52 protein-coding genes (1 of these 52 cut by a window edge) are annotated in these 55,150 nt (G+C 68.9%); 24 read left to right on the top strand and 28 right to left on the bottom strand.

Annotated features, from left to right (window positions below):
* From ACFQ27_RS08780 to ACFQ27_RS08765, 4 genes are all read left to right on the top strand, one after another.
* Positions 1-993: the 3' portion of a methyltransferase domain-containing protein gene (locus ACFQ27_RS08780; protein WP_377353305.1), read on the top strand. It extends 246 nt beyond the left edge of the window; only the last 993 of its 1,239 coding nucleotides appear in the window; its start codon lies off the left edge, out of view; its stop codon occupies positions 991-993.
* The gene (locus ACFQ27_RS08775; RefSeq protein ID WP_377353304.1) at positions 993-1,529 is read left to right on the top strand and encodes a dTDP-4-dehydrorhamnose 3,5-epimerase family protein; all 537 of its coding nucleotides are present in this window, start codon (positions 993-995) and stop codon (positions 1,527-1,529) included. The genes ACFQ27_RS08780 and ACFQ27_RS08775 overlap by 1 nt, the downstream gene beginning before the upstream one ends.
* An 85-nt stretch (positions 1,530-1,614) precedes the next feature.
* Entirely contained in the window at positions 1,615-2,106 is a 492-nt protein-coding gene (locus ACFQ27_RS08770; protein ID WP_377353303.1) for an acyltransferase, read from the top strand.
* Positions 2,103-2,933 (top strand): NAD-dependent epimerase/dehydratase family protein, encoded by an 831-nt coding sequence (locus ACFQ27_RS08765; RefSeq protein ID WP_374342980.1) that lies wholly within the window; start codon positions 2,103-2,105, stop codon positions 2,931-2,933. The genes ACFQ27_RS08770 and ACFQ27_RS08765 overlap by 4 nt, the downstream gene beginning before the upstream one ends.
* Here ACFQ27_RS08765 and ACFQ27_RS08760 read toward each other — a convergent pair.
* From ACFQ27_RS08760 to ACFQ27_RS08750, 3 genes are all read right to left on the bottom strand, one after another.
* Positions 2,930-5,215 carry an O-linked N-acetylglucosamine transferase, SPINDLY family protein gene (locus ACFQ27_RS08760; protein ID WP_374342978.1) on the bottom strand — a complete coding sequence of 762 codons (2,286 nt, stop codon included), beginning with the start codon at positions 5,213-5,215 and terminating at the stop codon, positions 2,930-2,932. The genes ACFQ27_RS08765 and ACFQ27_RS08760 overlap by 4 nt on opposite strands.
* Positions 5,216-5,302: 87 nt before the next feature.
* The gene (locus ACFQ27_RS08755) at positions 5,303-5,584 is read right to left on the bottom strand and encodes a SemiSWEET family sugar transporter (protein ID WP_374342976.1); all 282 of its coding nucleotides are present in this window, start codon (positions 5,582-5,584) and stop codon (positions 5,303-5,305) included.
* Positions 5,585-5,660: 76 nt separating this feature from the next.
* Entirely contained in the window at positions 5,661-7,202 is a 1,542-nt protein-coding gene (locus tag ACFQ27_RS08750; RefSeq protein WP_377353302.1) for an OprO/OprP family phosphate-selective porin, read from the bottom strand.
* 212 nt (positions 7,203-7,414) lie between these two features.
* Between ACFQ27_RS08750 and ACFQ27_RS08745 the strand changes: the two genes are divergently transcribed.
* The 8 genes from ACFQ27_RS08745 (at position 7,415) to ACFQ27_RS08710 (ending at position 16,411) form a co-directional block, all read left to right on the top strand.
* Positions 7,415-8,785: an ATP-binding protein gene (locus tag ACFQ27_RS08745; protein ID WP_377353301.1), complete on the top strand. Its 1,371-nt coding sequence runs from the start codon at positions 7,415-7,417 to the stop codon at positions 8,783-8,785.
* 100 nt (positions 8,786-8,885) lie between these two features.
* Complete coding sequence (pstC, locus tag ACFQ27_RS08740; protein WP_377353299.1) at positions 8,886-10,328, top strand: phosphate ABC transporter permease subunit PstC; 1,443 nt, start codon at positions 8,886-8,888, stop codon at positions 10,326-10,328.
* On the top strand, positions 10,321-11,613 hold the full coding sequence (pstA, locus tag ACFQ27_RS08735; protein ID WP_377353298.1) for a phosphate ABC transporter permease PstA: 1,293 nt from the start codon (positions 10,321-10,323) through the stop codon (positions 11,611-11,613). The genes pstC and pstA overlap by 8 nt, the downstream gene beginning before the upstream one ends.
* A gap of 4 nt (positions 11,614-11,617) precedes the next feature.
* A complete protein-coding gene (gene pstB, locus ACFQ27_RS08730; protein WP_374342965.1) occupies positions 11,618-12,481 on the top strand; it encodes a phosphate ABC transporter ATP-binding protein PstB in 864 nt (287 codons plus the stop codon).
* A gap of 10 nt (positions 12,482-12,491) precedes the next feature.
* The gene (gene phoU / locus ACFQ27_RS08725; RefSeq protein WP_374342963.1) at positions 12,492-13,187 is read left to right on the top strand and encodes a phosphate signaling complex protein PhoU; all 696 of its coding nucleotides are present in this window, start codon (positions 12,492-12,494) and stop codon (positions 13,185-13,187) included.
* 11 nt (positions 13,188-13,198) lie between these two features.
* On the top strand, positions 13,199-13,891 hold the full coding sequence (phoB, locus tag ACFQ27_RS08720; protein ID WP_374342961.1) for a phosphate regulon transcriptional regulator PhoB: 693 nt from the start codon (positions 13,199-13,201) through the stop codon (positions 13,889-13,891).
* 47 nt (positions 13,892-13,938) lie between these two features.
* Positions 13,939-15,225, top strand: coding sequence for a phosphoribosylamine--glycine ligase (purD, locus tag ACFQ27_RS08715; RefSeq protein WP_377353297.1), 1,287 nt, complete (start codon positions 13,939-13,941; stop codon positions 15,223-15,225).
* 118 nt (positions 15,226-15,343) lie between these two features.
* On the top strand, positions 15,344-16,411 hold the full coding sequence (locus ACFQ27_RS08710; protein WP_374342957.1) for a phosphotransferase family protein: 1,068 nt from the start codon (positions 15,344-15,346) through the stop codon (positions 16,409-16,411).
* On the opposite strand, the gene lpxK is transcribed toward ACFQ27_RS08710, so the two are convergent.
* The 5 genes from lpxK to ACFQ27_RS08685 are packed head-to-tail and all read right to left on the bottom strand — an operon-like array spanning position 16,408 to position 22,176.
* A complete protein-coding gene (gene lpxK / locus ACFQ27_RS08705; RefSeq protein WP_377353296.1) occupies positions 16,408-17,418 on the bottom strand; it encodes a tetraacyldisaccharide 4'-kinase in 1,011 nt (336 codons plus the stop codon). The two genes, ACFQ27_RS08710 and lpxK, sit on opposite strands and share 4 nt — an antisense overlap.
* Positions 17,415-18,668, bottom strand: coding sequence for a 3-deoxy-D-manno-octulosonic acid transferase (locus tag ACFQ27_RS08700; RefSeq protein WP_377353295.1), 1,254 nt, complete (start codon positions 18,666-18,668; stop codon positions 17,415-17,417). The genes lpxK and ACFQ27_RS08700 overlap by 4 nt, the downstream gene beginning before the upstream one ends.
* Positions 18,665-19,660, bottom strand: a complete 996-nt coding sequence (locus tag ACFQ27_RS08695) for a cation diffusion facilitator family transporter (RefSeq protein ID WP_377353294.1) — start codon at positions 19,658-19,660, stop codon at positions 18,665-18,667. The genes ACFQ27_RS08700 and ACFQ27_RS08695 overlap by 4 nt, the downstream gene beginning before the upstream one ends.
* A 30-nt stretch (positions 19,661-19,690) precedes the next feature.
* The gene (locus ACFQ27_RS08690; RefSeq protein ID WP_377353293.1) at positions 19,691-20,401 is read right to left on the bottom strand and encodes a lysophospholipid acyltransferase family protein; all 711 of its coding nucleotides are present in this window, start codon (positions 20,399-20,401) and stop codon (positions 19,691-19,693) included.
* Positions 20,398-22,176, bottom strand: coding sequence for an ABC transporter ATP-binding protein (locus ACFQ27_RS08685; RefSeq protein WP_377353326.1), 1,779 nt, complete (start codon positions 22,174-22,176; stop codon positions 20,398-20,400). Before ACFQ27_RS08685 ends, ACFQ27_RS08690 begins: the two co-directional genes overlap by 4 nt.
* A 128-nt stretch (positions 22,177-22,304) precedes the next feature.
* Here ACFQ27_RS08685 and ACFQ27_RS08680 point away from each other — a divergent pair, with 128 nt between their 5' ends.
* Positions 22,305-22,970 carry a fused DSP-PTPase phosphatase/NAD kinase-like protein gene (locus ACFQ27_RS08680; protein WP_377353292.1) on the top strand — a complete coding sequence of 222 codons (666 nt, stop codon included), beginning with the start codon at positions 22,305-22,307 and terminating at the stop codon, positions 22,968-22,970.
* A 371-nt stretch (positions 22,971-23,341) separates the two neighbouring features.
* Complete coding sequence (locus ACFQ27_RS08675; RefSeq protein WP_377353291.1) at positions 23,342-24,001, top strand: DUF1287 domain-containing protein; 660 nt, start codon at positions 23,342-23,344, stop codon at positions 23,999-24,001.
* Here the strand turns inward: ACFQ27_RS08675 and ACFQ27_RS08670 are convergent.
* The 5 genes from ACFQ27_RS08670 to ACFQ27_RS08650 form a co-directional block, all read right to left on the bottom strand.
* The gene (locus ACFQ27_RS08670; protein WP_374342941.1) at positions 23,970-24,206 is read right to left on the bottom strand and encodes a DUF4170 domain-containing protein; all 237 of its coding nucleotides are present in this window, start codon (positions 24,204-24,206) and stop codon (positions 23,970-23,972) included. The two genes, ACFQ27_RS08675 and ACFQ27_RS08670, sit on opposite strands and share 32 nt — an antisense overlap.
* 17 nt (positions 24,207-24,223) lie before the next feature.
* Positions 24,224-25,015 carry a 3'(2'),5'-bisphosphate nucleotidase CysQ gene (locus ACFQ27_RS08665; RefSeq protein WP_377353290.1) on the bottom strand — a complete coding sequence of 264 codons (792 nt, stop codon included), beginning with the start codon at positions 25,013-25,015 and terminating at the stop codon, positions 24,224-24,226.
* The gene (locus ACFQ27_RS08660) at positions 25,012-26,343 is read right to left on the bottom strand and encodes a TldD/PmbA family protein (RefSeq protein WP_377353289.1); all 1,332 of its coding nucleotides are present in this window, start codon (positions 26,341-26,343) and stop codon (positions 25,012-25,014) included. Before ACFQ27_RS08660 ends, ACFQ27_RS08665 begins: the two co-directional genes overlap by 4 nt.
* A gap of 37 nt (positions 26,344-26,380) precedes the next feature.
* Complete coding sequence (locus ACFQ27_RS08655) at positions 26,381-26,782, bottom strand: MAPEG family protein (protein WP_374342936.1); 402 nt, start codon at positions 26,780-26,782, stop codon at positions 26,381-26,383.
* 238 nt (positions 26,783-27,020) lie between these two features.
* The gene (locus ACFQ27_RS08650; RefSeq protein ID WP_377353288.1) at positions 27,021-28,547 is read right to left on the bottom strand and encodes a UbiD family decarboxylase; all 1,527 of its coding nucleotides are present in this window, start codon (positions 28,545-28,547) and stop codon (positions 27,021-27,023) included.
* Positions 28,548-28,626: 79 nt separating this feature from the next.
* Between ACFQ27_RS08650 and ACFQ27_RS08645 the strand changes: the two genes are divergently transcribed.
* Complete coding sequence (locus ACFQ27_RS08645; RefSeq protein WP_374342932.1) at positions 28,627-28,851, top strand: hypothetical protein; 225 nt, start codon at positions 28,627-28,629, stop codon at positions 28,849-28,851.
* 136 nt (positions 28,852-28,987) lie between these two features.
* Here ACFQ27_RS08645 and ACFQ27_RS08640 read toward each other — a convergent pair whose 3' ends face one another.
* From ACFQ27_RS08640 to ubiA, 8 genes are all read right to left on the bottom strand, one after another.
* Complete coding sequence (locus ACFQ27_RS08640; protein WP_377353286.1) at positions 28,988-29,335, bottom strand: MmcQ/YjbR family DNA-binding protein; 348 nt, start codon at positions 29,333-29,335, stop codon at positions 28,988-28,990.
* Positions 29,332-29,901, bottom strand: coding sequence for a YdeI/OmpD-associated family protein (locus tag ACFQ27_RS08635; protein ID WP_377353285.1), 570 nt, complete (start codon positions 29,899-29,901; stop codon positions 29,332-29,334). The genes ACFQ27_RS08640 and ACFQ27_RS08635 overlap by 4 nt, the downstream gene beginning before the upstream one ends.
* A gap of 31 nt (positions 29,902-29,932) precedes the next feature.
* Positions 29,933-30,439 (bottom strand): YkgJ family cysteine cluster protein, encoded by a 507-nt coding sequence (locus ACFQ27_RS08630; RefSeq protein ID WP_374342925.1) that lies wholly within the window; start codon positions 30,437-30,439, stop codon positions 29,933-29,935.
* A gap of 88 nt (positions 30,440-30,527) precedes the next feature.
* A complete protein-coding gene (locus ACFQ27_RS08625) occupies positions 30,528-31,805 on the bottom strand; it encodes a S1C family serine protease (protein WP_377353284.1) in 1,278 nt (425 codons plus the stop codon).
* A 54-nt stretch (positions 31,806-31,859) separates the two neighbouring features.
* Positions 31,860-32,219, bottom strand: coding sequence for a VOC family protein (locus tag ACFQ27_RS08620; protein ID WP_377353283.1), 360 nt, complete (start codon positions 32,217-32,219; stop codon positions 31,860-31,862).
* A gap of 41 nt (positions 32,220-32,260) precedes the next feature.
* Complete coding sequence (locus ACFQ27_RS08615; protein ID WP_377353282.1) at positions 32,261-32,923, bottom strand: class I SAM-dependent methyltransferase; 663 nt, start codon at positions 32,921-32,923, stop codon at positions 32,261-32,263.
* Positions 32,924-32,953: 30 nt separating this feature from the next.
* Positions 32,954-33,886, bottom strand: a complete 933-nt coding sequence (locus tag ACFQ27_RS08610) for a fatty acid desaturase family protein (protein ID WP_377353281.1) — start codon at positions 33,884-33,886, stop codon at positions 32,954-32,956.
* 164 nt (positions 33,887-34,050) lie between these two features.
* Positions 34,051-34,992 carry a 4-hydroxybenzoate octaprenyltransferase gene (gene ubiA / locus ACFQ27_RS08605; protein WP_377353280.1) on the bottom strand — a complete coding sequence of 314 codons (942 nt, stop codon included), beginning with the start codon at positions 34,990-34,992 and terminating at the stop codon, positions 34,051-34,053.
* Between the two features lie 609 nt (positions 34,993-35,601).
* Here ubiA and ACFQ27_RS08600 point away from each other — a divergent pair.
* The 4 genes from ACFQ27_RS08600 to ACFQ27_RS08585 all read left to right on the top strand — a co-directional run bounded on the left by ACFQ27_RS08600 (position 35,602) and on the right by ACFQ27_RS08585 (position 40,356).
* On the top strand, positions 35,602-35,841 hold the full coding sequence (locus ACFQ27_RS08600; protein ID WP_377353279.1) for a hypothetical protein: 240 nt from the start codon (positions 35,602-35,604) through the stop codon (positions 35,839-35,841).
* Positions 35,834-37,618 (top strand): ABC transporter ATP-binding protein, encoded by a 1,785-nt coding sequence (locus ACFQ27_RS08595; protein ID WP_374342909.1) that lies wholly within the window; start codon positions 35,834-35,836, stop codon positions 37,616-37,618. Before ACFQ27_RS08600 ends, ACFQ27_RS08595 begins: the two co-directional genes overlap by 8 nt.
* A gap of 53 nt (positions 37,619-37,671) precedes the next feature.
* Positions 37,672-39,459, top strand: coding sequence for an ABC transporter ATP-binding protein (locus tag ACFQ27_RS08590; RefSeq protein WP_377353278.1), 1,788 nt, complete (start codon positions 37,672-37,674; stop codon positions 39,457-39,459).
* Between the two features lie 90 nt (positions 39,460-39,549).
* Entirely contained in the window at positions 39,550-40,356 is an 807-nt protein-coding gene (locus ACFQ27_RS08585) for a methyltransferase domain-containing protein (protein ID WP_374342905.1), read from the top strand.
* Positions 40,357-40,375: 19 nt separating this feature from the next.
* Here ACFQ27_RS08585 and ACFQ27_RS08580 read toward each other — a convergent pair whose 3' ends face one another.
* Genes ACFQ27_RS08580 through ACFQ27_RS08565 form a run of 4 tightly spaced genes read right to left on the bottom strand, consistent with a single transcriptional unit; the run spans position 40,376 to position 44,142 of the window.
* Entirely contained in the window at positions 40,376-41,587 is a 1,212-nt protein-coding gene (locus ACFQ27_RS08580; protein ID WP_377353277.1) for a winged helix-turn-helix domain-containing protein, read from the bottom strand.
* Positions 41,584-42,345 carry a polyphosphate kinase 2 gene (gene ppk2 / locus ACFQ27_RS08575; protein ID WP_377353276.1) on the bottom strand — a complete coding sequence of 254 codons (762 nt, stop codon included), beginning with the start codon at positions 42,343-42,345 and terminating at the stop codon, positions 41,584-41,586. Before ppk2 ends, ACFQ27_RS08580 begins: the two co-directional genes overlap by 4 nt.
* A 44-nt stretch (positions 42,346-42,389) precedes the next feature.
* Positions 42,390-43,553, bottom strand: coding sequence for an aromatic ring-hydroxylating oxygenase subunit alpha (locus ACFQ27_RS08570; RefSeq protein WP_377353275.1), 1,164 nt, complete (start codon positions 43,551-43,553; stop codon positions 42,390-42,392).
* On the bottom strand, positions 43,543-44,142 hold the full coding sequence (locus tag ACFQ27_RS08565) for a TetR/AcrR family transcriptional regulator (RefSeq protein ID WP_374342896.1): 600 nt from the start codon (positions 44,140-44,142) through the stop codon (positions 43,543-43,545). The genes ACFQ27_RS08570 and ACFQ27_RS08565 overlap by 11 nt, the downstream gene beginning before the upstream one ends.
* Positions 44,143-44,217: 75 nt before the next feature.
* Here ACFQ27_RS08565 and ACFQ27_RS08560 point away from each other — a divergent pair, with 75 nt between their 5' ends.
* Together ACFQ27_RS08560 and ACFQ27_RS08555 are read left to right on the top strand one after the other, a co-directional pair.
* Complete coding sequence (locus tag ACFQ27_RS08560; protein ID WP_377353274.1) at positions 44,218-44,934, top strand: 16S rRNA (uracil(1498)-N(3))-methyltransferase; 717 nt, start codon at positions 44,218-44,220, stop codon at positions 44,932-44,934.
* Positions 44,935-45,045: 111 nt separating this feature from the next.
* Entirely contained in the window at positions 45,046-46,404 is a 1,359-nt protein-coding gene (locus ACFQ27_RS08555; protein WP_377353273.1) for a glutamate--cysteine ligase, read from the top strand.
* An 89-nt stretch (positions 46,405-46,493) separates the two neighbouring features.
* Here ACFQ27_RS08555 and ACFQ27_RS08550 read toward each other — a convergent pair whose 3' ends face one another.
* Positions 46,494-46,655, bottom strand: a complete 162-nt coding sequence (locus tag ACFQ27_RS08550) for a hypothetical protein (RefSeq protein ID WP_377353272.1) — start codon at positions 46,653-46,655, stop codon at positions 46,494-46,496.
* Between the two features lie 113 nt (positions 46,656-46,768).
* Between ACFQ27_RS08550 and ACFQ27_RS08545 the strand changes: the two genes are divergently transcribed.
* Together ACFQ27_RS08545 and ACFQ27_RS08540 are read left to right on the top strand one after the other, a co-directional pair.
* Complete coding sequence (locus ACFQ27_RS08545) at positions 46,769-48,244, top strand: CehA/McbA family metallohydrolase (RefSeq protein WP_377353271.1); 1,476 nt, start codon at positions 46,769-46,771, stop codon at positions 48,242-48,244.
* Between the two features lie 136 nt (positions 48,245-48,380).
* Complete coding sequence (locus ACFQ27_RS08540; protein ID WP_377353270.1) at positions 48,381-50,258, top strand: peptide MFS transporter; 1,878 nt, start codon at positions 48,381-48,383, stop codon at positions 50,256-50,258.
* Positions 50,259-50,319: 61 nt separating this feature from the next.
* Here ACFQ27_RS08540 and ACFQ27_RS08535 read toward each other — a convergent pair whose 3' ends face one another.
* Positions 50,320-52,332, bottom strand: a complete 2,013-nt coding sequence (locus ACFQ27_RS08535) for a TonB-dependent receptor plug domain-containing protein (protein WP_377353269.1) — start codon at positions 52,330-52,332, stop codon at positions 50,320-50,322.
* A 159-nt stretch (positions 52,333-52,491) separates the two neighbouring features.
* Positions 52,492-53,922: a metalloprotease TldD gene (gene tldD / locus ACFQ27_RS08530; RefSeq protein ID WP_377353268.1), complete on the bottom strand. Its 1,431-nt coding sequence runs from the start codon at positions 53,920-53,922 to the stop codon at positions 52,492-52,494.
* A 327-nt stretch (positions 53,923-54,249) separates the two neighbouring features.
* On the opposite strand from tldD, the gene coxB reads away from it, so the two are divergent.
* The coding region (gene coxB / locus ACFQ27_RS08525; protein WP_377353267.1) for a cytochrome c oxidase subunit II at positions 54,250-55,150 on the top strand (901 nt) is incomplete at its 3' end.

Raw genomic sequence — 55,150 nt, 5'->3', positions numbered from 1 at the left:
GTCGCCCACGCCAAGCGCTATGCCGAGGCCATGACCGCCCGCTTCGGTCTTGGGCCCCAGTCCCTGGTGGTCGAGGTCGCCAGCAATGACGGCTATCTGCTCCAGCACTTCAAGGCGCTCGGTGTGCCGGTGCTCGGGGTCGAGCCCACCGCCAACACCGCCGAGGCGGCGATCGAGCGGGGCGTGCCCACGCGGGTCATGTTCTTCAACGCCGCCTCGGCCCACGCCCTGGCTGGGGAGGGCGTGGCCGCCGATCTGATGGCCGGCAACAACGTCCTGGCCCACGTGCCGGACATCGGGGACTTTGTCGCCGGCTTCCCCATCGTGCTGAAGCCGGAAGGGGTGCTGACCTTCGAGTTCCCGCACCTGCTGAACCTGATCGACCTCGTCCAGTTCGACACCATCTATCACGAGCACTACTCGTACCTGTCGCTGCTGGCGGTGGAGAAGGTGCTGCGCGCCAATGGCCTGCGCCCCTTCGATGTCGAGCTCTTGCCGACCCATGGCGGCTCCCTGCGACTGTTCAGCTGCCGCATGGATGCGGCTCACGCAGAGACCCAGGCGCTGCGGGAACTGCGCGCTCGGGAGGCCGACGCTGGCCTCGCGGACCTCGCCACCTATCGCGGCTTTACTGAGCGCGTGGAGGCCGTCCGCGCCAGCTTCCTGGCCTTCCTGGCCAAGGCGCGAGCCGAGGGCAAGGTGGTCGCCGCCTATGGCGCAGCGGCTAAGGGCAACACCTTCCTGAACTATTGTGGCGTGACCACGCAGGATATCGTCGCGTCCTTCGACGCCAATCCGCACAAGCAGAACCGATACCTGCCGGGCACCCACGTGCCGATCCACGCGCCTGAGCGCATCAAGGAGATCCGGCCCGACTACGTCGTGATCATGCCCTGGAACCTCAAAGACGAGATCATGGAGCAGCTGGCCTATATCCGGGACTGGGGCGGCCGCTTTGTCATCGCCTCGCCCGAGACCCGCGTGCTCGACTGATGCGGTTCACGCCCACGGAGCTTGCCGGGGTGGCCATCGTCGACATTGAGCCGGCGGTGGACGATCGCGGGGCGTTCGCCCGTCTGCATTGTCCGGAAGAGTTCCAGGCGGCCGGATGGCCCTTTGCGCCGGTCCAGACCAGTCTGTCCCGCAATCCCAGGCCCTTCACCCTGCGGGGCATGCACTATGAGCCCCCGCCGCACGAAGAGGCCAAGCTGGTGCGAGTGACGCGCGGGCGGATCTTCGACGTCGCCTTGGATCTGCGCGCCGGCAGCCCGAGCTTTGGACGATGGGCGGGTGTCGAGCTCAGCGCTGACAACGCCCGCGCCTTCCTCATCGCCCCGGGCGTGGCGCATGGCTTCCTGACCCTGGAACCGGACACGGACGTGATCTACCAGATCGACAAGATCTTCACGCCAGGCCATGGCCAGGGCGTGCGCTGGAACGATCCGGCCTTCGGCATTCGCTGGCCCGCGTCCCCGGTGATGATCTCGGAGCGCGACGCCACCTATCCGGACTTCAAGGCCCAGGGGTGAGAGGCGGACAGGGCGTGCAGATCTAGACGCCCATCGGTCTCTGATGTTTCGAACCGGCTCGAAAGTGCTTTAGGGTGCCTGTCTGATGCTGAAGATCGACCCGACCGCGACCGTCTCGCCCCTGGCTGATATCGAACGGTCCGTGCGCGGAACCCTGATCGAGATTGGCGCCCGCACCCTGGTGGACTCCTTCGTGAAGATCAAACCGGCCGGCGGTTCGGGTGAGGTCATCATCGGCGCAGATTGCGCCCTGAACTCCGGGACCGTCATCTATACCGGCAACGGAGTGCGCATCGGCGATGCGGTGCTGATCGCCGCCAACTGCACCCTGGCGCCGACCAATCACGCGTTCGGCGACACCACCCGTCGCATCCGCGACCAAGGGTTCCAGCCCAGCCGGGGCGGGATCGTGATCGAGGATGACGTCTGGCTGGGCGCCGGGGTGGTGGTGCTGGACGGCGCCCATATCGGCAAGGGCTGCGTCATCGCCGCCGGCTCCGTCGTCCGTGGGACGCTGGAGCCCTATTCGATCTATGCCGGGGTCCCGGCCAAGCGCATCGGATCTCGCGGCGCGTGAGCCGGTTCACGGTCATTGGCGCAGGCGGCTTTATCGGGGCGCGGCTGGCGGCCCGGCTGCGGGCCGAGGGCCACGAGGTTCTCGCTCCCGACCGTCATGCGACGGACTATCTGCCCGAGGACCTGGGCCGGGTCTTCTACTGCGCCGGCCTGACCGGCGACTTCATGGTCCGGCCCTTCGACACGGTGGAGGCCCACGTCTCGCTGCTGACGCGTCTGCTGCGCGAGGGGCGGTTCGAGCGGCTGGTCTATCTGTCCTCGACCCGTGTCTATGATTCGCAAGTCGATGGCATGGGGCGTGAGGATGCGGTCCTGGCCCTGGATCCCCACCAGCCGCGCAATGTCTACGACCTCTCGAAGGCCCTGGGCGAGAACCTGTGCCTGGCCTGGTCTGGCGGGCGGGCCGCCGTCGCGCGGCTGTCAAATGTCCTGGCCCTGGATGAGGAGGCCAGCGGCTTCCTGCCCGACCTGATGCGCCGCGCCCGCCGGGAGCGCGAGATCGTCCTGGCCTCGTCCCCCGCCGGCGCGCGCGACTATGTGCTGGTCGACGACGCCCTTGAGGGGCTGATCCGGCTGGAGGCCAGGGGCGGCGCCCGGATTGTCAATGTCGCGGCCGGCCGCAACATCTCCAACCAGGATCTGGTCGACCTGTTCGCGCGCCACGGCTGGCGTCTGGTGCTCACCGGGCAGGACGCGCCGCCGGCCCCGCCCGTCTGCGACGTGACCCGTCTGCGCGGCCTGGGCGTCGAGCCGCAGGACATGCGCACCGTGCTGGAGACCCTGTTGAGCTCGGCGGGCTTCTACCAGGGACCGCCGCAGGGCGCTTAGGCCGGCTTGCCGGTCACAGCGCCCTCGATCATCGCGTAGAAGTCGCGGGCGAACTGTTCGGTCTGGCCAAGCGGGCTAGCCTTCAGCGTGGCCCTCAGGCCGGTCCGCAGCGCGGCCCGGCGTTCTGGGTCACCCGCCAGCTTGAGGGCCGCGGCCTTGTAGCCCTCAACGTCAAACGCGCAGAGGTCGCCCAGGCCAGCATTGGTCAGGATCGAATAGCTCAGGCGCTCGAACACCGCCGGACCCACCAGGCTGACCACCGGAACCCCCATGAACAGGGCCTCGCAGGTGGTGGTGCCGCCGGTCTGGGGGAAGGTGTCCAGGGAGATGTCGATCTCGTTGTAGAACGGCATGTGTTTGCCGCGGACCTCGACGAACCGCATCCGGTTGGCCGGCACGCCTTCCTCGGCGAACTGCGCGATCATGTTGGTCCGGAAGCTGGGCGACCCGCATTCCGGGCGCACGAACATGAACTTCGCCCCCGGCACAGCGGCGGTGATCTGGGCCCAGGTCCGGATCATCTCCTTGGAGTACTTGTAGGGGTTGTTGGCGGTCCCGAAGGTCAGGAAGCCGTTGCGGGATTCCGGCGTGCCTTCGGTGATCGGCCGTTCGGGGAAGGCCAGTTCGCCCATGGCGATCCAGGACTTCGGCATCAGCAGCGGCGATTCCAGGATCAGGCTCGGATCTTCCGGCGCGACATAGGGATCCAGGATGAAGTCGTCGATGGTCGTCAGGCCCGCCGAGTGGGGATAGCCCAGCCAGCTCGCCTGCCGTGGGGCGGGGCGGAAAGCCATGACGATCAACTTGTTCATATGGGTGGTGCCGCCCAACTCGATCAGCATGTCCAGCTGGTCGTCGGCGATCATCTGGGCCGCCTGCCGGTCGGTGATCTGCGGGCGCCAGCGGAAGGCCGTGACGTTGTCGGAGATCTTCTTCTGGAGCGGGTCCTCCGCCCCTTCGAACCAGGAGTAGCAGTAGATTTCGAACCGCTCTCGGTCGTAGTGCTCGAACAGGGGCAGGGCGAAATAGGCCACCGGGTGCTGGCGCAGGTCCGAGGACATGAAGCCGACCCGGATCTTGCCGTCAGGCGCGCGGGGCTTGGGCCTGTCGATCGGTTGCTTGGCGACCGCCTTGAGCACGTTGTCGCCCCACCGCTTGTGCAGGGCGACCAGCACGTGGCGATCCTCGGGGGTGCGGACGCGGCCCAACTGGGCCAGCAATCCGGTATGGCGGCCGGCGTCCACCAGCACGCCGCCCTGCTTGGACACGTCGCCCATGGCGTCGACCGTGTCGAAGTCGCCCAGCCGGTTCAGGATGTCGCCGGTGACTTTCAGGGTCCCGGCGTCCAGCTCCAGATCACCCGCGATCTTGCGGATAATCTGGTAGGCCTCTTCCATGGTCTCACCCTCGTTGCCGAGGCGGGCGCGGGACAGGCTCTCGGCCAGGCTCAGCTTGAAGGTGGTGTTGTCGGGCTCCAGGACCAGGGCCTGGCGCAGATAGTCCAGCGCCTTGGCGCGATCGGTGTCGCCCAGCAGCTGGCCCATATACTGCAGCGCCCAGGCCTGATTGGGATCCTTCTCCAACACCTCGGCCAGGAAGGCACGGGCCTCGTCCAGGCGGCGCCCGCGCCGCAGCATCACAAACAGGGCTTCCTGGGGCTTCTGGGCCTGCGGGCAGGCGACCACCGCCTCGCGCAGCAGCTCGACGGCCTCGACCTCGCCCCGTTCGTCGGCGACCAGGGCGCTCAGGTCCAGCCAGGCGTCGGGATAGTTGGGCTGCAGCTTGACCGCCAGGCGGAGGCGTTGCTCGGCCTTGGCCGGAATGTCTGAAAACCAGTAGGCCCGTCCCAGCGCCCGCTGCAGCTCGGCGTTCGACGGGGTCTTGCGGACCAGTTTGGAGAACACGTCCACGGCCTCGGGGCCGCGCTTCAGGTCGTTGAGGACATTGCCCTTGTTGGTCAGGGCCGTATCGCCCTTGGGGTCGAGCTTGATCGCCTGGTTGAGAACCTTCAGGGCTTCCTCGTGGCGGTTGAGGCGCCGCAGGCTGATGCCCAGCAGGTTCCAGAATTCGCTGTCGCGCGGGAACCGTTCGGTGGCCACCCGCCCCCAGACCTCGCCCAGGGCATAACGCCCGCGACGGGCCAGGATGCGCAGAAAGGCCCGATAGATGTCTGCGGGCGCATTGGGATCGCGCTCCAGCTCCGCCACCATGGCGGCGACGCCTTCGTCCGTACGTCCTGCCCGGAACGCCGCGTCCGCGGCCGTAAACCGATTTTCCGCCATCTGATCCCTGCAAGACTCATCCGCCGGTCGTGGCTCGGCGGGACGGCGGCAACCTATTGAATTCGCGCCGGGCGGCCAAGCCGCGCCTTAAGCGGTGCGCGGGCCCGATCCAGGCCGGTCGAATTTCAGCTTCAGCACCAGGATCACGGCGGACAGGGCCAGGCACACGGCGTTGGAGGCCGCCACCGGCCAGCTGTCGATGAGCACGCCATAGGCGACCCAGCCGGCGAACCCGGTCACGGTCACGCCATAGGTGCGCAAGGACACGGCGCTGGCGTCCCGCTCAGCCACGATCTTGGCGATCTGTGGCGTGAAGCTGGCCATCGAGCAGAGGGCGGCGAGGCTTCCGACGAGGTCGGCGGGGGACATGCTGGCGCTCCGGTCCGCCCTTGAGCGGGCGAGCCGTGAACGAGCAGGGGCCGGCGCCGGTTGCCTCCGAGCCCCGTCAGAAGGCGAACTGGGACCGTAGATTGAGCGCCTGCACGTCCTGGCCGATCTGCGCGCCGGCGGTGTTCAGCCGGTCCACACTGATCTGATAGTAGTCGAGCATGAAGGCCATGGCCGAGTTGGGGAACCAGTTCACCCCCAAGGCCCAGACATCCTGTTCGCCGCCGCGCACCCGGTCGGCCACGGTGGCGCTGCGTTCGGCGTAGTTCAGGTCCAGGGTCGAGTAGCGCGCGGTCAGCTCCCAGGCGCCCCAGGTTCCCTTCTTCAGGTCGAAGGGCTTGGCGACGGTCGGACCATCGAAGGCTGCGGTCGCGATATTGCGGCGGCGGCGCTCGCCGGTCAGCAGCAAGCCGCCTTCGACGTACCAGCCGCTGAAGCTCGGATCGCTGGCCCCGGCGGCCGGATTGCGCCGTTCCAGATTGATGTCGAAGTACTCGCCCTGCACCAGCAGTGAGCTCTTCTGGACCGCCAGCTCCAGGCCGTAGGCGACAAGGCCCTTGGTGTCGATCGCGCCGGTGTCGATGAGGCGGGTTCCATCCACCCGCAGTTCCGGGCGTTCGCGCAGCTGGACCGCGTAGCGGACGGCCGCCGCAGGACCGAGGTCGGCTGGCTGGGCGATGACCGAGGCGGTGGCGCCCACATGGGTCATCCAGTCCTTGCCCTGGAAGGGCACGGCGGCGACGCGCAGGTCCACGCCCTGCTGCTCATCGAAGGTGGGGGCGTTGAAGGCGGCCGCGCCGGAGTTCAGGCTGGAGACCAGGGCGCCCGTATAGGCGCCGGAGAAGAACCAGCGCTCGCCATTGCCGATGGCGGCGACGCCGATGCGCGTATCGCCGCCCGCCAGGCCGCGGGTCAGGTCGGACACCGCCGGCCGTTCCGCGAACAGGCTGCTGTTGGTCGAGGCGGAGTCTTCCAGTCCGGTGGACGGGGCGAAGGCGCCGATGCGGAAGCGCCAGGGCTTCAGACCGGAGTACTGGATCCACAGGTCCTGGATGCGGCCGGCGTCCTCGGCGCCGCTGCCACCCACGTCCAGCAGGATGTTGTAGTCGAAGACCCCGAAGGCCTTGCCGTCGACGCCCAGGCGGGCGCGGCGGAAATTCGCGCCGCCGTTCAGGTCGCGGACGGTCACCGCGGTCGGCAGATGGTCGTCCTGGAAGTACTTGGCGGTGTCCAGCTGCATGACGCCATGGAAGGCGGCGGTGAAGCGGCCGTCAGTGCTGGCGATCACCGGCTTGGCGTTGGCGATGGTGACGGTCGCGGTGGGCGCGTCGGCCTTCAGGGCGGCGACGCTCTTGTCGGTGGAGACCTTCAGGTCCTGGACCTCGGTGCGCAGGGCGGCGACGTCCTGCTGGGTCGCCACCGGGACCGGCGCCGGCGCGGCCTGCGCGGCCCGCAGGGCTTCCACCGCCGCCTTCAGGTCGGCGACCTGGGCCTCCAGGGCCTTGATCCGGGCCTCGTCGCCCGACTTGGCGAAGGCCGCGCCCGGCGCGGCCAACATCAGGACGGCGGCGCCCGCCAGAAGCTTTGATTTCAACGCCATCACGTCCAACCCCCCAAATCCAGACCCGGCGAATCGCGGCCGGCGACGGCGTTATGAATCCGTCACAATGAATATGAAGTGATTTCCTGAGAGCGGAGCCTGCGACGGGTTGTCCGAGGCGTGTCATTGAAGCGACATAGGTTTTTGTCTTTCTGGGCAATCCAGCAGGAGATTCGCTTTTGCCCCAGCCGCAGCGCGGTTCGTTCAGCCCAATGACCGTCGCGCTCGCGGTGGCCGGGGCCGCCGCCACCGTGATCGTGGCCCTGGGCGCGGGAGGCGAACTCAGCCTGCCGGCCGCGATTGGCGCGGCGATCCTGGTGGTGGGGCTTGGCTGGCTGATCGGGGGCCGGGCCGCCGTGCCCGCCGCCCGGGACGACCAGCCGGCGCTTGAGCCGGGCCGCAGCGAGCCGCCGCCCTACGCCAGCCTGGTGGACGCCCTGCCGGACCCCGTGCTGGTCATCGCCGCCCACGAGCCGGATGACCTGGCCGGCCGGCGCTTCGTGCTGGTCAATGAAGCCGCCCGGGACTTTCTGCGCATCCAGAATTCGACGGGGCTGCTGGTCACGGTGATCCGCGATCCCGAGGTGCTGGAGGCCGTGGATGTCGCCCTGTTCGGCGACCGCTGCGCCGAGGCGATCTACGAGATGGGCGGCGCCCAGGATCGCGTCTGGCGCGCCTCGGCCAAGCCGCTGGAGACGGCGCCCAACGGCGACCGCCGGGCCATGCTGGTGCTGCGCGACGAGACCGACATCCGGCGGGCGGAACGGACTCGCGCCGACTTCCTGGCCAACGCCAGTCACGAACTGCGCACGCCGCTCGCCTCCCTGAGCGGCTTCATCGAGACCCTCCGGGGCCATGCGCGCACCGACGAGAAGGTGCGCGACAGGTTCCTGGGCATCATGCAGGCCCAGGCCGAGCGGATGGCGCGGCTGATCGACGACCTGCTGTCCCTGTCGCGGATCGAACTCAACGAGCACATCGCTCCGCAGGGCGAGGTCGACCTGGCCCTGGCGGCGCGGGACGTGGCCGACGCCCTGGGGCCGCTCGCCGCCGACAAGGGCGTGCGGATCGAAACCGACCTGCCGGAACCCGGCCGGGCGATCGGGGTCGGCGACCGGGACCAGATCGTCCAGGTGATCCAGAACCTGGTCGACAACGCCCTGAAGTATTCCCCGCCGGGCGGCGCCGTCCGTGTGGCCCTGGAAAGCGGTCTGACCGCCGAGGCGGCCCAGGCCCCGCGCGCCGCGGACGCCGCCCGCATGTCGCTGCTGACCCCCGATCATGCGCAGGACCTCTATGGCGTCCTGCGGATCAGCGATTCCGGACCGGGCCTCGCGCGGGAGCACCTGCCGCGGCTCACCGAACGCTTCTACCGTGTCGAGGGCCAGAAGAGCGGCGAGCGGTCGGGCACCGGGCTCGGCCTGGCGATCGTCAAGCACATCATGAACCGGCACCGCGGCGGCTTCGCGGTGGAAAGCGCTCAGGGGGCGGGCGCCACCTTCTCGGTCTATTTCCCCCTCGCCAACGGGGGCGCGGCCGAGGCCAGGCCTCGCGCTCCGGGGGGCGTTACAAAAGTGTCGTAGAACTGTCGTATGGGGACAGCATTGCGCGGGCAGGTTCCGTCCGCGCAGCGATCGGCCAGCCGCCGCCGCTTGATCTCCAACTGCAGGACCGCGAGTTCACATGCTGACCTGGGTCGCCTTACTGGCGCTCGTCCTCTTCTCTGCGGCCACCTATGTCGCCGCGCGGCGCAAGGTGACGACCGCCGCCGCCGGCCAGCCCCGGCGCATGCATTCCCTGCCGGGCTACTATGGCGCCTATGTCGCGCTGTGGGCCGGCGTGCCTGCCGCCCTGCTGATCCTGGCCGCCGCCTTCTTCGGCGGGCGCCTGGAAGCCGGCCTGCTGCGGCTCCAGGTTCCGGCCCCGGTCGCCGCCCTGACCGCCCAGGAGCAGCAGGTGTTCTTCGATGACGCCCGCGCCCTGGCCCATGGCGGCCAAGCCAGCGAGATGACCTATGACGGCGACCTCGGGATCGCCCTCAAGGACAAGACCGCCCAGGCGGCCCAGCTTGAGACCCTTATCACCTACGGCGCCCTGGCGGCCGCCGCCGTGCTCTCCCTGTCGGGCGTCGCCCTGGCGATCCGCCGGATCCGGCCTGACTTCCGGGCCCGCAATCGGGTCGAGGGCTGGGTCGCAGGCCTGTTCATCGTCTGCTCGGTCACCGCCATCCTGACCACGGTCGGCATCGTCGCCTCCCTGGTCTGGGAGAGCCTGCGCTTCTTCCAGTCGGTGCCGGTCCAGGAGTTCCTGTTCGGCCTGGACTGGGACCCGCAGATCGCCATGCGCTCTGACCAGTACGCCTCCAAGGGCGCGTTCGGCGCCGTCCCCCTGTTCGCCGGCACCTTCCTGATCATGGTCATCGCCATGATCGTGGCCGCGCCGATCGGGCTGTTCTCGGCCATCTACCTGTCGGAATACGCCAGCGGCGTGACCCGCTCGGTGGTCAAGCCGCTGCTGGAGATCCTGGCCGGGGTCCCCACCGTGGTCTACGGCTTCTTCGCCGCCCTGACCGTCGGCCCGCTGTTCCGCGCCGGGTTCAACGCCCTGGGGGCCGAGCTTGTGGGCGGCCCCTTCGACACCCTGGGCGTCTATCTCTCCCAGGTGCAGAACCAGATGGCCCTGGTGGCGGGGGCGGTGATGGGCATCATGCTGATCCCCTTCGTCTCGTCCCTGTCCGACGACATCATCAACGCCGTGCCGCAGTCGATGCGCGACGGCAGCCTGGCCATGGGCGCCACCCGCTCCGAGACCGTGAAGAAGGTGGTGCTGCCCGCGGCCCTGCCCGGGATCATGGCCGCCATGCTGCTGGCCGTGTCCCGCGCCGTCGGCGAGACCATGATCGTGACCATGGCCGCCGGCCTGCAGGCCAAGACCACCATCAATCCCCTGGATACGGTGACCACGGTGACGGTCCAGATCGTCACCCTGCTGACCGGCGACCAGGAGTTCGACAGCCCCAAGACCCTGGCCGCCTTCGGCCTGGGCCTGGCCCTATTCGTCGTGACCTTCGCGCTGAACATCATCGCCCTGCGCGTGGTCCAGAAGTATCGGGAACAATATGACTGACGCCGCCCTTCCGACGGCCCAGCCGTCCCTGCGCGCCGCGGTCGAGGCGCGGCTGAAGAAGCGCCACGCCGAGGAGATGCGCTTCCGCCTCTATGGCCGCCTGGCCATCGTGGTGGCGCTGAGCTTCCTCGCGGTCCTGGTCGGCCGCATCGTGGTCCAGGGTTACTCGACCTTCGTCGACTACAAGATGACCGTGCCGGTCTATATCGACCCCGCCCGGGTGGATCGGGCCGACGTGGCCGGCGCCAACTTCGACCTGATGATCGCCGACCAGACCCTCGCCCGCCTGGGCGAGAAGGACGACGAGTACGGCACGACGTCCGGCAAGCTGATGGAGCTGATCTCCAACGATCTCGGCTTCCAGGTGCTGAAGCAGGTCCGCGACAATCCCGACCTGATCGGCAAGACGATCACCGTCTCCGGTCCGGTGAAGGCCGACGGCCAGCTCTATTTCAAGGGCGAGCTGAAGCGCTCGACGCCGCAGGACGAGCGCAAGCTCGACAACCAGCAACTGGCCTGGCTGGACAAGCTGAAGGCCCAGGGCGCGGTGAAGTCGGAATTCAACACCGGCTTCTTCACCCGCTCGGACTCCACCGAGCCGGAACAGGCCGGGGTGCTGGGGGCTGTGGTGGGCTCCGCCATGATGCTGCTGATCACCGCCGCCCTGGCCATCCCGATCGGCGTGCTGGCCGCGACCTATCTCGAGGAATTCGCGCCCAAGGGCCGGTTCAGCGACCTGATCGAGGTCAACATCAACAACCTCGCCGCCGTGCCCTCCATCGTCTACGGCCTGCTCGGCCTGGCGGTGTTCATCAACTGGCTGGGCGTGCCGCGCTCCTCGCCGCTGGTGGGCGGTCTGGTCCTGGCCCTGATGGCCCTGCCCACCGTGATCATCGCCACGCGCTCGGCGCTGAAGGCGGTGCCGCCGTCGATCCGCGAAGCCGCCCTGGGCGTTGGCGCGTCCAAGACCCAGACGGTGTTCCACCACGTCCTGCCGCTCGCCATGCCCGGCGTGATGACCGGCTCCATCCTGTCCCTGGCCCACGCGCTGGGCGAGACCGCGCCCCTCCTGATGATCGGCATGGTCTCCTTCGTGCCCGGCGTGCCGGAAGGCTTCACCGGCGCGGCGACCGTCCTGCCGGTCCAGGTCTTCATCTGGGAAAACGCCTCGGAGCGCGCCTTCCATGAGCGCACCGCCGCGGCGATCCTCGTCCTCCTCACCTTCATGATCATCATGAACCTGGCCGCGATCCTGCTTCGCCGCCGCTTCGAACGCCGGTGGTAATCCGATGAACCTGCGCCACACCCCCCAGCCCGCCCGCGCCCGTGACGACGAGGGCCATGCGCCTGCGCCGCACATCGCCGTCGATCGCGCCCGCAGCACCGGCCCTGACGCCGCGCTGAAGATCCGCGCCCGCGACGTCAACGTCTTCTACGGCGAGAAACAGGCCCTGTTCGACGTCGCCCTGGACGTCCCCGAAAAGGCGGTCACCGCCCTGATCGGTCCCTCCGGCTGCGGCAAGTCGACCTTCCTGCGCTGCATCAACCGCATGAACGACACGATCCCCGGCGCCACGGTGCGCGGCCGGATCGAGATCGACGGCGAGGATGTGAACGACAAGGGCATCGATCCCGTCGTCCTGCGCGCCCGCGTCGGCATGGTGTTCCAGAAGCCCAACCCCTTCCCGAAGACCATCTTCGAGAACGTGGCCTATGGCCCGCGCATCCACGGGATCGCCAGCTCCAAGTCTGAGCTGGAGGGAATCGTTGAAACCTCGCTGAAGCGCGCCGGCCTGTGGAACGAGGTGGCCGACCGTCTGCACCAGCCCGGCACCGGCCTGTCCGGCGGCCAGCAGCAGCGCCTGGTCATCGCCCGGGCCATCGCGGTCAGCCCCGAGGTGATCCTGATGGACGAGCCCTGCTCGGCGCTGGACCCCATCGCCACGGCCAAGATCGAAGAGCTGATGGACGACCTGCGCAGCCAGTACTGCATCGTCATCGTCACCCACTCGATGGCCCAGGCCGCCCGCGTCTCGCAGAAGACCGCCTTCTTCCACCTGGGCAAGCTGGTGGAGGCCGGGCCGACCGGCGACATCTTCACCAACCCGCGGGACAGCCGCACCCAGGACTACATCACCGGCCGCTTCGGCTGAGGACCCCGTCATGAACGAGCACATCGTCAAGTCCTACGAGGACGAACTCAACACCCTGACCGCCGAGACGGCGCGGATGGGCGGCCTGACCGAGGCCGCGGTGGCCGACAGCCTGGATGCGGTGCTGAAACGCGACCGCGCCCTGGCCGAACAGATCATCGGCCGCGATGAACGGCTGGACGTCCTGGAGGCCGATATCGAGCGCAAGTCGATCCGCCTGATCGCCCTGCGCCAGCCCATGGCCAACGACCTGCGCCGGACGGTGGCGGCGATGAAGATCGCCATGAACCTGGAGCGCTGCGGCGACCTGGCCAAGAACATCGCCAAGCGCACCCTGATCCTGGCCGATGTCGAGCCGGTCAGCCCGCTGACCCGCTCCATCGAGCGCATGGGCCGGCTGGTGGCCGGGCGTCTGAAGGACGTGCTGGACGCCTACACCGCTTCCGACGTGGACCGGGCCATCCAGGTCTGGACCCGCGATGACGAGGTCGACGAGCACTACAACAGCCTGTTCCGCGAGCTGCTCACCTACATGATGGGCGATCCGCGCACGATCACCGCCTGCGCCCACCTGCTGTTCGTGGCCAAGAACCTGGAACGCATCGGCGACCACGCGACCAACATCGCCGAGATCGTGCACTACGAAATCACCGGTCAGGAAATGGTCTCGGCCGAGCGGCCCAAGACCGACGACCTGCGGCCCTAGGAGATACCGGCTTGATCCCCTTCATCCTCGTGGTCGAGGACGAGGACGCCCTCTCGACCCTGCTTCAGTACAACCTCGACAAGGAGGGCTATGAGGTCGTCGTAGCCGCCGACGGCGAGGAGGCCCTGACCCTGGCCAGCGAGCGCCTGCCCGACCTCATCGTGCTCGACTGGATGCTGCCCAAGGTGTCCGGCATCGAGGTCTGCCGCAGGCTGCGCCAGCGCACCGAGAGCCGCAACGTCCCGATCATCATGCTCACCGCCCGCGGTGAGGAGAGCGACCGTATTCGCGGCCTGGACACCGGCGCCGACGACTATGTGGTCAAGCCCTTCGCCATGAGCGAGCTGTCGGCCCGCATCCGCGCCGTCCTGCGCCGGATCCGCCCCGGTCTGGCCGAGGACCGCATCGCCATCGGCGACCTGGTCATGGACCGGGTGGCTCACCGGGTAAAGCGCCAGGGCCAGGAGATCCACCTGGGCCCGACGGAGTTCCGGCTGCTGGACTATCTGATGCAGCATCCGGGCCGGGTGTTCTCCCGCGAGCAGCTGCTCGACGCGGTCTGGGGCTCGGACGTCTATGTCGAGGCCCGCACCGTGGACGTCCACATCGGGCGCCTGCGCAAGGCTCTCAACCGGGACGACGCCCTGGAAGACCCGATCCGCACCGTCCGCTCGGCGGGCTATTCCCTGGACATGAACGCCTGACGCGGGCGGCTTGACTTGGGACCTCGCCACAGGCGAAAGCCCCGGTCATGACCCAGCAGGCCCTGAACGTCCTTCTCGTCGGATCTGGCGGGCGCGAGCATGCGCTGGCCTGGAAGATCGCCGCTTCGCCCCTGGTGAAGCGCCTGGTCATGGCCCCGGGCAATCCGGGCATGGCGGCCCTGGGCGACCTGCGGGCGGTGAAGCCGACCGATGTGCCCGCCCTGGTCGCCCTGGCCCAGGAGATCGCCGCCGACCTGGTGGTGATCGGCCCCGAGGTCAGCGTCGAGGCGGGCCTCGCCGACGCCCTGGCACAGGCCAAGATTCCCTGTTTCGGCCCGGTGGCCTTCGCCGGCCAGCTGGAAAGCTCCAAGGCCTTCACCAAGGCCTTCACCGACCGCCACGGCCTGCCCACCAGCGCCTACAGGGTGTTTGACGAGGCCGAGGCCGCCAAGGCTGGGCTCGCCGCCTTTCGACCCCCCTATGTGGTCAAGGCCGACGGTCTGGCGGCCGGCAAGGGCGTGGTGATCGCCCCGACCCTGGCCGAGGCCGAGGCCGCCATCGACGACGCCCTGGGCGGCCGGTTCGGCGCCGCCGGCGCGCGGGTGGTGATCGAGGAGTTCCTCGAAGGCGAGATCGGCTCCTATTTCGCCCTGTGCGACGGAGCGACCGTCATGATGTTCGGCGGCGCCCAGGACCACAAGCGCGCCTATGACGGCGAGCAGGGCCCCAACACCGGCGGCATGGGCACCTATTCGCCGGCCCCGGTCTTCACCCCTGACCTGATCGAGCAGGTTCGCACCCGCCTGGCCGAGCCCGCCTTCGCCGGCATCGCCGCCGAGGGGGCGCCCTACAAGGGGGTGCTGTTCGTCGAGCTGATGGCCACCCGCGACGGCCCCAAGCTGGTGGAGTTCAACGTCCGCTTCGGCGACCCGGAATGCCAGGTGCTGATGCTGCGCCTGAAGAGCGACCTCGTGCCCTATCTGGTCGCCTGCGCCGCGGGGACCCTGGAGCAGCTGCCGCCGCCCGAATTCCACGACGATCCTGCGATCTGCGTGGTGCTGGCGGCCGAGGGCTATCCCGACGCCCCCAAGACCGGCTCCGAGATCAAGGGCGCCGAGCAGGACTTCGGCCCTGACGTGGTGGTCTTCCATGCCGGCACCAGCCGCGACGCCGAGGGGGTCCTGCGCGCCTCTGGCGGCCGGGTGCTCAATGTCTGCGCCCGCGGCGGCGACCTGAAGACCGCCCGCGACCGCGCCTATGCGGCCATCGCCAAGATCGACTGGCCCGGCGGCTTCCATCGCACCGACATCGGCTGGCGTGTGCTCGGCCGGTGACCCGGCGCGGCTGACCGATTTCGAAGAATCGGTCTGTTTCCGCCGCGTGCGCTTGCCGGGGCCGGGGCCGGATCGGTAAGGTGCATTCAAACAAGCGTAAGAGACGACGGGAAACGCCATGGCCGACGCCGCCGAGCAACAGCGGGAACAGCTGAACACCGGGACCAAGGAGGTGGCCGAGAGCCATCGCTTCGACGAGGCCGCCCTGGCCGCCTGGATGCAGGCCAATGTCGAGGGCTTCGAGGGGCCGCTGGAGGTCCGCCAGTTCAAGGGCGGCCAGTCCAACCCGACCTACCAGCTGGTGACCCCGGCCAAGAAGTACGTCATGCGCCGCAAGCCGCCGGGCAAGCTGCTGCCCTCGGCCCACGCTGTGGACCGTGAGTTCAAGGTGATCTCGGCCCTGCACCCGACCGGCTTCCCGGTCGCCAAGCCCTATGGCCTTTGCGTCGACGAAGGCGTCATCGGCACCATGTTCTACGTCATGGACATGGTCGAGGGCCGGATCCTGTGGGACCAGTCCCTGCCGCAGTACGAGCCGGCCGAGCGCCACGCCATCTACATGGCCAAGCTCAAGACCCTGGCCGACCTGCACAACACCGACTACCAGGCCGTCGGCCTGGGCGATTACGGCAAGCCCGGCAACTATATGGGCCGTCAGGTCGACCGGTGGACCAAGCAGTACCGCGCCTCCGAGACCGTGAAGCTCGAGGACATGGAGCGTCTGATCGAGTGGCTGCCCCAGTCGGTCCCGAACCAGGACCGCACCTCGGTGGTGCACGGCGACTATCGCCTGGACAACATGGTCCTGCATCCCACCGAGGCCCGCGTCACCGCCGTGCTCGACTGGGAACTGTCGACCCTGGGCGATCCGCTGGCCGACTTCACCTACCTGCTGATGAACTGGGTCAACGGCTCCATCGCCACGATCCCGGACCTCAAGGCGCACGGCATTCCGACCGCCGAGGAATATGTCGCCGAGTACTGCCGTCTGACCGGCCGTGACGGCCTGCCGGAGGTGAACTGGTTCTTCGCCTATAACAGCTTCCGCCTGGCGGGGATCCTGCAGGGGATCGTCGGTCGGGTCCGCGACGGCACCGCCAACAGCCCGCAGGCCGCGGCCATGGCCGAGCGCGTTCCGGGCCTGGCCAAGGCCGGTTGGGAATTCGCGAAGAAGGCCGGGGCCTAAGCCTTCAGGAGTGGGGCGAGGAGGGCGTCCAGCGCCGCCTCGTCCTCGAAGACGCAGCGCACCGGCCAGGCCGTGACCCGGTCGCGCCAGGCCGGCGGCAGCCGCGCCCAGTCCTTCTCCGTGGTCACCAGGCCCGCATCGTGCGCCTCCGCCTGCGCCGCCAGGATCTTCAGCGTCCGCTCGTCATAGGCCGCGTGGTCGGGGAAGCCCGCGAAGTCCTTGAGATCGCAGCCGGCGGCTTTCAGCGCCCGCTCCACCTTCCACGGCTTGCCGATGCCGGCGAAGCCCATCTGCGGGCCAGACGGCGGGGCCGCCGCCGGCTTCACCCGCGCGACCAGCACCGGCTTGCCCGTGAACACCGCCAGCAGGTCCGGATCGGGCGTCTCCAGGTCGTCAGGCATCATCAGCACCACGGCGTCGGCGCGGGCCAGGCCCACCTTCAGCGGTTCGCGCAGAGGGCCGGCCGGAAACACTGAGCCATCGCCCAGCGGCCATTCGCCATTGCGGGTCTCGCCGTCCACCACCACCAGGGACAGGGCCTTCTTCAGCGACGGGTTCTGGTGGCCGTCGTCCATCACCAGCACCTGGGCGCCGTGTCCCGCCGCGGCCTTGGCGCCGGCGGCGCGGTCGCGGGCGATCCAGATCGGCGCGTCGGCGGCCATCATCAGCGGCTCGTCCCCCACCTCGGCGGCGGAGTAGCTCTCCGGGTGCACCAACAGGGGGCCGGGCAGGGTCCCGCCATAGCCCCGGGACAACCCCTGGGCCTCGATCCCCCAGGCGCGGAGACGACGCAGCAGTTCGCGCACCACCGGCGTCTTGCCGACGCCGCCCGCGGTCAGGTTGCCGACGCAGATCACCGGCACGCCGGGATCGACCGGAACCGCCTTGGCGATGCGTCGGGCCGTGGCCCAGGCCCAGATCCAGGACAGGGGTTTCAGCAGGGCGCGAGTCACCGGCGCGGGGACGTTCTCGCGCACATACCACCAGCGGGGCGTCGGCAGCTTCATGCCGGGACCAGGGGCAGGATGAGGTCGAGCGCCCTGTTGAGGGCCTGGCCCTGGCGGCCGGCATGGGCCAGGGCGGCCTGGCCGATGCGGCGGGCGATATGCGGATAGTCGATCAGGCCGGCGATGTGCCGGGCCAGGGCCGCCTCGTCGACGGCGGGGATCGCAGCCACCTCATCGAACATCGCCTCATAGGTGGCCTGGGCGTTGAACACATGCGGGCCGGTGACGATGGGCACGCCCAGCCGCGCGGGCTCCAACGGATTATGGCCGCCGATCCCCTCGAAGAAGCTGCCGCCCATCACCACGGCGCGGGCCAGCCGGAAGAACAGCCCCATCTCGCCCAGGGTGTCGGCCAGATAGACCCCGTCGCCGGGCGCCTCGCCCAGGCTGCGGCGAGCGACCTTGAAGCCCTCCGCCGTCAGCTCTGCGCAGATCGCCTCGGCCCGGTCGGGATGACGCGGGGCGATCACCAGGCGGGCGTCGCGGCCGGCGGCGCGGAAGGCGCGGGCGATCAGCACCTCTTCGCCCGGATGGGTGCTGGCGGCCAGAATCACAGGGGCCTCGCCGAAGGCCGCCTTAAGCCGGTCGAACTCGGCGGCGTCGCAGGGCAGGGGCTCGCCGATCTGTTTCAGGTTCAGCTCCGGCCCCACCGCAGCGCCCAGGCCCGCCAGCCGGGCGGCGGTCTCCGGCTCCTGGGGCAGGATCAGGCGGAAGGCGCTCAGCAGGCGCTTTGCTGCGCCGCCAGCGCGGGCCCAGCCGTCGGCGCTGGCCTGGGTCATCCGGGCCGAGACCAGTGCCAGGGGCAGGGCGCGCCTATCCGCCGCCAGGATCAGGTTGGGCCACAGCTCGCTCTCGACCAGGACCCCGAGGTCCGGGCGCCAGTGGTCCAGGAAGCGGGTGACGGCGCCCGGGCTATCGACCGGGGCGTACTGGTGGATCGCGCCCGTGGGCAGCCGGCCGGCCAGCAGTTCGGCCGAGGTGCGGGTGCCAGAGGTGATCAGCAGGGTCAGGTCAGGCCGCGCCTCGCCCAAGGCCTTGGCCAGCGGCAAGAGGGACAGGGTCTCGCCGACGCTGACCCCATGCAGCCAGACCAGCCGTCCCGCCGGCCGCGGCGTCGTGGGCCGGCCCAGGCGTTCGCCCAGCCGCGCCGGGTCCTCCTTGCCCGCCCGCGCGCGTCTTTGGAGCAGGACAGGCGCCAATGGCTCCAGGAGGGCCGTGCCGGCCCGATAGAGGAGAAGCGCGCCGCTCACACGGTCTCGGCGGGCGAGAGGCGGCAGTGGGCGGCGTCGCCGACCTCGACCTGCAAGGTGCAGTGGCCGATGTTGAACTTGTGCGCCAGGCCCTCGCAGGTGGCGTGCAGGAAGCCGTCCGGGTCGGCGTTGTCGGGCCGCGTCAGGTGGACGGTCAGGGCCGTCTCGGTGGTGCTCATCGCCCAGATATGCAGGTCGTGGACGTCGGTGACGCCGGGCTGCGAGGCCAGCCAGTTCCGCACCTTGCCGACATCGATCCCCTTGGGCGCGGCGTCGAGGGCCAGGTCCGCCGACTCCCGCAGCAGCGACCAGGTGCCAAGCACGATGACCAGGGCGATGCCGAGGCTGAGCACCGGGTCCAGCCAGGTCAGGCCGCCGGTCAGCATCATGACGCCTGCGCCGATCACGACCGCCAGGGAGACCCCGGCGTCGGCGGCCATGTGCAGGAAGGCGCCGCGCACGTTCATGTCGTCGTGACCGCGCATGAACATCAGGGCGGTGGCCGTATTGATCACCACCCCGATTCCGGCGGTGATCATCACCGGCAGGGTCGCGACGGCCGCAGGCTCCAGCAGGCGGCGCACCGACTCGTTGACGATGACCCCGACGGCCACCAACAGCAGGACGGCGTTGGCCAGGGACGCCAGGATCGTGCCCTTGCGCAGGCCATAGGTCCGCCGGGCGCTGGGCGCACGGCGGGCCAGTACGGTCGCGCCCCAGGCCAGCAGCAGGCTCAGCACGTCCGAGAGATTGTGACCGGCGTCAGCCAGCAGGGCCAGGGAATGGGTCCAGATCCCGGCGCCGGCCTCGACCAGGACGAAGCCGAAGTTCAGGGCGACGCCGACGGCGAAGGCGCGACCGAAGTCCTTGGGCGCATGGGAATGGCCGTGGTGACCATGATGGCCGTGCGCATGGCCATGGTCATGCTCATGATCGTGGTCATGCGCATGGTCGTGGTCGTGATGGTGGTGGCCGGAATGGTCGTGCGCCATGACCCTATCTCTCACCGCACGCCCGCGGGATCAATCGGCAGGGCGGAAACCGGCGATTTCCTCGGCCTTGCGCGTCGCCGCCGACAGCAGGGCCGACCATTCGACGATCAGTTCCTCGATCCGGGCGTCATCGGCGTCGGCGGGCACATGCAAGGGACCTTCCCAGACCGTGGCGCCCCGGCCGAAGGGGCGGGCGACCATCACCTTGTCCCAGGTGTCGAGCTGGGTGGCGGGCGCGGCCGCCAGGCCCATCAGATAGACCGGCGCGCCGGTGCGCTTGGCGATCTGCAGCGAGCCCGAGGCGATCACTTCGTTGGGGCCGCGCGGGCCGTCCGGCGTCACGATCAGGACCCCGCCGTCGGACACCCACTTCATGGCCTCGCGGAAGGCGGCGACCACGGCGCGGGCCTTGGCGCTGTCGCCCTTCTTGGCCGAAGAGGCGCGGATGGCCGGGAAACGGGCGCGGGCCAGGGCCTGGGCGATGAACTCCCCGTCCGACGAGGGCGAGACCAGACAGCGGAGCTTTTGCTTGGGCCACCAGATCTGGCCGATGCCCAGGCACAGGGGGATGCGCCCATGCCAGAACAGGGCGACGGCGCCCTGGTCGGACTTGAGCGCCGGCTCGACCTTCTCCAGACCCACATGGGTCCAGCGGGTGGTCCGTCGGATCAGGATCAGATAGCCGGCCAGGATCAGGCCCAGGAACCACTGGACGCCGGGGCTGCGCAGGACCTTCTTCACGCGGGCTCCTCGGCTTCGAGATCCTGGCTGCGGGCCAGACGGGCATAGAGGCCGCCGGCCGCGACCAGGGCGGCGTGATCGCCGGTCTCGACGATGCGGCCCTTGTCGATGACATGGATGCGGTCCGCGCCGCGCACAGTCGACAGGCGATGGGCGATCAGGATGGTCGTGCGGCCGGCCATCAGCCGCGACAGGGCCGCCTGGACCTGGGCCTCGCTCTCGGTGTCGAGGGCGCTGGTGGCCTCGTCGAGCAGCAGGATCGGGGCGTCCTTCAGGAAGGCGCGGGCGATGGCGATCCGTTGGCGCTGGCCACCGGACAGCCGGGCGCCAGCCTCGCCGACCAGGGTGTCGTAGCCCTTGGGCAGCTGGTCGATGAAGTCGTGCGCCGCCGCCGCCTTGGCCGCCGCCTCGATCTCGTCTTGCGAGGCGTCTGGCCGCGCATAGGCGATGTTGGCGCGGATGGTGTCGTCGAACAGGAAGGGCTCCTGGGTCACCAGGGCGATCTGGTCGCGCAGAGAGGCGAGCGTCACCGACCGGATATCGATCCCGTCATAGAGGATGCGGCCCTCGGTGGCGTCGTAGAAGCGCGGGATCAGGTTCAGCAGGGTGGTCTTGCCGCCGCCGGAGGGGCCGACCAGGGCGACGGTCTCGCCGCGCTTCACCTCGAGGGTCACGCCGGTGAGGGTGGCCGGGCCGCCGCCATAGGCGAAGCCGACGTCCTGGAAGGCCAGGGTCCCGCCGCCGCGGGTGAGCCGTCCGGCGTCGGCGCCGTCGCGAATCTCCGGCTCGACGTCCAGGGCCGCGAACAGGCGCCGCGCGGCCGACATGCCTTCGGCCATCACGGTCTGCAGGTTGGCGAGCTGGCGCAGGGACTGGGAAGCGACGCCCAGGCCGCCCAGGAAGGCCACGAAGGCGCCGACGGTCATGGCGCCCGACTGGGAGCGCCAGCCGGCATAGGCGATGACGCCAGCGGTGATCAGGGTCATCAGGGCCTCGGTGGCCGGCGCGGCCCGGGCGCGGGCGTTGGCCCCCTTGACCAGGTATTCCTGCCGCCGCGCCACGACCTCGCCGACGCGGGCCTCCTCATAGGCCTCGCGGTTCTCGATCTTGACCACCCGGACGCCATCCAGGCTTTCCATGATCGCCGTCGACAGGGCCGAGGTCTCAGCCATCGCGCCCTTGGCGGCCTTGGTGGTGCGCTTGGAGAAGCGGCGCATAATGCTGGTGGCGGCCGGGGCGGCGACCACCAGGACCAGGGACAGCCAAAGATCGTTGGAGACCATGACCGCGATGGCGCCCAGCACGGTCAGGAAGTGCTGGGTGTAGTTGATGATCCCGGCGGTGGCGGCCTCGCGGATCAGGCCGGCGTCGTAGAGCACTGAGGAGACATAGGCCCCCGAATGCTGGGTGCGCAGGTGGGCGAGGTCGGCGCGGACCAGCTTGCCGAACAGCTGCACCTGGACGTCGCCGACCACGGCGTTGCCGATGCGGTTGATCAGCGAGGCCTGGATCACCTGGGCCAGGCCGCGACCGATGGCCATGGCGGCGATGGCCAGCGGAATGGTGATCAGGGCGCCCGGCTTGTGGGTGACCATCAGGTCGTTCACCGCCGGCTCCAGGATGCGGACCAGCTGGGCCGACAGCACGGCGACCACCACCGCGGCGACCAGGGCGCCGGCCAACCCCTTCCAGCGGGGCGCGAGGTAGACCCGCGCGACCCGCCCGATCAGGTCGCGGGCCGAAAGCTCGGCGGGCTCGGGTACAGCGGCGGTCATCGGGGTCTGGGTCGGCTGTCGGCGCGGTGAAGTCAAGACCACGCCCATATAGGGGGCTTTGACGCGCAAAGCTTCCGTTCACGCCCATAGGCCCTTAGTTAGGGGCGTAAGACCTTCCGGAGCCCCCCTTGGCCGACTTCGACCTGACCACCCCGCGCGGCCGCTTCGCGACCTATATGGACTACCTCTGGAAGGACCACGCCTATCTGCGGCTGAGGTTCTCCAACGCGCACTGGATCAGCGACGAGCTGGTGCGGACAAACCAGCCGTGGCCGTTCCAGCTCGAGCGCTGGAAGGCCCAAGGGATCAAGACCATCGTCAACCTGCGCGGCGGGTTCGACGCCAGCTTCTATGCGCTGGAGAAGGACGCCTGCGAGCGCCTGGGCCTGAAGATGGTGGACTTCACCATCACCTCGCGCGAGGTGCCGAGCCGGGCGCGGGTGCATGGCGCGAAGGCCCTGTTCGAGACCCTGGAGTATCCGGCCCTGATGCACTGCAAGTCCGGCGCGGACCGGGCCGGCATCATGAGCGTCTTCTACATGCACTTCCGCAAGGGCCTGCCGATCCGCGAGGCCCTGGACCAGCTGTCCCTGAAGTACCTGCACGTGAAGCAGGGCAAGACCGGGGTGCTGGACTACACCTTCGAGCGCTACCTGGCCGAGGGTGAGCCTCAGGGCCAGACCTTCCTCGAATGGGTGGACAGCCCGGCCTATGACGAGGCCGGCATCAAGGCCGACTTCCGCAGCCAGATGTGGGGCCGCCTGCTGACCGACGGGCTGGTGAAGCGGGAGTAGCCGCCGACTTTAGCCACTTGTTGCAGTGGTATTGAACCCCACGCGCTGGGGCTTTGACGTCAACATTGACGAACGGGTTTCGGCGGCGGCGCAAAGGGGCGTCGGCCGGGGGCAAGGCGCTGTATTCACGATGGAATTGGCTTGACGGAAACGATATGTTCGTTTTTTGTTCTCGTCAAGTTGAAGCTGCTCTCACGCCGCTCACCCCGGCGAAGGCCGGGGTCCAGGTCATAGGGCTGGGCGGCTGATCTGCCGGGTGCGCTCGAGGCTTCACCTGGATCCCGGCATTCGCCGGGATGTGCGGAGGGTGGGGGAGGTTTCGCCTCAATCCTGTTTGGTGCAGGCTGGGCGTCTTGGCTTTGGGAGCTGCCATGACCCCTTCGCGGCGTGCGGTGCTGGTTGGACTGGGCGCGGAGCTGGCTGCGCCGGGCGGGCAGGCCGCAACGCCGGGGGAGCGGCTGGCGGCGGCGGCGCGGCGGCAGGTGGGCGTGACCCCCGGGTATGATCCGGCCTATCGCAAGCTCGCCTATCCGGGCGGGGACGTGCCCCGCCGGACCGGGGTCTGCGCCGATGTGGTGGTGCGGGCTGTGCGGGACGCCTGGGGGCTGGACCTGCAGCAGCTGATCCACGAGGACATGGCCGGCGACTTCGCCGCCTATCCTACCACCTGGGGGCTGAAGCGACCGGACGCCAATATCGATCATCGCCGGGTCCCGAACCTGGAGACCTTCTGGCGGCGGCAGGGCGCGAAGCTCTGGGAAGCTGACGGCTGGCGGCTTGGAGTGGATTTCAGCGGGGCGTTGCGGCCGGGCGATCTGTTGACCTGGCTGACCTTGCCCGGCGGCCGGCCGCATGTGGCGATCGTGGTGGCGGGCGGCCTGTGGCCGCGCATCGTGCAGAACAACGGCGGTGGAACGCGGGAGGAGCCTCTGGCCCTGATGGCGATCCATGCGGCGCATGGACACTATCGGTGGGGGCCGCCCCTCCCGCGCGCCGACCTTAGTGGTGGTCGGGGTCGTCGCTCGGGCTGAGCAGCTTGTGAGCGTGGATGATGAAGTAGCGCATCAGGGCGTTGTCGACGGTGGACTGGGCCTTGGCGCGCCAGGCGGCGAGGGCTTCCTCGTAGCTGGCGTAGGCGCCGACCAGGTCGACCTTGGAGAGGTCGCGGAACGTGTTGTGTTCCACGTCCTCCAGCTCGCCGCCGATGACGAGGTGGAGAAGTTGACGATGAGGCATGAAGTTCCCTTACGGAATCAATTGCCCAAGGCGATATGCGAGACCCGGTTAAGGATCAATGGCGCCACGCCGGGCGCAGCGCACAGCAGGCTGTGTTGCGACGGGTTCGGGCCGTTATAGGCGAAGGGGCGCCCGAGATGGTCGCAGGCGACGGCGCCGGCCTCGCGGGCGATCAGGTCGGCGGCGGCCAGGTCCCAGTCGGCCTTGGCCACCAGGGCCAGGGCGGCGTCGAATTCCCCAGCCGCCACAAGGCACATGCGATAGGCGGTGGAGTTGCGCGCCTCGATCCGCATGGACGGCCAGGGCTGGGGCCAGGCGGGATGCTGGAACATCCGCACATCGCCGACCATGCCCGCGCCTTCGAGTTCGGCGCGGGTCGACGGCGCGATGGGCGCGTCATTGCGCCGCGCACCGGCGCCGCGGATCGCGCAATAGGTCTCGTTGACGTCGGGGGCGAAGACCACGCCGGCGACCGGCTGGTCATCCTCGATCACGGCGATGGAGACTGACCACCACGGCCGGCCCTTCATATAGGCGCGGGTGCCGTCGATCGGGTCGACCACGAAGAGGCGGCGGCAGGCCAGACGGTCGAGGTTGTCGGCCGTCTCCTCCGACAGCCAGCCATAGTCCGGGCGGGCGGTGCGCAGGGTGTCGATCAGCAGGCGGTCGACGGCTAGGTCGGCGTCGGTGACCGGGGAATCGCCGGCCTTCATCTCGATGGTCAGGCCGGCGTCGCGCATGCGCGAGGCGAGCGCCCCGGCCGCGTGGGCCGCGTCTCGGATCAGGGCAAGGTCGGCCTCGAAGCTCATTTCCCCGCGATGGCCAGTCCGTCGACCAGGATCGAGGGCGCGTTGGCAGAGCCGCGGATCTCCAGGTCCGAGCCCGGAACCAGCCGGGCGTAGATGTCGATGAGGTTGCCGGCCACGGTGATCTCGTTGACCGGATAAGCGATCTCGCCGCCCTCGAACCAGAAGCCCGCACAGCCCACCGACCAGTCGCCGGTGTTGCCGTTCAGCGAGGGGCCGAACATCGAGGTGATCAGAACGCCGCTCCCTGCGTCGCGCATCAGGGCCGCCTGGTCCTTGTCCCCCGGCTGGACCGTGAGGTTGGAGGTCGACACCCCGGCGGGGCCGGCCAGGCCGCGCGACGCATGGCCGGTGGAGGCCAGGCCCAGCTGGCGGGCCGACGAGGTGTTCATGAGCCAGGTGGTCAGGACGCCGTCATCGATCAGGTCCCAGGCGCGGTTGGCGACGCCCTCGTCGTCGAAGGGCGAGGAGCCGAGGCCGCGGACCTTGTGCGGGTCATCGGTGATGCGGATCCCCTTGGCGAAGACCTGCTGGCCCAGCTTGTCCTTCAGGAACGAGGTGCCGCGGGCGATCGAGGGGCCAGAGATGGCGCCGATCAGCGGACCGATCAGCGAGGTGGCCAGGCGGTTCTCGAAGATCACCGGGGCGGTGGTCGAGGCGATCTTGCGCGCGCCCAGGCGGGCGGCGGCGCGACGACCGGCCTCGGCGCCGATGGCCTCCGGCGAGGGCAGGTCAGACTGCCAGCGGGTGGAGCGGCCGTCATAGCCGCTTTCCATCTCGTCGCCTTCTCCGGCCACAACCGAGGCACCGACCGAAAAGCCCGAGGCCCGGTGGGTCCCGGAGAAGCCGGCCGAGGTGACCAGGCGCCAGACGGCGCTGGAGTGCGAGGCCGAGCCGCCTTCGGAATTGCTGATCCGCGGCATGGCGCGTGCGGCGTCCTCGGCGGCGCGGGCGCGGGCCTCGAGGGTTTCCGGCGTCGGCTCCGAGCCGTCGAACAGGTCGAGGTCGGGCAGGGCGCCCTTGGCGTAGAGGCTGGGATCAGCCAGGCCCGCATAGGGGTCTTCCGGGGCGAGCCGGGCCATGGCCACGGCGCGTTCCACCAGCTTGGCGCGGGCCTCAGCCGAGATATCGGAGCCGGAGACGGTGGCCTGGCGCTGGCCGACAAAGACCCGCAGGCCGATGTCGCGGGACTCCTCGCGCTCGACCTCTTCCAGTTCGCCCAGGCGGACATTGACCCCGAAGGCGCTGCGTTCGGCGCCCACGGCTTCGGCGGCGTCGGCTCCAGCCTTCAGGGCGGCGGCGACGACATCGGCTAGCAGGTTTTCATCCATCCCCGCCATATGGCTGGCGGACGCGCCCGCGGCAAGCTCAGGCGACGGCGTAGAACAACAGGACCGCGCCCAGGAAGACGTAGCCGATCCAGGTCATCAGGATGCCGATGGCGCGGGGGAAAGAGGTCCCGCCCGAGCTGGACAGGCCGACGGCGTGCAGCACGCGGCCCACGAAGAACACGAAACCGGCCACGTGGATGGCCAGCGGCGGGGCCTCGACAATGGCCAGGACCGCCAGGCCGACCAGGGCGGCGGGGACATATTCGGTGGCGTTGCCGAAGGTGCGGATCGCCTGGGCGAGCTCGGGCACCCCGCCATCGCCCAGGGCCACCTTGTGCCGCTGGCGCTGGCGCACGACCAGCAGGGACAGGGTCAAGAGCAGGAAGAGATTGAGCCCCACCCAGAGGGCGGCGGCGTGGCCGGAGGTGATGGTGTCCATAACGCTGTTCTCCTGACCGCGACGTGGGAGGCAGTTGGAGACGGAAACGGCGGCGAGGGCAAGGGGGTGCGCGTGCGGCCCTTCTCCCCTTGTGGGAGAAGGTGGCCCGAAGGGCCGGATGAGGGGTCTTGCTTGCTTGTCCGGCTTGAGCTGATGGTGAGGATGAGAGGTCTGAGAGACCCCTCATCCGACCTGGCTCCGCCAGGCCACCTTCTCCCGCAAGGGGAGAAGGATGCTCTTACTTCACCGGATCGCCTGAACCCGGCAGGCCGAGCTTGGCCCATTTCTCGGTGACGAGGTCGATGGTGGCCTGGTCCATGCCGAGCTTTTCGCCCCATTCGCGGTGGGTCTCAGGCGGCCACTTGTTGGTGGCGTCCAGCCCGATCTTGGAGCCCAGGCCGCTCTCCGGCGAGGCGAAGTCCAGGTAGTCGATGGGGGTGTTCTCGATGACGGTGATGTCGCGGGCCGGGTCCATGCGGGTCGACAGGGCCCACATGACGTCCTTCCAGTCGCGGGCGTCGACGTCGTCATCCACGACGATGACCCACTTGGTGTACATGAACTGGCGCAGATAGCTCCAGACGCCCATCATCACGCGCTTGGCGTGACCGGGATAGGCCTTCTTCATCGACACCACGGCGATCCGGTAGGAGCAGCCCTCCGGCGGCAGCCAGAAGTCGACAATCTCCGGGAACTGCTGGCGCAGCAGGGGGATGAAGACCTCGTTCAGGGCCTCGCCCAGCACGCTGGGCTCGTCCGGCGGCCGGCCGGTGAAGGTGGTCAGGTAGATCGGGTCGCGGCGCATGGTGATGGCGCTGACCTCGAACACCGGGAAGCGTTCGACGGAATTATAGTAGCCGGTGTGGTCGCCGTAGGGGCCCTCGTCGGCGTACTCGTCCAGCAGGACGTGGCCCTCGAGCACGATCTCGGCCTGGGCCGGGACCATCAGGGGCACGGTCTTGGCGGGGACCAGGTCCAGCTTCTTGCCGCGCATCAGGCCCGCGAACTGGTATTCGCTGAGGGTGTCGGGCACCGGGGTGACGGCGGCCAGGATCGTGCCGGGATCGGCGCCGATGACGGCGGCCGCGGGCAGGGGCTCGCGCTTGCCGGCCTTCTTCCAGCGCTGGTGATGCTGGGCGCCGCCGCGGTGGGCCAGCCAGCGCATGATGGTGCGGTTCTTCGAGAGCACCTGCATGCGGTAGATGCCGAGATTGTAGTCGTCCTCGCGGTCTTCGGACGGGCCCTTGGTCACGATCAGCGGCCAGGTGATCAGGGGGGCGGGCTCACCCGGCCAGCAGGTCTGGATCGGCAGCTGGGTGAGGTCGACCTGGTCGCCCTTCAGCACCACCTCCTGCACCGGCGCCTTCTTCACGGTGTTGGGCCGCATGGACATGACGGTCTGGGCGAGCGGCAGCATCTCCATGGCGTCGCGGAAGCCGCGCGGCGGGGTGGGATTGCGCAGGAAGGCCAGGAGTTCGCCCACTTCGCGCAGCTCGCCGGCGGTGGTGCGCTCGACCCCGTCGAGGGTGACGCCCATGGCCACCCGCTTCACCGTGCCGAACAGGTTGACCAGGCAGGGCATTGACGACGGCTGGCCGTCGGCGCGGATGACGTTCTCGAACAGCACGGCGGGGCCGCCGGTGGCCAGCAGGCGGCGCTGGATCTCGGTCATCTCCAGGACGGAGGAGACGGGCTCGCTGACCCGGACGAGCTCGCCGGCGGCTTCGAGCTTGGCGATGAAGTCCCGCAAGGATCGGTAGGCCATGTGTCTGCTCCTGACTTGAGGGCGTAGTTAGGGCGCGCGGGGCTGGCTGTCACGCGGGCTGGGGCTTAAGCTCGCGCGCATGAAGCGCCTCGACCTTGATGACCTGCCCCCGAAGCTTGCCGCCCTGTTGGTGGGGCTGGAGGAGGGCGAGGAGCTGCTCCTGGTGCAGAACGGGGCGGTGGCCGGGCGGATCACGGCGCTCTCGCCGCCGCCCGCGCCCGCTGAGGCCGAGGACGAGCCGACGCCGGAGCGGGCCGCGGAGCTGTTCGAACTGTTCCGGGCGTCCATCGAGGACGAGTTCTAAACTCGAACGTCATGGCCGGGCTTGTCCCGGCCACCCATGATCTCCGTATCTGTCGTTAGAGCGCCAGGGCTCGCCGCCGCGCCGCGACCTGAGTTTCCCGCGCGTATGGGTGGCCGGGACAAGCCCGGCCATGACGTCAGGTTTGGCTTTGGGCGTCGTACTCCTTGACCCACTTCTTCGGGGCGATCTCGCGCCAGCGGCGTTCGAGGAAGTTGCGGAAGGAGCCGGGGTGCAGGGTCTCGATGCGGGCCAGCACCGCCGGGTAGTCGCGATAGTGGGCGGTGATGTGGAATGTGCCGGGCTCGGCCTCCATCAGCATCTCGCGTTCATCGATGTGGATGCCGGTCAGGACGACGCTGGCGTCCTCCTTCCGCAGGCGGGTGAAGAACTTGCCGTTCACCTTGAAGGCCGGGTGGCCATAGGAGACGCCTTCCTCCGCGCCGGGGAAGGACAGGGCGATCTGGCGCATTTCGTCGGGGGTCATTTGGTGGCTGATCCCAGTTGGCGCCCTTCGGCGCTGGCGGCGATGAGGATGTCGAGGCGCCTGGCCCGTGTCGCGGCGCCCTTGGCCGAGACGACCCGATGGATCGCGACCTTCCGGTACCAGGGCGGAAAGGCCTGGAACCCGTTCCAGGCGGCGGCGTCGGCCTGGAAGCGGGCGAGCTCCTCGTCTGAGAAGTCCGCCGTGGGCTTTTCGTAGGAGTATTCCAGGGTCCGGGCCTGGCCGGCGGCGTGGGCCGCGCGGCCGGCGGGGGCGACCAGGCCGGCGGCCTCCAGCTCAGCGAAGCGCTTCAGATTGACCTGGCTCCAGATCCCGCCGGGCTTTCGGGGGGTGAAGCGGATGCGATAGGCCTCGTCGTCGATCCGGTGGCGCACCCCGTCGATCCAGCCGAAGCACAGGGCCTGGTCCACCGACTGCGGCCAGGTCATTGATGGCCGGCCCGAGCCCACCTTCCAGAAGCCGACCGACAGCTCGGGCGCGCTGGCGTGGTGCGCGGCCAGCCAGTCCCGGAAGGCCTCGCCGGTTTCAAAGAAGGTGGGCGCGCTCATGGGGCCAGTCTAGGCCCGCCGGCGCCGAGGTCTAGACGGAGGCCGCGCCGTCCAGGTCGCTGAGCACCATGGCGTAGGGGACCTTCTGGCCGTCGCGCAGGGCGAAGCCGGAGACGATCTTGTGGTCGGGGTTCACCCGGCCCAGGTCCACGTCCTCGTGCGGGAAGACCACGATCCGCTGATCGCCGATGCAGACCACCAGCTCGTAGCCGTCCTCCACCCGCTGGGACATGGCCTTGATGCGCCGATAGTAGGGCTCGCGCTTCCAGGCCATGGGCTGGGCCGGATCGACGATGACATTGAGCCGCTGGCCGTCCTTTTCCGTGTACATGATGAAGCGGGCCTTGTCGGGCCGCCAGGCGTCGTCGAGCTTGTCGGAGTCCAGCCACAGGCAGACGAAGTTCTGACAGGCGGGCGGCCGGTCGGCGTAGATCGAACAGCCGCGCTTGAAGTGGTCGCACCAGACGTTCGGGGCCTTGTCGAGCGCCTGGATCGCCAGGAGCTTGCAGCACATGCCGCAGTCGCCGCAGCTTTTCATCGGATGCCCCCGCCGAGGTTATGGTCAGGGCTTTACGACAGGGCGGTGACACTTTGGTGTCAGGCAGCGGAGGGCTCAGGGTGCGGGCTCAGGGCGCGGGCTTGAGATTGAGGAAATCCAGGGCGTCGCTGATGGGGATGAAGAGGTTCAGACCCACCTGGGCGTCGTTCACCATCATCCCCGCGACCGCCATGCCAATGACCTGGCCCTTTTCGTCGAGCAGGGGGCCGCCGCTGTTGCCGTGGTTGGTCGCCGCGTCGCTCTGGATGAAGGCGAAGCCGTCTTCCGTGCGCTTGGCCGAGACGATGCCCTTGGTGATGGTGTTCTGGAGCTTGGGGTCGAGCGGCGTGCCGATAGCGAACACGACCTCGCCCAGCTGAGCGGGCTTGGTCCTAAGGGGCAGCGGCTCGCGGCCATGCGGTCGGCTCAGGATGATGGCGACGTCCCGCTGGGCATGGGAGCGGAGCACGTCACCCATGGCCTCGAACCCGTCTGACCAGCGGACCTTCACCTGCCGCGCATCGCCGACCACATGCCGGTTGGTGAGGATGTGGCCCTCGGTGGAGACGAGGTAGCCGCTGCCCATCGCCGACCCGGTCAGGATCGTCACGACGGAGCCGACGGACTCCGACAGGGGGCGGCCCTTGGCCGACAGGGAGCCTTTCAGCAGGATTTCCGCATCGGGCGTCGCCGCGGCGCCGGGCGCCGTCGCCTGTTGGGGCGATGAGAGCACCACGCTCCGAAAGGCCTCCGCCGCGGTGAGGTTCTGCACATTGGCCGCGAAGGCGCTGTTCAGCATCAGGTCAAAGGCGCCCGGCGCGGACCGGCGCTGCTGGTACCCGCCGGACGTGGTGATCTTGGCGACGACCTCGCGCCTGAGGCGGGAATAGACCGTCCATTCCACATCCATGATGATCGAGCCGCTGATCGAGACGAGATCGCCAAAGCCAGAGTTCGGAAAACAGGGCTGGGCGTCGATCCGCGAGATTGCGCCGGCGACCGCATAGTCGGTGTTGGCCGGGCCGTCAGAGAACAGATCCTGCGGATCGCCGGCGACCTTGAAGCCGACCTTCTGCATTTCCTCGCGAAACACGGTGTCGAAGGCGGCCATATCGACCTTCATCGCCCCGCCTTGCCAAATCAGCTTCTCTTCGGGACCGCAAAGCAGGCCTCCCCTCAACACGCCCCATTGCGCGCCGCGCGGGATCCGGGCCGTGACGCGCGTGAGGGCGAAGGGTTGAACCACCGCGTCGGGCGCGAGGTCCGGCGCGGCGGCGATCGGCGGCAGCGCGGTGGCGGCGAGGCTGGGACCGGCCCCGAACATCATGAGTCCCGCGACCAAGGCCGCCGCGCGCAATCTCACCATGTCGCCCACCCCGCTTTCGTCGAAAGCATCTTTAAGGTGCTAAATGTCGAAAGATCAATTCCCGGAGGAGTCTTCCGTAAACACCGCCAGTTCGTTGCCGCTGGGGTCGCGGAAGTGGAAGCGGCGCCCGCCCGGGAAGGCGAAGATGGGGCGGGTGATGACGCCGCCGGCCCCGGTCACCTTGGCGAACATCGCCTCCAGGTCGTGGGCGAACAGAACGACGAGCGGGACCTTCACCCCGTCGGCGTCAGCGTCGAAGCCGCCGTCGATCCCCGCCTCGGCGTCGCCGAAGGCCGTATAGGTCGGGCCATAGTCGGTGAACCGCCAGCCGAAGGCGCTGGCGTAGAAATCCTTGGTGGCGGCCAGGTCGGTCCCGGGCAGTTCCACATAGCTGATCTTGCTGTCGCCGATCATCGCGCGCTCCAGATGTTCTTAATTTGTTCCAGGCTAGCCGGTCAGGCCGGCAGAGTCCAGACCGCGGTCTTCTTGACCTCCTGGTCTTCCAGTTCGCGGGTGGTGGGGACCTGGTATTCGGCGAGCTTCGTCAGGCCCTCGCGGGGAAAGTAGCTGCGACCCGGATCGCCGATCAGCACCGTGGCGCCGGCCGCGCGACCGGCGGCGAGCCAGGCCATGACCTTTTCCGCCAGCGGCTTCTCGTAGCAGATGTCGCCGGCCAGGATGACGTCGGCGGGCGGCGGCGGGGCGTCCAGCAGGTCCTGATCGGTGAAGGCGATCTCGACCCCGTTGGCCTCAGCGTTGAGGGCCAGGGCCGCGCCGCAGAAGACGTCGATGTCGGCGGCGAGCACGCTGGCGGCGCCCGCCTTCATGGCCGCAATCCCGACAATGCCGGAGCCGGAGGCGAAGTCGATCACCCGCTTGCCGGCGACGAGGTCGGGATGGTCGAGGACGTAGCGGGCGAGCGCCTGGCCACCGGCCCAGGCGAAGGCCCAGAAGGGCGGCGGCAGGCCGATCTCCTGCAGGGCTTCCTCGGTCAGCCGCCAGATCGGGGTGACCTCATCGGCCAGCCGCAGGACCAGCTCGGGCGTGTGCGGCGGGCTCTGGACCCGCGTGTTCTCAAGGATGAAGGCGCGCCGGCCCTCGGGTGTGGGGAGGATCATGGGGCCTTGTAGCAGGCCGCAGGGCTTGGGCTAGGCTGCCTTGCTCGTCGCCAGTTTCAGGACCGCGCCGTAGCCGCCGGGCTCGTAGAGCATGCCGTCGATCACGCCCTTTTTCTGCAGCAGGCGGTGGGCGCGGGGCAGGTTGTAGCAGGGCACATGCATGAACATGTGGTGCTCGCAGTGATAGTTCACGAAGTAGGGCGCGAGTGTCATGCGGGCGAGCCAGCCGGCGTGGGTGGTGCGGGCGTGGCGTAAGGGGTCGGGCTCGTCCTTGGCCACGCAGGCGTGCTCGGCGATGTTGCGCAGCCGGGTGATGAGCGGGAACCAGGTGAACTGGGGCAGGACCCAGAGCACCGGCCAGGCCCACCAGGCGCCGAACAGCGAGCCGATGGCGGTGATGATCACCCCGCCCAGCAACCAGCGGCGCTTGCGGCGGACTTCCTCGGCGAGGATGGGCAGCAGGGGCTGGCCGGGCTTGCGGGCCTTCAGCCGGGCGATCAGATCGCCGAACCGCTGCTTGAAGGCGGTCTGGCCGGTCAGGTCGCGGATCATCTTGCGGCGCAGGGACAGGGGCGTGATCGGGAAGGGCGCGGACAGGACCAGGTCCGGATCCTCGGCCTGTTGGGCGAACTTGTGGTGGCCCAGGTGATAGGTGCGGTAGCGGGCCAGCCCGCCGCCGGTCAGCCATTCGCCGGCCAGGTCGTTGAGCTTGAGGTCGCCGTGCAGGGCGCCGTGGGCGGCGTCGTGCATCAGGATGGCCAGACCCAGCTGGCGGCCGCCGATGATGATCACGGCGAGCGGCAGGGTGAGCGGCCAGATGACCACCATGGCGCCGGCGGCGAAGATCACCGCCCAGGCGTGGGCCAGGAGAAACAGCCCCTTCCAGGAGGACCGGCGGGCGAGCGGCGCCCACTCCTCGGGGGTGAAGATGGTTTTCGGATCAACACGTGCTGCGACGGCCATGGCGTGGAGCGTGCCATATTTTTGGGCGGGATGGCGCCCCGAACTGTCATCCCGGTTTTCGCGTCAGCGAAAGACCGGGACCCATAGACACCGATCTCTCCGGAAAACCCCGCGCGTCTGGGTCCCGGACAAGCGCTGCGCGCTTTCCGGGATGACACCCGAGTTCAGAACCCCACCCCCGGCCCTTTCCAAAGGCCGCAAACCAGGGCGGCGAAGAGGACGGCGCCGGCGGTGGTGTTCGACTTGAAGAGCTTCAGCGCGCCCGCGCCATCGGTGACGTCCAGGCGGGCGGCCTGGCGGGAGAGGTGGACGCCGTAGGCGGCGGCGAGCGGCAGGAACAGGGGGCCTAGCCCACCAACCCAGGCGGCGGCCAGGGCCAGGACGAAGGCCAGGACATAGAAGCCGAGCACAGCCTGGGGCGCGGCGGATCCAAGCCGCAGGGCCGAGGACTTCACGCCGGCCAGGGCGTCGTCCTCCAGGTCCTGGACGGCGTAGATGGTGTCGTAGCCGAGGGTCCAGAAGACGCCGCCGGCGTAGAGCAGGACGGCCGGCCAGCCGAGGCCGCCGGTCGCGGCCGCGAAGCCCAGCAAGGCGCCCCAGTTGAAGGTCAGGCCCAGCCAGGCCTGGGGCCACCAGGTGATCCGCTTCATGAACGGATAGGCGGCGACGAGGGCCAGCGAGCCAGCGCCGAGCGCGATGGCGATCAGCGGCATGGTGAGCAGGACGCCCAGGGAGACCAGGCAGCAGGCGGCGACGAAGGCCCAGGCCTGCTTGACGCTGATCTGGCCGGACGGGATGGGGCGGCCGGCGGTGCGGGCCACTTGAGCGTCAAAGTCGCGGTCGACGATGTCGTTATAGGCGCAGCCCGCGGCGCGCATCAGGGCGGCGCCGGCGAACACCTCGGCCAGCAGCAGGAGGTTGGGCCCTTCGCCCTTCATGGCGCCGGCGAGGGCGATCCCCTGCCAGCCGGGCAGCATCAGCAGCCAGATCCCCGCCGGCCGGTCGAAGCGGCCGAGCTTCAGCCAGGGGCGCAGGGGCGCCGGCGCATGGCGGTCCACCCAGTTGGTCGGGGCGGCGTCGGGAAGGATGTCCGAGGGCGCGGTCATGGCGGTGGTTTAGGGCGGCGTCGGCGGCGAGGCTAGGGGAACCCTTGGCCCCTTGGTGGAGGTGATCCGGTTCCGGGGCCGCTGGTGACTTCCTCCCATGCCGTCATGGCCGGGCTTGTCCCGGCCACCCATACGCGCCTGAGCTTCAAGTCTGATCGCTGAGGCGCCGCCTGCGCCCACCCCGCGTTCACGGAGTTCATGGGTGGCCGGGACAACCCCGGCCATGACGACCAAATGAAAGACCAGGGGACATGGGCAAGGCCCACCGTGTCTTTGGCGCCGCAGTCAAAAATATGCGCGGAGGCTTGGTTGACGCTCAGGGAGGGCGCGCCTAGCGTTCAACCTCCACGCGACACGAAAGGAGGGCTCGCGAAGATGATTGCTATCGCAAACGCCCCCACATTCGTCGCCGTGGATTACCGGGCTGCCGCCCGAGGTCTTGGAAAGACCCGACCGACCGGTTGCTGACCGGCCGCCTCGAGTCTCCGCCTCCGCCGCCGCCCCACCGGGTCTCCCGGTCCTAGCGCGACTTCCCGCCTATTCGCCCTGATCCCGACGCCTCGCTTGGCGTCCGGACTCCGGGTCCTTCTCCCTTTTCGGACGCCATACATGTTTCATTCCCTGGACGAAGCCCGGCGCGATCGCGCCGAGGCGGAACGACTGGACTTCCTCATACGCAGCTGGCCGCGCGACCCCGCGGCCAACGCCGCCTGGCTGGGCCTGTACCTGGCCGAGCGGCTGTTCGGCGCCGACGCGCCTTGGCGACGACAGCGCGGCCGGCCCATCGCCATCGCCCAGGCCCTGCGCCAGGTGGCCCGCCCCCGCAGACTGGAGGCGGCCAATGACTAGTCTGGTCGACAATGACGACGAGCGCGGGGCGGAGATCCCCAACCGCCAGGTGCTGGCCTTCATGTTCCGGCACTGGATCGAGGAGCCGGGGCGGTTCGCCCTGATCCTGGCCTTCATGCTGGGCTCGATCCTGTGCGACCTGACCATCCCCTGGGCCACGCGCGCCCTGGTGGACACGGTGGGCCGCGCCGATCATCCGGTGGACAAGGCCTGGATCGCCTGGGCGACCCTGTCGGGCCTGTACCTTGGCTACTGGATCCTGCGGCTCTACATGTTCCGCCTGTCGAACGGCTATTACAGCCGGATCATGGCGCGGATGGTGACGCGGGCCTTCCGCCGGGTGCAGGACTTCTCGTCCGACTGGCACGCCTCGACCTTCGCCGGCGCCACCGTGCGCCGGGTGGGCCGGGCCATGTGGGGCTATGACAGCGCCTCCGACAGCATGCTGTGGGGGCTGATCCCGACCTTCATCGTGCTGGCCGGGCTGTCGATCTCCATCGGCCTGCACTGGTTCTGGGCCGGGGTGTTCGTGGCCGTGCTGGTGACGGTGTTCGCCGTCTACAATGTGGCGATGATCAATCTCTATATCCGCCCGGCGAACCTGGCGGCCAATGCGCTGGACTCCGGCATCGGCGCGGCCCTGGCCGACGCCCTGTCGGGCAATGCGGTGGTCAAGAGCTTCGGCGCGGAGGACCGCGAGGCCCGCCGCTTCGAGGCCCATGTGGACCGCTGGCGCAACGCCCAGCGGCGCACCTGGAACCGGGGCAATAATGTGGGGCTGGGGCAGAACCTGATGATGGTCGCCCTGCAGGCCGGCCTGACCGGGTTCCTGGTCCACGCCTGGTCCAAGGGTCAGGCCACGCCGGGCGACGTCGCCTTCGCCGTGACCTCGTTCATCGTCATGGCCGGCTATTTGCGGACCTTCGGCGAGAACACCCGCAACCTGCAGAAGGGCCTCGACGACATGAGCGACGTGGCCAGCTACATGCGCACCCCGCCCCAGCTGGCGGACCGTGCGCAGGCGACGGCGTTCCGCGGCCAGTCGGGCGCGGTGGTGTTCGACAAGGTGACCTTCGGCTACGACCGCCAGGCCTATCCGCTCTATGAGAACTTCTCCCTCGCCATCGCGCCGGGCGAGCGGGTGGCGCTGGTGGGCTCGACCGGGGCCGGCAAATCGACCTTCGTGAAGCTGCTGCAGCGGCTCTATGACGTGGACGAGGGCCGGATCCTGATCGACGGCCAGGACATCGCGGGGGTCACGCAAGCCTCCCTGCGGCGCGCCATCGCGGTGGTGCCGCAGGACCCGAACCTGTTCCATCGGACCATCGCCGAGAACATCGCCTATGCGCGGCCCGAGGCGACGATGGAGGAGATCATCCTGGCGGCGAAGCGGGCCCGGGCCCACGACTTCATCGCCCGCCTGCCGCTCGGCTATGACACAGCCGTGGGCGAGCGGGGGGTGAAGCTGTCGGGCGGCGAGCGGCAACGGGTGGCCATCGCCAGGGCCTTCCTGGCCGATGCGCCGATCCTGGTGCTGGACGAGGCCACCTCGTCCCTGGACGTGGAGACTGAGCGCCAGGTGCAGGCGGCCATGGAGGAGCTGATGGCCGGCCGCACGACGGTGGTCATCGCCCACCGGCTGTCGACCATCCGGCATGCGGACCGCATCCTGGTGTTCGAAGGCGGCCGGGTGATCGAGGAGGGCGGCCATTTCGAGCTGGTCGCCAAGGGTGGGGCCTATGCCCGGCTGAACGCCGTGGCGGAGGCTCTGGCCTAGAGCCGTCCCCCGTTGAGGGGGACGGCTTTCCAGATGCGCGTAGGGGATCAGACGTGACGGAACAGTACGAGGACGCCGAGGAGCCGCAGACGCGGATCCTGACCAACCGTCAGGTCCTGGGCTTCATCACGGCCTTCTGGCTGCGTCGGAAGGGCCTGCTGGCGGGGACGGTGGGGTTTTCGATCATCGCCACCGGCTTTGACCTCGCCACCCCATGGGCGGCGGGCAAGCTGGTTGACGCCCTGGCCAAGGGGCCACAGGCGGCGGACCTCGCCTGGACGGCGTGGGCGGTGTTCGTCGGGGTCTATTTCGCCTTCTCGGTGACCCGCAATGTCGCGCCCCGCTTCTGGATCCCGCTGGCGGCCCAGAACATGCGCGAGATGACCGACGAAGGGTTCGCCAAGGTCCAGGGCTTTTCCGCCGACTGGCACGCCAACACCTTTGCGGGCGCGACGGTGCGGCGGTTGTCACGGGCCATGTGGGGCTATGACGTGGTCTCCGACGCCTTCGTCATGTGGCTGGGTCCGGCCTTCCTGGTGCTGATCGGCCTGGCGGTGATGATGATCCTGCGCTGGCCGATGGTGGGGACCTTCGCCGGTCTGGTGGTGGCGCTCTATATCGCCTCGAACCTGTTCCTGACCTCGACCTATGTGCGGCCCCTGAACCAGAAGGCGGTCGGGTTCGATTCGCGGATCGGCGGCGCCCTGGCCGACGCGGTGACTTCCAACCCCACCGTGCGGGCCTTTGGCGCGGAGGATCGCGAGGAGACGCGGATCGCCGGCGTCACCCGGGCCTGGGCGCAGGCGGCGGCGCGCAGCTGGGTGGCGGGCACCAATGTCTGGCTGGCCCAGAACCTGATCCTGGTGGTGCTGCAGGCCGGTCTGACCGGGCTTTTGATCCACCTGTGGACCAAGGGCGAGGCCAGCGCCGGGGACGTGGCCTTCGCCATCACCTCATTCATGCTGATGAGCGGCTATCTGCGCAATATCGGCGACCAGATCCGCATGACCCAGAAGGGCCTGGTGGATGTGGAGGATGTTGCCCGCTACGCCGGCATGTCGCCCCAGGTCGCCGACCGGCCGGGCGCGCCCGCCTTGACGAGCCAGTTGGGCGAGATCGTCTTCGACCAGGTCGACTTCGGCTACCAGGCGGCGGAGGCGCAACTCTATCGCGACTTCTCGCTGACGATCCGGCCCGGCGAGCGGGTGGCGCTGGTGGGGGCGACGGGGGCGGGGAAGTCGACCTTCGTCAAGCTGATCCAGCGGCTCTACGACCTGGACGGCGGGCGCATCCTGATCGACGGCCAGGACATCGCGTCCGTGACCCAGCAGTCCCTGCGCCGGGCCATCGCCCTGGTGCCCCAGGACCCGGCCCTGTTCCACCGGACCATCGCTGAGAACATCGCCTATGCACGGCCGGACGCCACGCCTGACGAGATCGAGCTGGCGGCTCGCCGGGCCCGCGCCCACGAGTTCATCGTCAAGCTGCCCAAGGGCTATGAGACCCTGGTGGGCGAGCGGGGGGTGAAGCTGTCAGGGGGCGAGCGGCAACGGGTGGCCATCGCCCGCGCCTTCCTGGCCGATGCGCCGATCCTGGTGCTGGACGAGGCGACGTCCTCGCTGGACGTGGAGACCGAGCGCGAGGTGCAGGGGGCGATGGAGGCCCTGATGGCCGGGCGCACCACCATCGTCATCGCCCACCGGCTGTCGACCATCCGCCACGCCGACCGCATCCTGGTGTTCGAACAGGGCCGGGTGGTGGAGGAGGGCCGCCATAACGAGCTGGTGGATCGCGGCGGGGCCTATGCTCGGTTGCATGCGGTGGCCCAAGGCATGGTCTGACCCGCAGCCAGGCTGAAACATTCCGTCGCAGCATAAACCAGTTGCCGACTCGCGCGTTCAGGGGTGTTGTAATCAACCTGGAGCAGAGTGATGGCCACCTATCTGGAGAACATCTCCGGCTGGTTTCGCGGGCGACTGGATGGGCCCGGCCATATGGCGTGCCCGCAGGACGCCGAGCTCGGCCTGCGAGTGCTGGCCGTCTGGCGCTCCCGGATGATCGCCGAAGCTCTCAAGGCCCAGAACGGCGGCAAGGTGCTGTCGGGACCGTTCGCCGGCATGACCTATGTCTCGGGCGCCGCGGAAGGCGCCCTGGCCCCGCGCCTGCTCGGCTCCTACGAGGCCGAACTGCACCCCTATCTTGAGGCCTTCGCCCGTGACGGGGCCGATTGCGTGATCGATGTGGGGTGCGCCGAGGGCTATTACGCCGTGGGCCTGGCCCGCTTGTTTCCCGCCGCCAAGGTCTTCGCCTATGACCGCAATCCGGTCGCCCTGGACGCCTGCCGCGAGATGGCGCGGCTGAACGGGGTCGAGGACCGGGTGATCGTGCAGGGCAATTTCACGCCGGAGCGGTTCCAGGACTTCGCCGGGCTGAACTGCCTGGTGATCATGGACGTCGAAGGGGCGGAGGACGAGCTCCTGCGCCCGGACCTCGCGCCGGCCCTGGCCGGTATGCGGCTGATCGTCGAGACCCACGATGGCGCGCGGCCGGGCGTTCGGCAGCGGGTCTATGACCGGTTCGCCGACACCCACGAGATCGTGCAGCTCAACCCTGGTCCGCGCACCCAGCCCCTGCCGGACTTCCTGAGCGGCGCCTCGCAACTGGACCAGCTCCTGGCCCATTGGGAGTTCCGCAGTTCGCCGACGCCCTGGCTGGTGATGACGCCGAAGGGCGTCTGAGCCGCACGCCGCGGGGCTGTCAGACCCTCGTCGCCTGCAAGGCGTTCTCCAGCGCTTCGGCCAGGTCGCCCTTGTCGATGACGCGGACCTGGTTGAGGCCAAGCCAGGCGGCCATCAGCTGAAGCTCGGCGGCCAGGGCCGCGGGGGTTTCCGGCGTCGCCTCGGGTTCGGCGTGGCTGGCCTGGACCAGCAGGACGCCGGCCTTGCGGTCGGCCTTTAAGTCCACGCGGGCGGTGATGGCCTCGCCCTCCAGGAAGGGCAGGACGTAGTAGCCGTGGGTGCGCTTGTGGGCCGGGGTGTAGATCTCCAGCCGCACGCGGACGCCGAACAGCCGCTCGGTGCGCTCGCGGAACCAGATCAGGTTGTCGAAGGGCGAGAGCAGGGCGTTGGCCGTCACCTTGCGCGGGCGCCTGGCGGCCGGGTGGAGATAGGCCGGCTGGTCCCAGCCCTTCACTGTGACCGGGGTCAGTTCGCCGGCCTCGACCAGTTCGGCGACGCGGGCCTTGGAGTCGGCCGGGCTCATGCGGAAATAGTCGCGCAGGTCCCGCTCGGTGGCGACGCCCATGGCGCGCGCGGCCATGCGGAGCAGTTCGCGCTGGGCCTCGGCCCGGGGCGGCGTGGGCGCCTCGCGCACCGATTTCGGATGCACCTTGTCCGGCAGGCCATAGACCCGCTCGAAGGTGGAGCGGCGGGTGGCGGCGGTAAGTTCGCCGGTCCAGAACAGGCATTCGAGCGCCCGCTTGCCCTCGCTCCAGCCCCACCAGCCGCCGGCGCCCTTTTCGCCGATCTCCAACTCCGAGGCCGAGAGCGGTCCGCGCCGGGCGATCTCGTCCATGGCCTTGTCGATGAAGTCGCGGTGGGTGCGCAGGAACCGCGCCACGCCCTTCCAGACGCCGACGCCCTCGGCCGCGTCGTCCATGCGCCAGCGCATCAGGGGTTGGGTGGAATGGGCCGAGAGGCTGGCCTCATGCATCCAGTATTCGAACAGGGCCGGCTTCTTGCCCCAGGCCAGGTCTTCCAGGGCCTCGCGCGGATAGGCGCCCAGGCGGGAGAAGAAGGGCAGGTAGTGGGTGCGGCTGACCACATTGACCGAGTCGATCTGGATCACGCCCAGACGGTCGACCACCTTCATCAGGTCGCGGCGGCCGGGCGCCTCGGGGCGGCTTTGCGCAAAGCCCTGGGCGGCCAAGGCGATGCGCCGGGCCTGGGCCGCGGACAGGGTCTCGGTCATTTCTGCAGCCGACCGTCGTCCAGGGCCTCGATCTCGAAGGGGAACAGGATCTTAGGGTCCGGGTCCTTGACCCCGTGGGCGATCTCCTTCGGCGCGATGGCGTTGACCAGGTGGCGCAGCACGGCCAGCCGGCCCTCGGCCTTGTCGTCGTTGCGCACGCAGACCCAGGGGGTGCGCAGGCCGTGGGTGCGCTTCAGCATTTCGTCCCGGGCGGCGGTGTAGGCGTCCCAGCGCTCTTGGGCGGCGGCGTCGAGGGGGCTGGACTTCAGCACCTTGAGCGGGTCGGTGCGGCGCTCCTCCAGCCGTTTGGCCTGCTCGGCCTTGGAGACGTCCAGCCAGATCTTGACCAGCACCGTGCCGGCCTCGACCAGCATGGCCTCGAAGGTGGTGACGTCGCGCAGGAAGGCCTCGTGCTCCTCCGGGGTGCAGAAGCCCATCACCGGCTCGACCCCGCCGCGGTTGTACCAGGAGCGGTTGAAGATCACGACCTCGCCGGCTGCGGGCAGGTGGGGGACATAGCGCTGGAAGTACCACTGCGACCGCTCGCGGTCGGAGGGCTTGGGCAGGGCGACGACGCGGGTGTTGCGCACCGACAGGTGCTCGATGACCCGCCGGATCGTGCCGTCCTTGCCGGCGGCGTCGCGGCCTTCGAAGATCACCAGCACCTTCTGGCCGGTCTCCATGGCCCGCTGCTGGGCGTGAACCAGGGCGAGCTGGGCCTTTTCGAGGGCGGAAAGTTTGTCGTCGGACTTGGACATGGGGGGAGCCTAGTCCCCAGATGGCCCCCCGCGCCAGGGGGCGATCAGGTCCGGACCGGCAGGGGCGGCAGGCCGAGCTCGCGGCGGAAGGTGTTGTGGTAGTGGTGCAGGGGCGGCTCGTTGCGGCCGAACAGCACCTGGTCCTGCAGGCCCGACGCCAGGGCGACCTGGGTGGTCACGCCGGTGGCGTAGTCCTCGGCGGCGACGATGGCCGTGAACCCTTCGGAGAACATCTGGGCGAAGCCCGGATTGGCCTCCAGCACCTCGCGCTCGAAGTAATAGCTGACCCGCGAGATCGAACGGCCGGGGTCCTTGGGGTCGGGATAGATGCGGACCATGGCGACGCGGCCGTCGCCGACATTGATCTCGACGTTCGGGAACAGGAAGTAGACGGGGAAGCCGCCCTGTTCGATGCGCCACGCGCTCTCGGGCTGGCCGCGCAGGTCGTCGATCCCCTTCAGGCACAGGACCATCCGGTGGTTCCGCTCGAAGGACCGGTAGGACAGGACGTCGCCGTGGAAGTTGTTGGCCAGGGTGTCCTTGTGCAGGCGCTTGAAGTGATAGGTCTCGCCGAAGGTGTCGGTGGCGAGCTTCCAGTTCAGGCGCATGTCCAGGGTCTGCTCGTGGGCGAGCACATAGCGGCCGAAGTCCCAGCTCTCCAGGTCGTCGGCTATGCCCTGGAAGACCCGGTCGGTGTCGATGACGCCCTTGGGGTCCGGGTGGACCAGCAGGACGCCGTACTTCTCGACCGCCGGCAGTTCGATGAGGCCCAGGCAGGATTTGTCGATGGCGCCGAACTGCTCCTCCATCGGCACGCCGATCAGGGCGCCTGAGTTGTCATAGGTCCAGCCGTGGAAGGGGCAGGAGAAGCGGCTGCGCTTGCCGCGCGGCGCCTGCTCCACCATCGGCCCGCGGTGGCGGCAGGAGTTGAGAAAGGCGCGCACGGTCCCTGAGGCGTCCCGGGTCATCAGGATCGGCACGCCCAGGTCGTTGGAGGTGATGAAGCTGCCGGGCTCGGGCAGGTCGCCGCTCATGCCCAGGGCCTGGGGGTGGCCCTTGAAGAAGACCGCCCACTCCTTCGCCGCCAGGTCGGGGCAGGTGTAGGTCTCGGCCGGGCAGGCCATGATTCCGCCGGCGTCGGCGTTCACCCCGGCGTCGAGCTGGGACAGGAGTTCACGCAACACTTCGACCTGGACGTCATGCCTCATGGCTGGGCTCCGGTTCTGGGGGGCGAAGGGCCGCCTGCGGGATCGCGGCGGCGAGGATTTTGAAGGCGGTGTCCAGCTGGGCCTGGCGCGTCTCGGGCGTCAGGTCGCGGCGGCTGGAGACGCGAAGGCCCTGGTTGATCAGCATGAGGAAGCCGGCGAGTTCGGCGGCCTGGGAAGGCGTGCAGCCCGCGTCGCGCAGGCAGACTTCGAAGGCTTCCTGGACCTGGGCCATGCGGACGCCGGCTTCATCGCGAAGGCCGTCATCGACCTCGGCCATCTCCAGGGTGGTGTTCACGAGCAGGCAGCCGGGCTGCAAGAGCGTGCGCTCGAAGAAGACGCGTAAGGCGACAAGGGGCGGGTGCTCGGCTCTCGTCTGGGCCAGCAGCCCCAGGGTGCGGGCGGTGTAGAGGTCCAGGCACTGGAGATAGAGACCGCGCTTGTCGCCGAAGGCCGCATAGAGGCTGCTGCGGCTGAGACCCGTCGCCTCCAGGAGGTCCGGCACCGAGGCCGCCTGGTAGCCCTGGCGCCAGAACACGCCCAGCGCCGACATCAGCGCCTGATCGCGGTCAAATTCGAGGGGACGGGCCATGGGGAAATTCTGGAACGATCAGTCCAGAACTGCAAGCCCCTCGTAGGCGCGCCGTCCGCGCGCTAGAACCCGCCCATGATCCGACTGTTCGTTCCCCATGACCTGAAGGCTGGCGCTGTGCTTGGCCTGGACGAGGGCCAGAGCCGCTACTTGGCGGCGGTGATGCGGCTGACGCCGGGCGACGGGCTGGCGGTGTTCAATGGCCGGGACGGGGAGTGGGCCGCCGAGGTCGCCACCGTGGCCAAGCGGGGGGTGACGGTCGCCCTGACTGAGCGGCTGCGGCCGCAGGCTGTGGGGCCGGACCTCGACCTGGCGGTCGCCCTGGTCAAGCGGGGGCGGCTGGAGACCATCATCGAAAAGGCCGCCGAGCTCGGCGCGCGGCGGGTTCGGCTGGTGGTCACCGAGCGGACCCAGGCCGATCACACCAATGTGGTCCGGCTCCAGGCCATCGCCACCGAGGCCGCCGAACAGACCGGGCGGCTGGACGTGCCGGAGGTTGTCGCGCCGGTGAAGCTGGAGCGGCTGATCGCCGACTGGGATGGTCGCCGGCTGCTGTTCTGCGACGAGGCGGGGGACGCCCGACCGGCGCTGCAAGTGCTTGATCAGAAAGGACCCTGGGCGATCTTGATCGGGCCTGAAGGGGGCTTTTCGCCGCCTGAGCGGGAGCGGTTGAGAGGGTTGGCGTTCGCGGTTCCAGCCAGCCTGGGACCCCGCATCCTGCGGGCCGACACCGCCGCCATCAGCGCGCTCACCCTGTGGCAGGCGGCCCTGGGGGACTGGCGCGCCGACTGAGGTCGCCTTGAGCTTTCCTGAATTGCGCCCACTTGTGTGAACGGCGTAAAGATCGCCGCCCCCTACGTCAGGAGGGGCCACTCATGTGTGTGAAGGGTTGGGGAGAGAAGCATGGCTGACGTCGCAGTCGACGACCGACCCCTCGTGTTCGAGGATCTGGTGGCCTGGATCGCCAAGGGCGAAAAGCCGGCGGACCAGTGGAAGGTGGGCGCGGAGCACGAGAAGTTCGTCTTCCGGCTCGGCAGCCACGAAACCGTCCCCTACGACGGCCCCGCGGGCATCAAGGCGCTGCTGGAAGGCCTCATGCGGTTCGGCTGGTCCGGCGTCTATGAAGGCGAGACCATCATCGGGCTGGAGCGCGGCAAGGCCAATGTGAGCCTGGAGCCCGGCGGCCAGTTCGAACTCTCGGGCGCGCCGCTCGAGACCATGCACGACATCTGCGCCGAGACCGGCGAGCACCTGAACGAGGTCAAGGCCGTCGCCGACGAGCTGGGCCTGGGCTTCCTTGGGCTGGGCTTTACGCCCATCTGGCGGCGCGACCAGGTGCCGGTCATGCCCAAGGGCCGCTACAAGATCATGCGCGAATACATGCCCAAGGTCGGGACCATGGGCCTGGACATGATGTTCCGCACCTGCACCGTGCAGGCCAATCTCGACTTCGCCTCCGAAGCCGACATGATCGCCAAGTTCCGGGTGAGCCTGGCCCTGCAGCCGATCGGCACCGCCCTGTTCGCCAATTCGCCCTTCGTGGAGGGTAAGCCGTCGGGCTTCCTGTCGTCCCGGGCCAATGTCTGGACCGACACCGACGCCGCCCGCACCGGCATGCTGGACTTCGTGTTCAAGGACGGGTTCGGCTACGAAACCTACGCCAACTACCTGCTCGACGTGCCGATGTATTTCGCCAAGCGGAACGACCGCTATGTCGATCTGTCGGGCAAGTCCTTCCGCCAGTTCCTGGCCGGCGAGCTGGCCGAGATGCCGGGCGACCGGGCCAACATCAAGGACTTCGCAGACCACACCACCACCGCCTTCCCGGAGGTGCGGCTGAAGCAGTACCTGGAGATGCGCGGCTCGGATTCCGGTCCCTGGGGCCGGCTCTGCGCCCTGCCGGCTCTGTGGGCGGGCATCTTCTATGACAGCCAGGCCCTGGCCGCGGCTTGGGACCTCTGCAAGGACTGGCCGCTGGAGGAGCATGAGCGCCTGCGCGCCGACGTCGCCCGCCTGGGCCTGAAGGCCAAGATCGGTGGTCGCACCGTCCAAGACGTGGCCAAGGACATGGTCGCCATCGCCCGCTCCGGCCTGAAGAACCGCAACCGCCTGAATGGCGGCCTGGTGGACGAAACCGGCTACCTGGCCGAGCTGGAAGAGATCGCCGACAGCGGCCTCACCCCGGCCGAACGCCTGCTGGAGCTCTACAATGGCCCCTGGGCCGGCGACGTCAGCAAGGTCTTCGAAAGTCACGCTTACTGAGGCGGTGACTTCCTCTCCCGCTGGCGGGAGAGGGTAGAAACGCCAGCGCAGCCCCCTCACCCTGCCCTCTCCCCCAAGGGGGCGAGGGATTAATCCTGTGGGCCTGCCACGTTCGGGGGCCAGTGTTCGCGCTGGCTGGTTCCGTCGCCGGAGTCGGTGTGCTGGACGATGGCGTCGATGTCCTCACGGCGATCCTCGGGGGCGACGCGGTCGAAGCCGGGCTCGGCCGGCTGTGGGGGTCTGGGCGTCATGGGGGCTCCTTTCGCCAGGGTGAAACGCCCCGACGGGGCCGTGGGCTCCGCGCGCAGGTGACAGGCGCCGGCCGGAGCGCCAGACTTCGGGCGGTCGCGGGGAGGACAAGGCCATGCGCCGGGCGCGCCTGTTGGGGATCATCGCCACCCTGTTGATGGTGGTCGCCGCGCCCGCCTGGGCCGAGCGGGCGCCGGACCTGGTGTTGACGGGCGAGGTCACCCACGCCGACCATCAGACCTGGCGGGAGGTTCCGTTCCGCGTGCCGGCCGGGGTTGAGCGGCTGACCCTCAGCTTCGAGCATGACGGCGCGGCCCAGAAGTCGGTGATCGACCTGGGCCTGGCGGATCCGCAGCGGTTCCGAGGCTGGAGCGGCGGGAACAAGTCCCAGGTGGTGCTGGCCGCGGCGGAGGCGACGCCGTCCTACCTGCCAGGGCCGGTGGTCCCAGGCCGCTGGCGGTTGTTGCTGGGGGTTCCCAATCTGAGGCCGGGGGCGGTGGCGCACTATACCGCCCGGATCTGGTTCGACCGCGCCGGGGAGATCGCCCTGGGCGCCCCGCCGGTCAGGGCCGGGCCGGGTTGGTATCGCGGCGACCTGCACCTGCACACGGCCCATTCCGACGGCAGCTGCAAGTCGAAGCGGGGGCGGGCGGTTCCCTGCCCGGTGTTCCTGACCCTGGAGGCCGCCCGGGCGCGTGGGCTCGATTTCGTGGCGATCACCGACCACAACACCGTCTCGCAGGCCGAAAGCCTGCGCGAGCTGGCGCCCTATTATGACGATCTGCTGATCCTGGCCGGCCGCGAACTGACCACCTTCCAGGGCCACGCCAACATTATCGGTACCTCAGCGGACTTTGAGTTCCGCCTGGGGAGCAAGGCGGCGCCCGACTTGGGCCGGCTCCTGGCCAGGGTTCCGGAAGAGGCCATCGTCTCCATCAACCACCCCGGCGCGCCGTCGGGCGAGCTGTGCATGGGCTGCGGCTGGACCGCGCCGATTGATCCGCGCATCGCCGCTGTCGAGGTGGTCAATGGCGCCAACCTGGCCCTGACCCATTCGCCCGAGGGCGCCCTGTCCGGCTTGCCGTTCTGGACCGCAAGGCTGGAAGCGGGCGCGCGCCTGACGGGGATCGGCGGCTCCGACAATCACGACCCGACGGCCGGCGGACTGAGGTCGCTGGGGGCGCCGGCGACGGTGGTCCACGCCCGCGAGCTGAGCGCCGCCGCCGTGTTGGAGGCGATCCGGGCCGGGCATGTCTTCGTCGATGTCTGGGGCTCGCCTGACGGCCTGCTGGAGATTACGGCCCGGGCGGGAGAGGCGCGCGCCGAGATGGGGGATGTGCTGCCCGCCGCCGCCGGTCAGGCGGTGGAGGTGGAGGCGCATGTGGCGGGCGCGCCGGCCGGGGCCCGCCTGGTGGCCTCCGGGCCGGACGCCGAGCTGCTGGCCCAGCGCGAGGTGGCGGTTGCGGCGGGCGAGTCCCGCACCGCGTTCAGCTTCACCGCCAACGGGACATCGCGTTGGCTGCGCCTGGACCTGAGGGGCGCTGACGGCCGCCTGTTGCTGATCGGAAATCCCGTCTATCTGCGCCCTTGAGGGTTGATCCTGGCCTCGCCTGGGGCGTGAAGCGGCTCAGGCTTGCTTGTCTTGGCGGCGGCCGCGTGATCATCTGCCGCGCAATACAGCGGCCGCCCGGAGGCGCCGCAGATCCAGGGATCGGAACCCAGCCTACATGAACGTCGTCGTCCTGATCGGGATCCTCATCACGCTTGTGACCGGGATTCCCGTGCTGCCCCAGCTGCTGCGCGGCCATCCGCGCGGCCTCATCATCCTGTTCTTCGCCGAGATGTGGGAGCGGTTCTCCTACTATGGGATGCGCGGCATCCTGATCTTTTACCTCACCCAGCACCTGCTGTTCGACCAGTCGGCGGCGAGCTCGCAGTACGGGTCCTACACCTCGCTGGTCTATCTGCTGCCCCTGATCGGCGGCGTGCTGGCCGACCGGTATCTGGGCACCCGCAAGGCGGTGGTGTTCGGCGCCCTGCTGCTGACCGCCGGCCACGTGACCATGGCCTATGAGGGCAAGCCCGCCACCCAGAACCTGATCTATGCCGGCCAGACCTATGAGGTCGCCATCAATGGCCGCATGGAGGACCGCACCACCCAGCTGGTGGTCGCCGGCAAGCCCTATGAATATGGCCCCTCGGCTGATGGCGGGCTGGAGATCAAGGGCCTGCCGCAGGGCGCGCCCCTGCCCAGCGTCCTGCCCAAGGACAGCTACAAGATGGAGACCCACCAGGATCCGAAGGGCGTGAACGCCTTCTACCTGGCCGTCTCGCTGATCATCATGGGGGTCGGCTTCCTGAAGCCCAATATCTCGACCATCGTGGGACAGCTCTATCCGCAGGGCGATCCGCGCCGGGATTCCGGCTTCACCCTCTACTATTACGGCGTGAACCTGGGGGCCTTCTGGGCCTCGGTGTTGTGCGCGGTGCTGGGCCAGTCCTTCGGCTGGTGGGCGGGCTTCGGCCTGGCCGGGATCGGCATGGCCGCGGGGCTGGTGGTGTTCCTGATCGGCAAGCCGCTGCTGCAGGGCAAGGGCGAGCCGCCCAAGCCTGAACTGCTGAAGGCGTCGGTGGTCGGTCCGCTGAACCGCGAGTGGCTGATCTATCTGGCCGCCATCGTCGGCGTCGGCGGCGTCTGGCTGCTGGTGCCCAACAACAAGCTGGTGGGTCAGGCCCTGTCCCTGTCCAGCCTCGTCTGCATCGCGGCCATCGCCTACATCATCGCCGTGGTCTGCAAGACCTGGGTCGAGCGCCAGCGGATGATGTTGGCGGTGATCCTGGTGCTGGGCGCGGTGGTGTTCTTCACCCTGTTCGAACAGGCCGGCACCTCGCTGAACCTGTTCGCCGCCACCAATGTGGACATGACCATCACCAAGCAGGCGACCAGCTTCCTGGGCATCCCCATGGGCAGCCGCGAGCAGCTTGAGGCGGCGGGCGTCACGCCCAATGGCTGGTTCTGGATCGACACTGGCATTGGCGCGGCTCAGACCCAGTCGTTCAACGCCGCATTCATCCTGATCTTCGCGCCGGTCTTCGCGGCGATGTGGGCTTGGCTCGGCAAGAAGCAGGTGGCGGCCAATCCGACCTTCACCTTCGGCCTGGGCCTGATCCAGGTCGGCCTGGGCTTCCTGGTGGTGGTGTGGGGCGCCGGCATGGCCGACGCCAACTACCGCATGCCGCTGATGATGCTGGGCCTGCTCTATATGCTGCACACCACGGGCGAGCTGTTCCTGTCGCCGGTGGGCCTGTCGGAGATCACCAAGCTGTCCCTGCCGACCGTCGTGTCGTTCATGATGGCGGTGTGGTTCCTGGCCTCGTCGGTGGCCCAGTTCGTGGGCGGCGCCATCGCCGCCTCCATGGGCTCGGAATCCATCGGCGGCCAGGTGCTGGATCCGAAGGCGGCCCTGGAGACCTCCCTGCATGGCTTCAACCAGCTAGGCTGGGCCGGCGTCATCTGCGGCGGGGTGTTCATCCTCTTGAGCTTCGTGGTCAAGGGCTGGTCCCATGGGGTCAAGCCCCCGGCCCACGCCGAGGTCGAAGCCTGATAAGACAAAGGGCCGGAGGGAAACCTCCGGCCCTTCTGGTTTTGGGGGCTTCCGCCCAGCCTCAGAACGTCTTGCGCAGGCGGACGTAGAGGCTGCGGCCGAACTGGATGTCGCGGTCGTCGACATAGGCGAGCGGGGTCGCGCCGCGGACGCCCACCGACTTCTCCTGGATGTGGCGGAAGCCGCGCTCGAGGATGTTGTGCAGCTCGACCCGGACCGTGAAGTCGGGGCGCGGCTTGTACTCGCCGAACAGCACCACATAGGTCTTCAGCTTGTCGGTATAGACCTGGTCGAAGCGGTAGTAGCTCTTGCGCCAGCCGCCATAGATGTCGGTCCCGACGGTGGAGCGCCATTGCGGCAGGTCCTGGACGTAGTGGGCCTCCCAGATGACCGGCTTCTGGTTGGACATCTCGCGGGTCTGGCGCGTGGTGGGGTCTGTGACCTCGGACTTCACCCAGGTGATCTCGCCGCGGAACTGGCCGCCCTTCAGGCCAAGCGGCTCGGTGGGCACGGTCAGGTTCAGCCCCACCTCGTCCTTGGTCCCGTCGCCGATATTGGCTGGGGCGTCATAGGTCCCGCTCTTGGCGAAGACCGGGGCGCGGTCGATGGCGTCGCTGAGGTCGGAGTGGCGCAGGGTGACAGCGGCCGAGCCGTTCTTCCAGAAGCGCTGCTCCAGGGCGATCTCGCTGACCCAGGCCTGTTCCGGGTCCAGGTCCGGATTGCCGGAAGTGAGCACGCCCGTGTTCAGGGACGAGGTGGCGACGAAGTCGTCGAAATCGAGCTGGGAAACCGTGCGCTCGTAGCGCGCCCGCACCTGGCCGCCCTCCCACGGGGTCCAGCTGGCGAACAGCCGGGGTTTGAGGAAGTGCAGGCTCTTTTCCAGGGTGACGTCGCCGGAGGACGTCACGTCGGAGGTCTCGTAGCGCAGGCCGGCTTCCAGGGTCAGGCTGTCCACCGGACGCCAGACGGACTTGGCGAAGGCCTCGCTGCGGTTCTCCTCCACATGGACATTGGCGGCGGGCAGGTTCTGGCCCTTGCCGTTGACCGTCAGGACCGTGCGGCTGTCGAGGGTGTTGAGGGCGTTCTCCGCCCCGGCCTCGAAGGACAGGCGATCATTGACCCGGTGCTTGAGCACCACCCGGCCGATCCGCTCCTCGATCAGCTTCTCCAGCCCGAAATAGGAGACGTCCGGCGGCGAGCGGAAGTCGGACTTGTAGTTGATGTCGTGGGTCTGGCGCAGGCCGATCAGTTCCAGGGTGTTGCGCTCGCCGAGCGGACGGGTCCAGCGGGCGCCGAGTTCGGTCTGGCGGTCATCCTGGGTGTCGTTGTTGGACTCCAGCAGGACCTTGGGGACCGTGAACCAGTTCAGCTCATTGAACCGGTAATAGTCTTCGTAGATGCGGCCATTGACCCGCAGCTTGCCGCCCAGGGCCGGCAGCTCATAGGCGCCGGTCGCCACCCACATGTGGCCTTCGCCGTGGGAGTCGACCTGGGATTTCTCCAGCACCGCGCCGGAGGGGGCGATCCGCAGGTGGGGGCCAAAGCCGGCCCCGTCATCCAGGCCCTCGCCATAGCGCAGGCTGCCCTCGAAGGCGCCCGGGCCGATGTGGTCGGTGAGTTCGAAGCGTACGCCCTTGCGGTGGCGGCCGTCGTCCAGCACGGCCTGGTCGGCCAGCGCGAAGACCATGTTGCGGCCGGCGGTCTTGGAGCGGACCACATTGGCCAGGACCGCCTTGCCCTGCATGTCGATCCCAGGCGCGCCGCCCCGGATCACCTCAATGCGCTCTACCTGGGCCACCGGGATGCGCTTGAGGATCTCTTCGATATCATCGGTCTTGGAGACCGGGCGGGCGCCGTCGATCAACACATTGCCGGCCGCGCCTTCAAAGCCGCGGACGCTGTCGCCGGAATCGATGCTGAAGCCGGGCAGGCGGGTGACCATGTCCAGCGCCGTGCTTGCGCCGGACGTGGCGAAGAAGGCCGGGGGATAGGTGGTGACGCCCTGGGGCGCCGGAGCCTCGGCGGCGGGTGTCGCGGCCGCCAGGGCGGCGAGCAGGCTGAGCGCGGAAGTCATCAAAAGCGGGTCCCCCAGATACGGAGGGCAAAAGACCCGCGAGGCCGGCTGGCTTCAAATTACAACGGTGAAATGTAGATTAAATCGCGGTCATGTTCGAGCCCGCGACCTACGACCTGGGTCCCCGCTTTCGCGGGGATGAGCGGTGGGGGAGGCGGCTTAGACGCTCGTCCCGCCCACCGTCAGGCCGGTGATTTTCAGGGACGGCTGGCCGACGCCGACCGGGACGCTCTGGCCGGACTTGCCGCAGACGCCGACGCCGGGGTCGAAATCAAAGTCGTCGCCGATCATGGTCACGCGGGTCAGGGCCGAGGGGCCGTCGCCGATCAGGGTGGCGCCCTTGACCGGGGTGGTGATCTTGCCGTCCTCGATCAGGTAGGCCTCGGTGCACTGGAAGACGAACTTGCCGTTGGTGATGTCCACCTGGCCGCCGCCGAAATTGGCGCAATAGAGGCCGCGCTTGGTGGCCTCGATCATCTCGGCGCGCGGGGTCGAGCCATTGTCCATGGCGGTGTTGGTCATGCGCGGCATCGGCATGTGGGCGTAGGACTGGCGACGGCCGTTGCCGCCGGCCCGCATGCCCATCAGCCGGGCGCTCATCCGGTCGTGCATGTAACCCACGAGGACGCCGTCCTCGATCAGCACGGTGCGTTCGGTGGGGGTGCCTTCGTCGTCGACGGTGAGCGAGCCGCGGCGGCCGGCCAGGGAGCCGTCGTCGAACACGGTGACGCCCTTGGCGGCCACCCGCTCGCCGATGCGGCCGGAAAAGGCGCTGGTGCCCTTGCGGTTGAAGTCGCCTTCCAGACCGTGGCCCACGGCCTCGTGCAGCAGCACGCCGTTCCAGCCCGGGCCCAGCACCACGTCCATCTCACCGGCGGGGCAGGGGATGGCGTCGAGATTGACCAGGGCCTGGCGCAGGGCCTCCTCGGCCTGCTCGCGCCACTTCTCGGCGCTGATCCAGGCTTCGAAGCCGGCGCGGCCGCCGGCGCCGGCGAAGCCGTTCTCGCGCTTGCCGTCCTTTTCCACGGTGATCTGGATGTTGATGCGCGACAGGGGGCGCACGTCGCGGATCAGCCGGCCGTCGGCGCGCAGGATCTCCACCGTGCGGCGTTCGCCGGCCAGCGAGGCCATGACCTGGACCACGCGCGGGTCGCGTTCGCGGCACCAGGCGTCGATCTCCTGAAGCAGGGCGACCTTGTCCGAGAAGGCCGGCGAGGCGGTGGGATCATCTTCGCCATAGAGCTTTTCGTTGGTGGCGCGCGGGGCCTCGGCGGCGATCCCGGCGTAGCCGCGCTTGGCCAGGGCGGCCGACTGAGCGGCGCGGCGCAGGGAAGCCTCGGAAATCTCGCTGGAATGGGCGTAGCCGGCGGTCTCGCCCGCCACCACCCGCAGGCCGAACCCTTCGGACGAATCGTAGGCCGCCGACTTCAGGCGGCCGTCGTCATAGAGAAAGGACTCGCTTTCGGAGCGCTCGGCGAAGATTTCGCCGTCATCGGCCCCGGCCAGGGCCTCGCCCAGGATCTCCCGCGCCCGTTCCGGCGAGACGCCCGAAGCGTCCAGGATCGAGGGAGTGGGGGAAAGGGCGTTCATGGGCGAAAATCCGCGTTCGGAGGGGCGTCTGGCCTAGAGATAGGGGCTGGAGCGGCCTGCGTCACCCCGCATCGGGCCGCATGCTGCGCTGCGGCGCCGGCCTTTGCGCCAGATCAAGGTCACCAGCCTGGGGCGATCCTAGTGCGACAGATCGTATTTGTACCCCTCCAAGGCCGCGCAACCGCCTTGGCAAGCCCTCCGCATGCGCGTATGCACCCCGCTGAAGGGACAGGCCGTGCGCATCTTGGCGCGGCGGTCTCTCGTATGACGTCGGCGGGCGCCATCGCCATCGGTGACACGCGGCCCGGCCAAGCAGACCGAGGGGACATGAAGTCTAGGGTTCAAGGGATGCGGGCGTGGGCGGCGGGGACCGCCGCGGCCGCGATGACGGCGTTCTGGGGCGCGAGCGCCTTCGCCGAAGATATGCTGGGCCAGCCCACGCCGGGCGCGATTGACCTGCAGCCGGGCGTCACGCAGCTGCGTCATGACGCGATCTTCTTCCACAACATGATCCTGTTGCCGATCATCACGGCCATCAGCCTTCTGGTGCTGGGCCTGCTGATCTGGGTCATGGTCCGCTACAACAAGCGGTCCAATCCGACCCCGGCGAAGTTCAGCCACAACACCACGATCGAGGTCCTGTGGACCGTCGTGCCGGTGTTGATCCTGATGTTCATCGCCATCTTCTCGTTCCGGCTGCTGTTCGCCTACAACGACATGCCCAAGCCGTACATGACGGTGAAGGCGACCGGCTATCAGTGGTACTGGGGCTATGAATACCCCGACCAGAAGATCGGCGAATTCGTCTCCAACATGCTTCCGGAAGAGGAAGCCAAGGCCAAGAAGGTCCCGTACCGCCTGGCCGCGACCGAGCCGCTGGTGGTTCCGGTCGGCAAGACCGTCCAGGTGCTGGTCACCGGCGCCGACGTGATCCACGCCTTCGCCGTGCCGGCCTTCGGCGTCATCACCGACGCCATTCCCGGTCGCGTGAACCACACCTGGTTCAAGATCGAGAAGCCGGGGATTTATTACGGTCAGTGCCGTGAGCTGTGCGGCGTCGACCACGCCTTCATGCCCATCGAAGTCCATGCGGTGAGCCAGGCTGAGTTCGACGCCTGGGTCGTCTCCAAGGGCGGCACTCCGGTTGGCGCTGCGCCTGCCCCGGCTGCGGCTCCCGCCGCCGACGCGGCTGCGACCCCCGCCGCCGCCACGGCTCCCGCTGCTCCCG

The sequence above is a fragment of the Phenylobacterium conjunctum genome (assembly GCF_042679085.1).
GTDB lineage: Bacteria > Pseudomonadota > Alphaproteobacteria > Caulobacterales > Caulobacteraceae > Phenylobacterium > Phenylobacterium conjunctum.
Note: the sequence above shows the minus strand (reverse complement) of the source record. Positions and strands in the feature narration are given on the sequence as shown.

Excerpts from the sequence above, each read along its gene's own strand:
- ACFQ27_RS08770 (WP_377353303.1), top strand. The coding sequence starts at position 1,615 with ATGCTGAAGATCGACCCGACCGCGACCGTCTCGCCCCTGGCTGATATC.
- pstC (WP_377353299.1), top strand. The coding sequence starts at position 8,886 with ATGCTGACCTGGGTCGCCTTACTGGCGCTCGTCCTCTTCTCTGCGGCC.
- ACFQ27_RS08760 (WP_374342978.1), bottom strand. The coding sequence starts at position 5,215 with ATGGCGGAAAATCGGTTTACGGCCGCGGACGCGGCGTTCCGGGCAGGA.
- ACFQ27_RS08675 (WP_377353291.1), top strand. The coding sequence starts at position 23,342 with ATGACCCCTTCGCGGCGTGCGGTGCTGGTTGGACTGGGCGCGGAGCTG.
- ACFQ27_RS08755 (WP_374342976.1), bottom strand. The coding sequence starts at position 5,584 with ATGTCCCCCGCCGACCTCGTCGGAAGCCTCGCCGCCCTCTGCTCGATG.
- purD (WP_377353297.1), top strand. The coding sequence starts at position 13,939 with ATGACCCAGCAGGCCCTGAACGTCCTTCTCGTCGGATCTGGCGGGCGC.
- phoU (WP_374342963.1), top strand. The coding sequence starts at position 12,492 with ATGAACGAGCACATCGTCAAGTCCTACGAGGACGAACTCAACACCCTG.
- ACFQ27_RS08560 (WP_377353274.1), top strand. The coding sequence starts at position 44,218 with ATGATCCGACTGTTCGTTCCCCATGACCTGAAGGCTGGCGCTGTGCTT.
- ACFQ27_RS08625 (WP_377353284.1), bottom strand. The coding sequence starts at position 31,805 with ATGGTGAGATTGCGCGCGGCGGCCTTGGTCGCGGGACTCATGATGTTC.
- ACFQ27_RS08750 (WP_377353302.1), bottom strand. The coding sequence starts at position 7,202 with ATGGCGTTGAAATCAAAGCTTCTGGCGGGCGCCGCCGTCCTGATGTTG.
- ACFQ27_RS08670 (WP_374342941.1), bottom strand. The coding sequence starts at position 24,206 with ATGCCTCATCGTCAACTTCTCCACCTCGTCATCGGCGGCGAGCTGGAG.
- pstA (WP_377353298.1), top strand. The coding sequence starts at position 10,321 with ATGACTGACGCCGCCCTTCCGACGGCCCAGCCGTCCCTGCGCGCCGCG.
- ACFQ27_RS08745 (WP_377353301.1), top strand. The coding sequence starts at position 7,415 with ATGACCGTCGCGCTCGCGGTGGCCGGGGCCGCCGCCACCGTGATCGTG.
- ACFQ27_RS08610 (WP_377353281.1), bottom strand. The coding sequence starts at position 33,886 with ATGGCCGTCGCAGCACGTGTTGATCCGAAAACCATCTTCACCCCCGAG.
- ACFQ27_RS08595 (WP_374342909.1), top strand. The coding sequence starts at position 35,834 with ATGACTAGTCTGGTCGACAATGACGACGAGCGCGGGGCGGAGATCCCC.
- ACFQ27_RS08645 (WP_374342932.1), top strand. The coding sequence starts at position 28,627 with ATGAAGCGCCTCGACCTTGATGACCTGCCCCCGAAGCTTGCCGCCCTG.
- ACFQ27_RS08570 (WP_377353275.1), bottom strand. The coding sequence starts at position 43,553 with ATGAGGCATGACGTCCAGGTCGAAGTGTTGCGTGAACTCCTGTCCCAG.
- ACFQ27_RS08695 (WP_377353294.1), bottom strand. The coding sequence starts at position 19,660 with ATGGCGCACGACCATTCCGGCCACCACCATCACGACCACGACCATGCG.
- ACFQ27_RS08535 (WP_377353269.1), bottom strand. The coding sequence starts at position 52,332 with ATGACTTCCGCGCTCAGCCTGCTCGCCGCCCTGGCGGCCGCGACACCC.
- ACFQ27_RS08540 (WP_377353270.1), top strand. The coding sequence starts at position 48,381 with ATGAACGTCGTCGTCCTGATCGGGATCCTCATCACGCTTGTGACCGGG.
- ACFQ27_RS08550 (WP_377353272.1), bottom strand. The coding sequence starts at position 46,655 with ATGACGCCCAGACCCCCACAGCCGGCCGAGCCCGGCTTCGACCGCGTC.
- ACFQ27_RS08640 (WP_377353286.1), bottom strand. The coding sequence starts at position 29,335 with ATGACCCCCGACGAAATGCGCCAGATCGCCCTGTCCTTCCCCGGCGCG.
- ACFQ27_RS08630 (WP_374342925.1), bottom strand. The coding sequence starts at position 30,439 with ATGAAAAGCTGCGGCGACTGCGGCATGTGCTGCAAGCTCCTGGCGATC.
- ACFQ27_RS08600 (WP_377353279.1), top strand. The coding sequence starts at position 35,602 with ATGTTTCATTCCCTGGACGAAGCCCGGCGCGATCGCGCCGAGGCGGAA.
- ACFQ27_RS08615 (WP_377353282.1), bottom strand. The coding sequence starts at position 32,923 with ATGATCCTCCCCACACCCGAGGGCCGGCGCGCCTTCATCCTTGAGAAC.
- ACFQ27_RS08635 (WP_377353285.1), bottom strand. The coding sequence starts at position 29,901 with ATGAGCGCGCCCACCTTCTTTGAAACCGGCGAGGCCTTCCGGGACTGG.
- ACFQ27_RS08660 (WP_377353289.1), bottom strand. The coding sequence starts at position 26,343 with ATGGATGAAAACCTGCTAGCCGATGTCGTCGCCGCCGCCCTGAAGGCT.
- ACFQ27_RS08580 (WP_377353277.1), bottom strand. The coding sequence starts at position 41,587 with ATGACCGAGACCCTGTCCGCGGCCCAGGCCCGGCGCATCGCCTTGGCC.
- ACFQ27_RS08545 (WP_377353271.1), top strand. The coding sequence starts at position 46,769 with ATGCGCCGGGCGCGCCTGTTGGGGATCATCGCCACCCTGTTGATGGTG.
- ubiA (WP_377353280.1), bottom strand. The coding sequence starts at position 34,992 with ATGACCGCGCCCTCGGACATCCTTCCCGACGCCGCCCCGACCAACTGG.
- ACFQ27_RS08685 (WP_377353326.1), bottom strand. The coding sequence starts at position 22,176 with ATGACCGCCGCTGTACCCGAGCCCGCCGAGCTTTCGGCCCGCGACCTG.
- ACFQ27_RS08565 (WP_374342896.1), bottom strand. The coding sequence starts at position 44,142 with ATGGCCCGTCCCCTCGAATTTGACCGCGATCAGGCGCTGATGTCGGCG.
- pstB (WP_374342965.1), top strand. The coding sequence starts at position 11,618 with ATGAACCTGCGCCACACCCCCCAGCCCGCCCGCGCCCGTGACGACGAG.
- ACFQ27_RS08775 (WP_377353304.1), top strand. The coding sequence starts at position 993 with ATGCGGTTCACGCCCACGGAGCTTGCCGGGGTGGCCATCGTCGACATT.
- ACFQ27_RS08620 (WP_377353283.1), bottom strand. The coding sequence starts at position 32,219 with ATGATCGGCGACAGCAAGATCAGCTATGTGGAACTGCCCGGGACCGAC.
- ACFQ27_RS08555 (WP_377353273.1), top strand. The coding sequence starts at position 45,046 with ATGGCTGACGTCGCAGTCGACGACCGACCCCTCGTGTTCGAGGATCTG.
- ACFQ27_RS08710 (WP_374342957.1), top strand. The coding sequence starts at position 15,344 with ATGGCCGACGCCGCCGAGCAACAGCGGGAACAGCTGAACACCGGGACC.
- ACFQ27_RS08650 (WP_377353288.1), bottom strand. The coding sequence starts at position 28,547 with ATGGCCTACCGATCCTTGCGGGACTTCATCGCCAAGCTCGAAGCCGCC.
- tldD (WP_377353268.1), bottom strand. The coding sequence starts at position 53,922 with ATGAACGCCCTTTCCCCCACTCCCTCGATCCTGGACGCTTCGGGCGTC.
- ACFQ27_RS08665 (WP_377353290.1), bottom strand. The coding sequence starts at position 25,015 with ATGAGCTTCGAGGCCGACCTTGCCCTGATCCGAGACGCGGCCCACGCG.
- ppk2 (WP_377353276.1), bottom strand. The coding sequence starts at position 42,345 with ATGTCCAAGTCCGACGACAAACTTTCCGCCCTCGAAAAGGCCCAGCTC.
- ACFQ27_RS08585 (WP_374342905.1), top strand. The coding sequence starts at position 39,550 with ATGGCCACCTATCTGGAGAACATCTCCGGCTGGTTTCGCGGGCGACTG.
- ACFQ27_RS08655 (WP_374342936.1), bottom strand. The coding sequence starts at position 26,782 with ATGGACACCATCACCTCCGGCCACGCCGCCGCCCTCTGGGTGGGGCTC.
- lpxK (WP_377353296.1), bottom strand. The coding sequence starts at position 17,418 with ATGAAGCTGCCGACGCCCCGCTGGTGGTATGTGCGCGAGAACGTCCCC.